Source organism: Legionella rubrilucens, assembly GCF_001468125.1.
GTDB classification, from domain to species: Bacteria; Pseudomonadota; Gammaproteobacteria; order Legionellales; family Legionellaceae; genus Legionella_C; species Legionella_C rubrilucens.
The window spans coordinates 568,169-625,839 of sequence record NZ_LNYT01000007.1 but is presented as its reverse complement, the minus strand read 5'-3'; the positions used below and the strand labels follow the sequence as shown (position 1 = coordinate 625,839).

Here is a 57,671-nt window from a genome sequence, read left to right as displayed (position 1 = left end):
ATAAGCCCCCGTCCGGACGGGTCGATTAAAAACAGGGAATTGCTTGATTACGGTTACCCCGGCTTAGTCCATGAATCCGTCTCCTCGGATGCGTTGGACTATCGCATTCAATTTCTGTTTACCGAAACGCCCAAGCCAGAGGAGGGGCAACCGGAGGGCCGCTGTACGCCAGTCAGCGAAATGCTGACCAAACACGCCGCCCTCTACAGTGATCATACCCTGGATAAAGCGCTGGCCCGCAAAAAAATTCCACCTCAGGGAACGTTGCATTACCTGCAGAAAGTATCGATATGGCAGAAAGCAACGACTCAGGAAGTCTGTCAGAACGAGGAACCCAACAGCAAAAAAAGACGGCTCAACCCGACAAATCATTAACCAACTCTAGGCCAGATTGGACTTTCAGCTTATAGTAAATACATCTTTCCCAAGAAGGATTGGTGATGAAAATCAATTTAGCGAATTATTTGGATAAAATCGGCATAACACAGCTCGACCTTGACGGGTTGGACGCCACGCAACGGGCGGACTATTTAAAAGAAGTGTATAACGCCCACCTGCTCACTTTTTTCTATCATAATTTTGCATTACGCAAAATCAGCCGCCAGCATCCGGTCAACCGCCATCACATCACGCTTTTTGATTACCAGGACCTCATGGATAACACGGCGGGCGGTTATTGCTTTCAATCAGCGCGGCTGCTTGCCACCATGCTCAAGGAATTAGGTTTTGAAGTCAGTTATTGCGAAGCCCGCGTGTTAAATGGCGCCTCACCCGCCGACTCACTACAGATACTGCCCACCCATGTTGTTTTGCGCGTCGTCATTGACGAGGCCATTTATTTTCTTGAACCCGGCCTTGGCGCGAAAGCGCCCCGCTTCCCTATTTTAGTCACCGGCGGCGATGAAATCATTGAGCAAGGCTACGATCGTTATAAATTTTCCCAACAGCAAGGCTACTATGTGCTTGAAAAGCAAGTGCGGGATCAATGGACAACCTTGGTTATGACCGACTTAAAGCCTTTAAACGACGACAAACTCGCCTTCAATTTGCTGAAGCTGGAACGGCATATCCAAAAATTGCCCATACGGGATGAAATCGTGGTCGCGGGACAAATTACAGAAAATGGCTGCAAAACATTCTTTTTTGACATCAAGACCAAAAAATACGTATTTACTGTGGAAAAAGAAGGCGAATTCTCTAAAACAGTCTATGACACCACCGCAAAAGCATATGAGAAATTAATGGCTGAGTTTGCTGTTGAAGGCGTAACCCAGGCGGATCTGGCCCTGTACGCCAGGCAATCCACTCTCCCCCGCCCCAAAGAACGATGGACAGTGGATTTTCCACTGGATAAAACCGAGTTTGCCAAGATGGCAAAAAATCTAAAGTAAAAAGGCTGGATTAGATCCAGCCTTTACCGAATGGTAATGCCCAGGGGTCCCTGTAATCCGGTCGCACCGGAATCCACACAGTTAATGAAACTCGTGCCGTTGTCAATGGTGCATCTCGTCACGGAATTGCCATTGGTATTCACAATATAGGCAAAATCATTGCTGCCATTTAAAGCAATCTCCCGTGGGAAATTGAGCCCAACAGCCCCAGTATCCACACAGGAAGTCACTAAACGGCTGACAGAATCAATCTGGCAAGCAATTACCGTGTTAGTGCCGGCGCTGGTGATGTAGGCAAAGGTTCCCGCGGCGTTCACCGCAATGCCCTGGGGAATGTTTAGTAAAGGATCATTGTAATTGCTGCATCCCTGCAAAGCGCCTGTGCCCGCGTCAATACTGCACTCGGTGAGTTCTGAAATGACGGTGATGTAGGCAAAATCGCCTGCCGGATGAATTGCCATGTTATAAGGCGCAAACAACCCTAAGCCCAGAAGTTGAACGCAATTATCCAGTTCATCCGTTGTGGGATTGATGTCGCACTGGGTGACGGAGTTCCCGCTTTCGTTAACAACATAGGCGATATCGCCCGCGGCGTTAATGACGATACCCGTAGGAATAGCAAACAAAGCACCCGTATTCGCACAGCCACTTAATCCCCCTGAATCCGCATCGACACTGCAAAAAGACACGACACTGGTATTCTCATTGGTGATATAAGCCAGGGCCCCCGCCGGATTGAGGGTCACCCCGCCGGGAACCACCAGGCCGCCAGCGCCGCTGTCTCCACAGCCGCCTAAATTACCGGTACTGGTATCGATGCTGCATTGCGTCACCAGTGACGTGTTCCCGTTGGTAATGTACGCATGCGCATCAATCCCTATCGTGCCTATCACTGCGGTCGTGTTCGTACCCTGAATAGGGAAATTCGTGGGCACGACCGCGTTACCGCCCGGCTCAAAGGTGATGGTACAGCTTCCGCCGGGAAGCACATTGAGACACGTATTGGCAGTCACCGATACATTGCCCGCGAGAGCCGTGGCGGAAAAATCCGGTACGATATTCTGCGCGACCAGCGTCAGGGAATCATTGGTGATTGTGATGATGCCTGTTGAACCGTTGGTGTTGAATTGCAGCGTTGAGGAGCCGCTGATACTGATGTTGGCCACCGGCGGTGCATTGACGGCGATACTGCCAATCACTGCCGAGGTATTGCTTCCCCGAATCGTCACATTCGTGGCCGGTATGACGGTATTATCCGGCGTAAAGATCAGATTACAGGATTGACCCGCAGCAAGGACCGTACATTGTGAAGCATCCTGAACAACATGACCATCCAGCGCAGTGCCGGTAAGCACCGCAGCCACATTCAAAGCGGTTTGTCCTGCCAGGTTGGTCACGGTGATATTGCCTGAACCGCCCCCTGCGACTAAAAGCAACGGAGAGCCTGTAAGGTTTAGCTGAGTGGACTGATTCATGACCGTCACCTGCAGGCTGTTCGCCTGACTGGGTTGGGAGCACAGGAAAGGATCGGCACCGGAGCCCTGCGTTTTGCAAACCACCGGCCCCTCATGCAGTCCATTGACCGGTACCTGCGCTCCATTGATGCGTAAGGACAACAGGCAATGCGCTTTAGAGGCCAGCGTAAAGGGAATACTGCACTCGCCGGGGCTGTTTTTAACCTGGGTGACACCGCTTAGGGGCTTGATAGTTAATGTACGGGTTACTGACGTATTATTCGTTACCTGATATTGCACGTTGGCTGTCCCATTCGGCGCGACAATCACTCGCGTGGGCGTGGTAGGCAGAAGCGTCCATTTGGGCTGCGCTGAATGAATAACCTGAGAAGAACCTGAAGAAACAATGAAAAACAGAAAAGCAAAAAACCGCGCTTTTTTACTTTGATCCATGATCGTTCCGTGATGATGATTAAAATCAAGCTATTATTGCTGAGCGAGAGACTTTTGACCAGAGGCATCATCAAATCGATTCGGGGATTACTATCGCGTAACTATCTGAGTATACTATACCTCGCCATTCACCATGCCGGATGAACATCATGAGTTTACAAAGCACCATCGAAACCTATTTTGAAGAACGTCAAAGCCTGACACCCGAAACAGCCCCCCAGGAGATTAAAACTGCGGTAAACGAGGTGCTTTCTGCACTGGATTCAGGCGAACTGCGCGTTGCAGAAAGAATCAATCAGGAATGGACGGTCCATCAATGGCTTAAAAAAGCGGTTTTACTGTCCTTCCGTCTCTACCCCAATCAGGTGATTGATGCCGGCTTCTGCCAGTTTTATGATAAAGTCCCTCTGAAATTTGCCGCTTACGGCCGCAGTGATTTTGCCGAGCTGGGTGCGCGGATTGTTCCGCATGCGATGGTCAGAAAAGGCGCTTTTATTGGAAAAAATACCGTCCTGATGCCTTCTTATGTCAATATTGGCGCTTACATTGATGAAGGGGTTATGGTGGACACCTGGGCGACCGTAGGCTCCTGTGCACAAATTGGCAAAAATGTTCATCTCTCCGGCGGAGCCGGCATCGGCGGCGTGCTTGAACCCCTGCAGGCCAACCCCACCATCATCGAAGACAATTGCTTTATCGGCGCCCGCTCGGAAGTCGTCGAGGGCGTGATTGTTGAGCGGGATTCTGTCTTGTCGATGGGTGTGTATTTAGGACAAAGCACCAAAATTTATAACCGCCTGACAAAAACTGTGAGCTACGGCCGCATTCCCGCAGGCTCCGTCGTTGTGCCTGGCAACATGCCGAGCGACGATGGCAGTCACAGCCTCTATTGCGCGGTGATTGTCAAACAGATCGACGAAAAAACGCGTGCCAAGGTCAGTATCAATGATTTGCTGAGAGACATCAAATGACGGCAATCAAAGCCTTGTTGGCGGAGCTCATCTGTTTTCAATCCGTTACCCCCGAGGATGCCGGATGCCAGCCCTGCATGGTCAATTTTTTAAAAGAGCTGGGCTTTGACTGCCAGCAACTGGATAATCCGCCCGTGGCCAATTTTTTTGCCCGTCGTGGCCAGGGAAGCCCTTTGCTGGTGTTTGCCGGTCACACGGACGTCGTACCCATCGGCGATGCCGGTAAATGGTTAAGCAATCCCTTTGAACTGACGGAGGACAACGGCCTGCTTTATGGTCGAGGCACAGCGGACATGAAAGGCAGCCTGGCGGCGATGATGATCGCAGCACAGCGTTTTATCCATAACCACCCTGCTTTTTCCGGCAGCCTGGGTTTCTTAATCACCAGCGGGGAGGAAGGGGATCTGTTTGATAAGGGCACCCCGCACGTGATGGCCGCTTTAAAAGCGCAGGGCATACACATTGATTATTGTGTGGTCGGCGAACCTTCCAGTACGCATCAGGTGGGTGATGTAGTCAAAATAGGCCGCCGCGGTTCCTTGTCTGCCAACGTGGTGATCCACGGCAAACAGGGGCATGTCGCCTACCCTCATCTCGCTGAAAACCCCATTCATACCGTAAGCCCCGCACTGGCTGAACTCACCAACAGACGCTGGGATGAAGGCAATCCGCATTTTCCCCCCACCTCCATGCAAATTACTCACCTTAAGGCCGGAGGCCATGCCGGCAATATTATTCCCGGTGAACTGGAATTGCAGTTAAATTTCCGCTTCTCCACCGAACAAACCCCGGAAAAACTGCAGGACGAGGTGGAAGACTGTTTAAAACGACATGGTTTAAAAGCGGATATTGACTGGCGGGTAAATGGCCTTCCCTTCCTGACCAATCAAGGCAATTTGCTGGAAAGTACGCGGGAAGTAATTCAAACCATCACGGGCAAAGAACCTGAGTTATCCACCAGTGGCGGCACTTCCGATGGGCGGTTTATTGCGCCTTATGGGGTGGAAGTCATTGAACTTGGCCCCGTTAACGCCACCATTCATCAGGTTAATGAATGTGTTTCAGAGCGCGATCTGGACACTTTAAGCCTGATTTATTACGCGCTCTGTGAGAAATTACTCTGCCCATGCTAGGTCTTACGCTTTGACAGAATAAGCCGTCCCGGTAATGGGCGCCTCCATTTCTTCTTCAAGTACTGTCTTGTCATTAACCACCTTGGCAACGCAGGAGTCTGACCAGACATTCAAGGCGGTTTCCAGCATATCAATCAAGCTGTAGAAAGGCAGGATAATTCCCATTAGCGTAATGGGCACATTCATGCTGGCCAAAAGGCTGGTGCTTAAGAAAAAGCACCCCATGGGAACCCCGGCATTGCCAATGGCCGCTACTGTAGCAATCAAGACCCATAAGGCCATCATGGGCAAGGAAATGACCATGCCGTGATTCTGCATCAAGTAAATCACGGTGGCGAAGATAAAGGCAGCACAGCCGTTCATATTCAGGCTGGTGCATAAAGGAAGCACAAAACGGCTAATGGCAGGCTTAACGGCGAGATTTTTCTCCGCCGTTTCCATTGTCACCGGTAAAGTGCCGACCGAAGACTTGGAAAAGAATGCCAGTGACAATGCCGGCAACATGGCCCGCATGGCAGAAAACGGTTTAATCCCGTGCGCTTTCAGCCAGAGCGGTAAGACCACAAATCCCTGGATAAGGTTAGCCAGGACGACGATCATCAGGTACTCACCGATACCCTTGATGGACTTGCCATTCTGCAATTGAATTACCGTGGCGGTAATGAACCCGTACAAACCGATGGGAATGACTGCGATAACCCACTTGGTGATGACCATAAACAAACCATGTGCGCCACGGAAAAACTGGGTAATGGTTTGTCTGGATTCCTGATCAGGAATATAGCGAATCGCCACACCGGTTACGATCCCCAGCAACAAAACACCCATGACCTGATGTTCAATAAATGGGCTGAAAATGGTTGAAGGAATCAGGTTGGCAATATGGCTTAAGTACTGATATTCATTGGCTTTGGGCGCGGCCAAACCCTGGATAGCGCCCACCATACTGGGATGAATCAGGATATAAAGCAGGCAGCTGATGGCCGCAGCGACCAAGGTAGTGCCCAAGGTGTAAGTCATCGCCCGCTGCCAGATGCGGCGCATGGGGCCATCAGCTCGGTAATTGGACAAAGTCACAATGATGGACAGGGCAATGATAGGAAGACTGATGCATTTAAAAATATTGATAAAGACATCGGCTATGAATAAACCAAACTGTTGCAGCGGTTTAATACCAGACCAGCCAGTCAACAGACCCAGGCCAATCATCAGCGCGTACAGAACCGGCGTACTGAACCAGATTTTTTTAGGGGAAGACAATTGGGTGCACATAACAAACTCTCGATAAAATTAATTCAGGCGACAGGGAATAATTGAATTAACAGCAACAACAAGCGAACAGCAGCAGGTTGGGGTTAAGAAATTCCATGTGGGCCAGAACTGTTTTCATGTCAGAGTGGTCTCGTTTTGCACATTGAGCACACCATTTTAACATAGATACCTTGATTGTCAATCCTAAACAGCAAACGATTGTGACAGGGCTGGCATCCATAAAAGAGCAACAGGTCTCAATAACAGCCATTGCCTGCTGAGTCCCGGTATCCCTTCATCCGTGATTATTGTTGCCCGCCTGCGCGGGCACGACAGCGAATGCGTCTTATCCCCTTTCAGGCAGAGACGACTCAGGGACAGCCGATTTCCGAATTGCCCTGGCTTGAGTCGAAGCCCCTTGCCATTGCTTCAGTGTTTTAATTCTTTCACAGGCCTGTTGGATACGGCTTGCTGCAACAAGACCGCTGTGGACTAAGCCCTCGATCACATCAATGACTTCGGTGGCCGAGACCCTGCCCAATTGATTTGCAAAAATGACCATGTCAGCGCCCGCATTGATGGTCAAACGGAGCGAATCGGCCAGGGAATAATGCTGGCTGATGGCATGCATCTGCAAATCATCGCTGATGATCACCCCATCAAAACCGATTGTTTCGCGCAGTAATCCCGTCAAAATGGGTCTTGACAGGGTCGCCGGCACACCCTCTGGATCAAGCTGACGGTTAATGACGTGCGCGGTCATGACCATCACCGGCAACGCGTTGTGGCGCAGCAGCTCAGCATAAGGCTGCAATTCATCCTTAATGAAGGTTTCAGTGACGTCCACAAAGCCTTCATGGGTATCCCCCAGTGCACTGCCGTGCCCTGGAAAATGCTTGTAACAGCAGGTAATGCCCTGCTTGGCCAGGACGGCGACAAATTGTCTGGCTATGGCGGCAACCTGGGTCGCATCCGTACCATAGCTGCGGGCCAATTTTCCGATGATGCCTTGCCGTTCATTTAAATTTAAATCCAGCAGGGGTGCAAAATTGAGGTTAAAGCCTAAGGATGTCAGCGTATCGGCCATTTTTTGCGCTTCGTTCTGCTGCTGCTCTGGCGATAAACTGGCATACTGTTTCGGTGACAGGCTTGTCGGGATACCGGCTAAGTGCCTTAACCTATCAACTGCGCCGCCCTCGTAGTCGACTGCGACAAACAGAGGAAATTCGCTGCCGGCTTCAGAACTCAAAGCGCAGTCATGCAATTGTTGAATCAATGCCTTGACTTGAGACGCGTCGCGGATATTCTTGCCCGGGCATTGCGCCGCGAGATCATAGTCAAATAACAAAACCCCGCCCAAGCCCTCTTTTTCAAGCCAGTTCTTCACTGGATTCTGGTCATTGATTTCTGTGCCGTCGAAACCCATGATCAGCATTTGCGCAATTTGCTGCCGTAAAGTCAACAAGGGTACTCTCCCATTCTGCAATCATGCCAGCATGATACACAATGGCCTGCAATCCGCCAATGAAAAGCGCTCCCCTCTCATTGCGGCGGGACAGGTGGGATGGTACTGAAATCGCAAACGCATTTGCCCGTGGCATCGGGAGGGTATGGGGTTTCCGAAAAATCACTGGTGAAACAAACGGGGATATTCCAGGCCGTCGTCCCCGGCTCAATGCTGCCAGGCATCGACCAGAAACGCTGCGCACGATAAACCTTGTGGGCATCCTTTTCCCAGATTACTGGAGTAAAGCTGGCCCGGTACATGAATTTTTGTGCCGGCTGGCAATTGAACGACTCCCTGGCCCAGGTTTGTCCTTTGGGGATATTGACCGTCGTGATTTCCTCATTGGTAATGCCATCGGTCACCACTACCTTGACATTGTAATTAGTCCAGCAATTGTCTTTCGCCAATGTAATAAAACAAGGAAAAGCGAAGGCATTCACACAGAACAACATACCGGATACTGTACTGATGCATCGAATAGCCATAATCTGCCCGTTTAAAGACCTTTACCTATAAGTAACTATAGACATTATGAAAAGAAGCGGGGGCCAGTGGGTTCTGGATCGGGTTTCTGCTCTTCGTCAAATACTGGCTCAACAGGCACGGGGTTTACGATTGAATTAATCAGTGTGCAGATGATTCCCTGGTTGGCGCTGTCGTGCACCATGATATGGGCTTGTTTTTGTGAAGGATTAATGATGGTGTCGTTTATTGGTTTAATCGATTTTTCATACACTTGATTGATCTGTAAAATCTCAGCCAAGAGTGTTTCCGTTGAATCCACTGCCTCATTATTAACCGCGCCCTTTGTCTCCTTCGGGTGGCCCAAATTTTTTTCATGTAATTTTTCCAGCAGGTAATGCTGGTAGCACTGATCTGAATCGGTTTTCAGGAAAAGTTTCAGATCGATAATGCCAGTCTTTGATTTTTCCGTTGCCTGCACTGCTGAGGGAGCAGATTCTGCCTCTTCCTTTGACTTCGATTTTAACGCGGAGTCAAATGCTTTTTCCAGTGCATCCTGCACCAGAAAAAAATGCCCCACCAACAGACAAACGCCCTGTTTCTGTTTTATTTTCGCAATTAAATCAGTAACAACATAATCACCTTTTTCATTCCGTATCCATTCTTCCCTGACGATTTCTACCTTACGGAATTGGATTGTTTCGGAAATCTGCTTTGCCAGTTGCTTAAGATTGGCTCCAATTGGACCACAAAGTGCAATAACGTACATATTATCATCTCATTTATTTTTCCTGCATCATAATAACCGCTCATATAAAAGTCAAAGTGTATCTATAATGATATTTCATGGCTTTGTCGCATCAGGCATTGATTTTTTAAGCCATTGCGTATATTCTCACCCACTCTTGGAGAGATGGCCGAGCGGTCGAAGGCGCACGCCTGGAAAGTGTGTATACGGAAACGTATCGAGGGTTCGAATCCCTCTCTCTCCGCCAAATTCCCCCCTGCATTTGTTAAGTTCACGTAAATTCCTGTAAAAGTCAGCCCCTAACCCCTTGTTGCTGTTTTTTATCTATACAGAATCAGTTAAAATTGACGCGTTGTTAATCACTTTGAGAAGTAACATGCCAGCTCAAATTCAAATGATCAATTCCATTAACCGTCTTTTAAGCCGTAATGACACCGCCATTCAATTAAATCCTGAAGGTGTCTGCGGCGGGCTGGTCTGCTTACGGATTCGTTATCGTCTTGAGGGTCGGGAAGACGAATTTTTCGACCTGTGCCGTCAACTGGCAAACCCGCCCAAGGACTATGTTTATGGCAATGGCAACAAGCTGGATCTTTTTATCCGCGACATCGAAATTGAATTTAACCGCAACAAGTACACCCAGGCCAAATCGCTGCAGGGGGACATGGAAAAAGCGGTTCTCATCCACGGCAAACCCATCAGGAAAGAATTTGCCATTGGTTTAGTCGAAAGCAAGACTCAATGGGCAGCCATACTTGACCAACTGCGCCATGATGGACGCTCCTGCTATGTAGCCTCTCATAATCATGCCATTGAAGTGACGTTTAAAAATGGCGGCTATGAAATTTATGATCCCAATTACGATGAAGACAATCCGAATCAAGCGGTTTCAGGTGAACAGACAAAAAACATCCGCACATTTACCAAAGCCAGTGAGGTTATCGAGGAATTATCCCGCCAATTTGGCTACCCGGATGATCACGTGGGATTGAGCATTCACATTTACGCCAATCCGCATGATCCAAGCCCTGCCGTCTACCCTGACAAAAAAGCCCTGTTAAGCCCATTTACTCAAACCGAGTTTGATCGCCAGATAGGCATCACCGACAAAGAATGGGTTTACAACAGCCTGTATTTTGCAGCCTATGTTAATGACACGGACACCATCCAGGCCTACCTTGATCATAATCGGGTAACGCCCTACCAGGCTGCCTACATCATGCACACCGATCGCTGGAATAAGGAACTGCTCAAACTCTACAGACTAAAAAACAGAGACGACAAGCTCCATCTGCTGACTTATGCACTCTGGCAGGGCAATCCGGAATTGTTTGCACAACTGCTTGAGGCCTATGAGAGCGAATACGCTTCTGACAGCCAGAAACAGTCTTTTAAGGCTTACATCAGCAAGGACTTCCATTTTCTCATCAAAGCAGCAGAGTGCCGTAATGCAGCCTGCCTTCGTGCCGTGTTTGAACTCTATAAAAAACACGCCATTGATTACACTGTGCTCTCACCCACCCAGCTGACGGATATTCTTCATAAGATCAGCAAGCGAGGGGATGTTGATTGCCTGAAAACACTGAGGGCTTATCTACCCGACCTCCCCTTCCACTATTTAAGTGAGGCATTACGGGTTGCTGCAGAGCATGATCGCCAGTCTGTCGTACAGTTCTGGCTCAATGAAATAAAGGAATTAAGCCGTAAGGACAAGTCATCGGTCAGTGCCAAAACCAGAAATTTGAGCCTTAAATCGGTACAGAAACTGTCTTTGCCTACCTTTATACAGCTTCTGGAAGTGGGCCTTAAAGTCGATGCCAGCATGATTCCGCAACTTCTGAAGCGTAAAGATCGTCGTTTCTTTGAAGCCTGGATGGACAGTACATCCGGCACCGATCGCTACCGCGAACTCATTAGCCATCCCAGCCCTGATTTAAGCCAGGGCCTGGATTTGCACACTTTTTTGGTGTTATGCCGCTATGGCCGCAATGAACTCATTGAGAAGCACTGGACAGAGGAGGCCGATTCCTTTGGAATTGATGCGTTGGCCTTTGCGTGCGAGACAGGCAATAAAGCGATGGCAACCTTTCTGGCGAAGAGGGGTTTTCGTCTCGACAAATCGTACACGGCAAAAGCCCTAAAAGCCGCGATGGCTGGTTTTGAATTCGAAAAGGTTCAAGCAATTTTAGCCGTGCCTGTCGACGCGTCTGAATTCTTCACGAAAGAAAACAAAGCGTTAATTCACCAATTGATTAGCGCCGGGGAAATCGGTTTCATCTTCCGTGCCTGGAAAAAATTAAGCGCAGACCAGAAACAGGACTACCTGCTTCATGCCGTGAGCATAGGCAGCCGTGAGTTTTGTGAAAAGCTTGCCGCCCGCTACCCGCGTTACTCCTCAGCCTACATTAAAATCCTGCTTGACGCCTATAATAGCAATAATCAGTATACTGAGGTGCTTGATGCAGCCATTCATTTGGCCGATTCGCTGCAGGCTTCTCACTTTGCTGAATGCATTCACCAATTAACCGAAGTATACGATCACCTACTCTTCAGTCACGAGAAAACAGATAATGCCGCAGACGAAAAAGCGTTTCTCAGGACAGCCCGCCAATCCATCAGCGGCCTGATTGCTCTTTTAATGCGTGCCATTGAACACCACCAGTTTGCCTTTGCACTGAAACTCATGTCGTTTGTTCACTTAAACAACGAAGAACAGGAACAACTTTTAGTCAAAGCCTATGCTCGGAAAGAAACGGCCATTTTTGAATTCATGCTCGAAAACTACCGTGGTTTTCGCGCCAATCCAGCGAACTATTTCAATCTGGAAGCTCAAAAAGAATACGGTCTGCTGGCGAAATTACTTGAAGGCGATCAGGTTCTCGACAACGCGGTATACATGGCGCTGCTTAAACGGGCTGTCGCCAGAGAGGATGAACGGGTCATTGCCCTGTTAAGCCGGCATATCAACACGGCTTTTCGCGCCCAGGGTTCGCCCCTGTATGACGCCATTCAACAGGGTCACGTGAACGGTGTCCTTTTGTTATTGAAATACGGCGCAAAAGTCCATGAGCACCCGATTCCTGACACGCTGTTTACTCTGGCAATCCAGCAGCCAACGGCCGATTTGTTGCACGCTCTGCTGCAAAACAGGGATTTCCTCAATCATTTTCACCGGGAACTGGGAGAAAACCTCAACCGCCTGTTCCATCATGCCACCCCCGCCGTTCTGCTTTATGCGGCAGATAAGGTGGATATGGCTGCAAACTACCAGGAATTTCTTCATCATGCGCTGACCCATGATGATGTACCCTTGCTGCAGCGTTTAAAGCAGACGGAACAATTTAAGACTGCGGATTTACACAAGCTGTTTGATCTCGCCTGTGAACACCAGGCCAGTGCGGTGGTCAATGAATTACTGGCAAGCCCGATGTCCTTTGATGACAGAAAAGCCCTGCATGGAAAACTGGACAAACTGTTTGGTGTTGCCAACCCCGATACCGAAATCGATGCCCAAACCATTTATGAACGGGTTTATCCCAAAGCCCTCTACCGCCTGTATGAGCTGGTCAAAACGGAGCGTTATCGCCCCTTTGCTGCGCTGCATTCGTCCATTTATGCCCTGATTGGCGATGAAGGCCTGTTTAAGGCCTCTCAAGTCCGAAACGAGCATCGTCATGGGCTTTTACGCAGCCGCCTGATCAGCAATGCCCTGGATAAGGGTGATCAGGTTATCCTTCATCAATTGCTTCAGCAGATTGAGAAAAAACCGCCAGTCAATCAGGAAATCATTGATATTTTTGCTGCCAACCTGCAAAAACCCCTGGTTATCAGCGTACTGTTAGAACACTTTCCGCTGGACAAGGTCATTGCGGAAGCAATAACCCATAAAAAAGGCTTAGTCATTGTCACGCTGTTAAACGGCAAGCCCGCCAGCGCCCTGTCGAGTGAGACACTGCAACGCCTTGAAAAACACAGTGATTTACTCCTCCCAGCGCTGTTTGAAAAAGCCAGACAGGAACTGGCTGACGATCCGCGCGCCCAACTCAACGCCTTGCTGATTCCCAATTCGCCGCTGGCTCTGGCGCAGGTGCTCGCCAACCAGGCTTTGGCAATAAAAGAAATCATTACCCACATCCAGGATTTAATGATTAGGAAAAAACAGAACCTGAACATGCGTTTTTATGATTTTGAACTGGAAAAGAAAATCATGGATGACCTCGCCGCGATGGAAGAAATTCAACCCCTGATTGATGAATGGGTAAGCAAACTCCCAGTCTATGCCACTCAGAAAGAGGCCGACGACAACTTAAATCAGGATGCGCTCAATCTCTTAAATCAACCCGAAGCGCGAGACGCTGTCCGCCAAATCAGAGCCTACCTGAAAAAGCATGATTTGACGCCTCACGGGTTTGACGAAAAAAAACAACTGCATTCCTTATTTGATATGCTGGAAAAAAGAGAGGCCGAGGAACATCAACAGCCATTGCTGTTGATCGAACCGCCAGAAGAACAGGCAGAGACGCCCGATCAGGAGGAACTTAAGATTCAGGAAAAAAGTCTTCCTGCCCTCAACCTAACGATCGATAATAAGCCCTTATTAGCTGCCCTGATGAACGAGTTGGAGAGTTACAAACAGGAAAGGAGTCAATACGGTCAAACCCGACACGCCATTTCCTGGTTCCAGTACACCAAAGACGACAAGGAATCGGCCATTCGCCAGTTGGCTGAGGCCCTTAAATCCCCGCATAAAGGCATTAACCTGCACGATGAAGGCGTGCTTCTTAATGGCCGTTTGCATGACCGCCTCGATGCGTTCATGGCCCAACACGGCAACGCTTTAGCGAAGGAGCTTCATTGCGACAAGCCCCTTAGCACACTTGAGGATCTAATTGACTACCTCAATACCCGGGATCCGGTATCAAGCCTGATTAGCATTCTTGAGCAATACCATGAGGCACGGGATGCAAAGCCTGAGCGCTATCATTGGTCTATTTTTAGCCAATTCACAGGCACGGAGAAAAAAGCAGCAGCAAAACACCTGATTGAACGGCTTAAGGGCAATGATGTCGTTCTTAGTGAAAACGATATGGCTGCGCTGCAGCAGGGTTCACTTGGAGAGGAAATAGAAACATTCATTGAACTCTATGGCAAAGCATTGAAACAGCAGTTCAATCGAGCCGTTTTTTCTCTCTATGATTTGGTTGAATGCTGTCGTACTAATCAAGCGATGCTTAATCATTAAACCCGGAATGGACTCGTGTAGTCCAATCCGGAAACGTAATGGTAGGCCGCTTGCATCATGGTCGAGAAACAGGTTAAAATTGTGCTTTTGCATTACTAATACAACAGGTAGAACCTGAAATGAACAACATTACTCAATAAATTGCACACGGCCAGAGGGTTTCTCTCTGCGGTAGTCTTCTTTTGAGTTATTGTTATGTTTAGACCTGTTGAATTGCAAGCGATCAGCCTCTCGTTACCTCATAAACCCTGTTTCAGCCAGTTTACTGCCCGGATTATGCCTGGCGCGCGGATCGCCATCATCGGCAAAAACGGCAGCGGCAAATCCAGCCTGTTAAACCTGCTCGCGGGAAAACGGAGTCCGGATGAAGGGTTGATTATCCATCCTCCAGGACTTGTGATTGGCCACGTGCCGCAAATACCCCGCGGAGATCATTATGAGACATTAAGCGGTGCTCAACGCTTCCATGCCGCCTTGAATGAAGCGTTAACACATCAGCCCTCCCTTCTGTTGCTTGATGAACCGACCAATCATCTCGATGCCGGCAATCGGCAAAGCCTGCTCAAATTCCTTGAGCGATTTCCTGGGGCGGTGGTTATCGCCTCTCATGATCGGCAGTTATTGCGTCAAAGCGTCCATACGCTCTGGCATATTCAGGACAATCAACAAATTACGGTGCATGAAGGATCTTATGACGATTATTGCCAGTCGCTGCTGCAACGCCAGCAGAAAATAAATCAGGCGCTTTCCATCTTGTCACGGGAAAAAAAAGCGCTACATCAGCAGTTGATGAAAGAGCAGGAACGGGCAAAGAAAAAGCGTATTCATGGTGAAAAAAAATACGATGGCGACAAACTGGCCCTGCGAAGCGCTCAGGGACGAGGGCAGCGCACAGCCAATAAAAACAGTAAACACCTCCATGACGAAAAACAGCAATGGCTTGAAGAAAAAGAGCGATTGCGGCAAGCCGAAATCATCCGGCCTGATTTTTCCCTGACTCACAAAACGCAGGGCAATCAATTGCTGGTCAGCATCCAGAATGGAATCATTGGGTATGACAAACCCCTTTTCCACAACATTCATTTTTCATTAAACGGTCATCAGCGTCTTGCCATCAGCGGCCCTAATGGCGTCGGCAAATCGACACTGGTAAAGGCCCTGTTGTCAGACACGGTACCGCGTCTGGGAGGGCAATGGCATCTGCCGGCAAACGAGGCGATTGGTTACCTTGATCAGCATTACAGCACGCTTAATCCCAGGCTCAGTGTGTATGAAACCATTGAATCGTTGCCGCTTCGCTGGCAGAGTCAGGCCATCCGCCGGCATTTAAACGCTTTTCTTTTTCGTAAAAACGAGGAAGTTCATGCGCCCGTGGCCACACTGTCCGGTGGTGAAAAAGCCCGGTTGGCGCTGGCTGTCATTGCTGCCTTGCCGCAGCAACTCCTTATTCTTGATGAAATCACCAATAACCTCGATTTGGATACCCAAAACCATGTCATTGCCGTTTTGCGCGAATTTCCCGGCGCCCTGATTGTCATTTCTCACGATTCGGCTTTTCTTCAAGCCATCGGGGTCGAGCGTTTTTATACTCTCGGTGTTGATTAACAAGCAAAAAAAGGTAACCCTTTATGGTAAAAGGCGAATGAAGGCAAGGATTAAAAAATTTCTCTTGCGTTCATGAAGATTTTCTTATAAAAATCTCTTTCCCGTCCCTTTTCTCCGTAAAAAAATATGGACAGATTATAAAATTATTGTACAATTCTGCCTCCTATTAACTTTTTTTGAGAGACCAAACAGTTAGTGATTAATTACAACCATAACACCAGCTCGCCAATTGATGATGGCGGCTACAAGCGCGGGTTAAAAGACCGTCATGTCCAACTGATTGCATTAGGCGGTATTATCGGATCAGGTTATTTTCTTGGTACTGGTGAAGTCATTAACCAGGTCGGCCCCGCTGTATTCATTGCTTATGTGTTAGGCGGATTAATCATTTATCTGACCATGTTGTGTATGGGTGAGCTAGCCGTGGCCATCCCCATTTCGGGATCATTCATCAACTACACGGCCGAATTCATTTCCCCGTCGATTGCCTGCGGCGTCGGCTGGTCCTACTGGATTAGCTGGGTGGCCTACATTCCCGCCGAATGCATAGCCGGAGGTATTATCATGCAGCATTTTACCGGCATTAACGGTTACGTCTGGGCCGTGTGTTTCGGCCTTCTCATCACCTACATCAATATCGCCAAAGTGGGCACCTTCGGTGAGATCGAGTTCTGGCTTGCCATTATTAAAATCACCGCGTTAATGGGGTTTGTGGGGCTGTCCATCCTGATTTTCTTTGGTTTTATTCATGGTCCGCAACCGGCTGGGGTGATTGGCGGGCGATTCATTTTTGATCAGGGCGGCCTGTTCCCTAATGGCTACCTGGTCTTGCTGACGGCCATGGTGTTGCTGCTGGTTAATTATCAAGGCTCGGAAATCATCGGCCTTGCAGCGGGCGAATCCATCGACCCGGCCCGCATGATTCCGCGTGCCGTGCGTAATGTCACCTTCAGGATTTTATTCATTTACATCATTCCTGTGTTCTGCCTGGTTTTAATCTTCCCCTGGCAAAAAGCGGGACTTGCCAATTCCGTCTTTGCCGATGCGCTGAATTTTTATGGTCTGCATTGGGCCGGCGCCGCCACCAGTTTTGTGACATTGACGGCGACCCTGTCCTGCTCCAATTCCGGCGTTTACGGAATTGTACGCTCCTTAAATGCGCTGGCACGCAATGGCATGGCCCCCCATGTCTTGAGCAAGCTCAACCGCAATGCCGTCCCCCAGAATGCGGGGATTGTTACGCTGATTGCCATCTGGCTGCTGTTGGCTGCCGGTTATTTCTTCGGCCAGTCCATGCTCTACATTGCCTTGCTGCTGGTTTCCGGTTTCACTGGCGCCACCGCCTGGATTTCATTATGCTGGGCGCAGATCAATTTCCGCAAACGCCTGTATGCTGCGGGGTATACCACGGATGATTTGCGCTATAAAACTCCCGGCTCGCCCTATACTGGTCTTGTGGCCATTTTTCTGATGGTGATTTGTTTAATCCTGTTGTTATTAAACAAAGACGTGTCTTATAAAATTGCCTTCGGCATGGGCCTTTTCAGCTTTGTAGGTCCTATTCTGGTTTACACCTTAGGCGGTTTTCATAAAAAACGCGTCCAGGCCATGGAGCGCAACAAACACGTCCAGTTTAAGGACATCTTCCCTGATCGGAAGAAGGCTTCGGATTAATCAATTCCCTTGTCATCCCCCGCGAAGGCAGGGGATTCATTCGAACGTCAGGCAAGCCTCTTATTCCACACGGTAAACCTGACCGGTTTGCAATCCTTCCACGCTCTTACTGTAAGCCAGAGCGGCGCGGGCGGCGGTGACCGGCGCATAGCCTCGGAAATAAGGCGCATAATTGTCCATGGCTTCTTCAATCACCGTCGGACTAACGGCGTTGATGCGAAGGCCGCGGGGCATTTCAATGGCTGCCGCGATGACAAAGGAATCAATGGCTCCATTGACCATGGAAGCTGAAGTGCCGTAACGAATCGGATCATAGCTTAGAATGCCGCTGGTTAAGGTAAACGAACCGCCCTCATTCAAATGCTTTCGACCTTCAAGCACCACATTGACCTGTCCCATTAATTTATTTTTAAGACCAATCTGGTAAGCAGCATCATCCATGGCCATGAAATCATCAAACTGAACCTTACCGGTTGCCAAAACAACCGCATCGATGTGTTTAATCTGCTTAAAGAGATTGGCAATGGATTGATTATCGGTAATATCAACCTGAATATCGCCGCCACTGTAATTGGCTTTAATCACCTCATGCCTTGTTTCCAGTGCTTGCACGATGGCTGTGCCAATGGTACCGGATGCGCCAATAATTACGATTTTCATGATAATTTCATACGTTATAGGGATAGACTTTCATCACATCAGATTAGCAACAGGAGGTCAAGACCGCTTAATGGAGTTTTTGCCCATCAGGGACCGGTTTGTCGACTGTCGCCAGGCAAATCGCTCCCTGGACATCCGAAAATCCGACCAGTAAAAACTGTGAAGTAAAGCCGGCAATGTTTTTTTCGCCCAGGTTGACACACCCAATGACTGTGCGTCCCATCAGCGTCTCAGGCGTGTAGTGAACAGTCACCTGTGCCGAGGTTTGCAATACCCCTAATTGCGGCCCGAAATCAACCCAGACTTTGTAGGCGGGTTTTTGGGCTCGTGGGAAAGGTTCCACTCTAATGACAGTACCGGAACGTAAATCGACTTTGGCAAATTCGTCGTAACTGATGGTCATGTTAATTCCTGCAACCGGATTCATGGGTCAGTTCAAAGCGTGCAGTGAACTCGGGTACCAGACTTTTAAGCAACACATGCAATTCATCATGATTATGAGTCTGGCAGGCCTCATTCATCAGACGCAGGGTCTGCAGCAATTCCCGCCAGTCAATTTTACGGAAGCGTGCCTTGAATAATTTTTCATGCTCCGTATTGGCTAATTGTTCCGATTCATGGAAAAGCTCTTCAAACAGTTTCTCACCAGGTCTTAATCCGGTGTATTTAATGGCAATGTCTTTACCGGGTTCTTTGCCGGCCAGACGAATCATCTGTTCTGCCAGGTAACTGATTTTAATCGGCTCCCCCATGTCAAGAACAAAAATTTCGCCCCCATGACCGTTCACCATGGCTTGCAAAATCAACTGGCAGGCTTCGGGAATGGTCATAAAATAACGCTGAATGTCAGGATGGGTCACGGTCAAAGGGCCGCCCGCATCCAGTTGCTTCTGAAACAACGGCACCACGCTCCCGGCCGATCCCAGCACATTGCCAAAGCGGACCGTGATGAATTGGGTTTTCACCCGTTCATTTAAATTCTGGCAATAGATTTCCGCCACCCGCTTGGTCGTACCCATCACGTTGGTGGGATTCACGGCTTTATCGCTTGAAATTAATACGAATTTTTCGGCCCCTGCTTCGGCACTCGCCAGGGCAACAACCTGGGTACCCAGAATATTATTCTGTACCGCAACCCGAACCTGATCTTCAAGCAGGGGTACGTGTTTATAGGCTGCAGCATGAAACACCAAGTCCGGTTTAAACTGATGAAAAATGGCATCAATGGCGGAAGCATCGGTAATGGACGTCAATCGCAACAGCAGCGGTATCTCCGGAAACGCTTCCCTTAATTCATAATCCGCTTTATATAAATTGAATTCAGAGTTATCGATGATTAATAATTGCGCGGGATGATGAGCCATCACCTGACGGCATAATTCTTCGCCAATGGATCCTCCCCCGCCGGTGACAATGACTTTTTTACCGCGAATGGCGCCGGCTATTCTATCCCACTCCAGTTGCACCTGGTCACGGCCGAGCAAATCCTCGATACTGACCTCACGCAAGGCTTTCACCTCAATCTGGTCATTCACCAGGGCCGAAATGCCGGGCAGGGTCCGAAAAGGCACACGGCTACGGCTGCAATAGTCGACAATACGGCGCATGGCCGCCGAACGGGCAGAGGGAATGGCGATAAAAAGCAAATCGATCTGATGATTCACCACCAGTTGCGGCAACTCACGGACAGCGCCCAAAACCCGCACACCATGGATTTCCATACCTCGTTTGCCGGGATTGTCATCCACCAGCCCCACGGGGAAGTAGGCATTCATTTTTTTCAAATCACGCAGCAAACCCTCGCCAGCATGACCTGCGCCGATCACCAGCACCCGTTTCGTTTCCAGTAACAAGTCCTCACGCCCCTTGCGGTCGCGGTACATGCGCATGACCAATCGACCGCCGCAAAGCAATGTCATCAGTCCTAAGGCATACATGGGTAAAATGGAGCGCGGCACATGCTTAAGCAGAGACGTTAAATAAAACACCGGAATGACCAGACCAATCGCGAGCAGCGTTGCCTTAATAATACGAATCACATCATTGATCGACGTAAAACGCCAAAGCCCCCGGTAGACTTTGCAGTAGTAATAACAGCCCACCTGAATGGTCATGAGCAGTAACAGCGCGGCAACAGAGTAGATGGAGGTCAAATGGTGAGGAAACGGCTGCAGGTTGTAGCGCAGCCAATAAGCAAAATACCAGGCGGCAGGAATAGCGGCGATATCAAAAATCAGCGAAGGTAATTTTTTATATAATTTAGACAATAATCCACCAAGAATTGACATGGTTGACACATCCTTTGATTTAATCCTGATTCCACAGGTGCCAGCAAAGAGAACTTAAAGAGGTAATACTAAAGTCTTTGTCTTAAAATGCAATGGCGAAGAGGAAGTTTTCTTAACAAAGCCTCGTTAATCACGAAGGCAGGAACCCACTGGCTTCCTACCGCAGGATGAGAGAAAGCGGCTCCCCGCCTGATAACTGAAAAATTTCATAGCGGTAGGCCTGCTGATTGGCGACGGTGTAAAAGAGGGCTTTCAGTTGATAATTCCTGTCCATTGTCAACGCTTTCTGCAGGCATTGATCGACTGGCAGGTAATGGATTGTATTATTTTCTGTCAGAGATGACAAAATGACGACATCGGGTTTTAACGAGAGAATCGTTTTGCAAAACCACTGATCGCGTTCCGCTGCCGGCTGCAACGCCATGGTTTTATTGTTCAGGCAGAAGGAGTCAATAAACCGTAATCGACTGTAATAAGGGATAAACCCGCTGTCTCCTAAAACCACCCGGCTGTTTTCAGTCGTATGCCGGGTGAGCCATTGGATGACTTTGATTCTTAATTTCTCACCGGCAACCGGATTTTCAGTAAAATACCGTAATTGCGGCAGGGTCATGGCGGGAATAAAAAAGAAAGCCGTTAAAAACGAAACCATTACCATGGCCACACGAAAGACTGAAGGGTCTTCCCCCTGCAAAAAACGGCTTAAAAGGGCTTTTATTCCCTGCAGGGATAAAGGCAAAAGCAGTGCGAACGCGGGTAAGAAAAGGCGCGTATCAAAAGCCACGATGGGATCCGCTCTGACCAGCAACAGCATGTAAACAGCACTGGGCAACAGGAAATACCATGGCAATACTTTACCGCGTTCCCTGATGACCGCAAAGAGCGCCAGAAGCAGAAAGGGCCAGGCTAATGACAGGAATTCGTTGCAAAGAACAAACCATTCGGACGTGTGGGCTTTGCAATAGACGGGATTGGGAAATAACAGCCCATAATAGTGCCATCGCCAGATGAAATAAGGTGAAAAAAGTAGGAGGTACGTGGAGGCACTGGCAACCAGGGCCGTTAAAGCCAAGCGCTGTCGTTTCATCACATCCCAACAGGCAAGAAAATAAAAAAGGGTTATCACCGCCGGCGCTTCAGGACGGGTCATGGATGCCAGAGTAAACAGCAAACCCGCGAGCACGGCCATGGGCCATTGGGCTGCCTTGCGCGGTTCAGACAGGCACTGATACCCGATCGCTCGTAATAGACAGTAAAGCCCCAAAGCCAGCAAGGCCTGGTAGGTCGTGGTTTCCAAACCGCTCACTGACCAGATGATTTGCCCGCGATACCAAAGCAGCCAGTAACAGGGAATCAACGACAATCCGCGATCAAACCAGAATCGCGACAGGCGATAAACGGCGAACACGGTTAACAGCAAACTCAGCACTCCCGTGAGTTTTAACGCGAAGACCGGATCCCCTCCCCACTTCAATACGTAGGCGGCCAGGATAAGAAAACTGAAATTGGAATAACCTTCAACCGGCGGCTCGCCGATATTCCACAGCAACTGCCCCTCCATGGCCAAATGCCTGGCATAACGCAGAGTAATGTACATGTCATCAATGGTAAAAGGCCAGATGGCCTTTATCTGCAGGATAAACAGGTAGATAAAAACAAGCAGTAAAAAAACAACCCACGCTGTTTTTTTAACCTTCATTGATTCAACACGGCCAGAGGACTTAATGCAACCAGGGTCAGCAAGATAAAACAGAGCAGGTTAAAACGTGACAGATTGTCGCTGAAAAACAGGGACACCGGATCATCGCTGTCGCTGTCTTGCATGGTGAACCAGGCAAATCGCCACAAGCCAATGGCAGCAAAAGGCAGGGTCAGAAGAAAATAAAAGGCCTCGTCATGAACAAAAAGGGTATACAGCAAATAGGCAATAAAGCAGCTCATGGCCACGCCGGCAATGAGATAATCCAATGTTCTGGTGGAGTATTTTTTAAGCACAGGGCGGGTTTCGTATTTTAAACCCAACTGCTTTTCCAGACGCCGTTTACCCAGAGCAATCAACAGACTCACGAGCGTAGCGGTAATCGTCAGCCACCAGGAAATGGGCAGCCCAATGCCGATGGTGCCTGCCAGTACGCGCAGCATAAAACCGCTGGCAATGGAGAGCACATCCAGAATCGGTATGTTTTTAAGCACATGGTTATAGGCGAGATTAATCAGCAGGTAAACCGCTAAAATCAGAGCCAGCGTCATGGAAACAGACCAGGCTATCAATAGCCCAACCAGGAGCAGCATCACCAGAGTACCAAAAGCAATGTCCAAGGAAATCTCACCGCTTGCCAAAGGCCTTAAGCGCTTGTGGGGATGCAGCCGGTCCTCTTCCATATCCTGGAAGTCATTGTAAATGTACACCGCGCTGGCGATGAGGCAGAAGGACAGTGCGGCAAGAACCGCATCGACAAGGTAATCCATTGTGCCAGAATAGATAACCCCGAGGAAAACAAAAGCTGACTTACTCCAATGGGAAAAGCGAAGCAGATAAAAAAATTGCTTGAGGGACGTCATAACTCACACCAGTACCAACTTGTTTTCTTCACTATATCATTTGTTTTTCAAGAGGTTAATGGCATAGTGAGCAAAAAAACAGAATATGCACACTTTGATTAAAATAAATCAACTACAACCCTATTCCTGCAACAATCTAGTAAAAATTAATCAATTAACATTGCATTTAACCACTGATTTCGTAATATAAAATGTTAGGAGATAAAATAACAAGGATATGAGGTGGCAAAATGACCTACTGTTTGGATGACGAATTCCTGAAAATTTTGCTTAACATTCGCGAGACCTACAAAAAAATAAAAAAAATCGACTTTGATAAAACCCCTCAGCCTTATGCCATCTCCTGCTTTTTTGGCGCCACCGATGTCAGTGCACGCGATAATCAGACCCGATTGATTTTAAAAATGCTCGATGCCCTCAAAGAGGATTTGTTAAAGCCCGCCGAACTTGAAAAAGAAAAATTTCTGCTGGTCAAACCCGAAGCCATCGAAAGGCATGTGAATGCGTTGCGTATTCTGGTTGCGCTTGTTTTTTACATCAAATCGCAGGTTGACCAAAACTACTTGGTACGCTCCTCGTCATCGGCGACGTTAATTGAGCTTCTGGACAATGCCTTGAAATTAAGCCAAATCAGCATTGATGAAGAAACCCGGGCCACCGTCCTGCATTCTGCTCAAAAATTCCTCAAAGACGATAAAAAACTGGATGAAATCAACGGTCGAATCAAGTCAAAAATCAGTGACAGCGAATGGCGGGATTTTTCCCGGTTTGTTAACCGTCAATGTGAAAAAATGAATGCCAAACCGAAGACCTCGCTGCCGGTGACGTCCGTATTGGTCCCCGCCTTAGCCTGGCCTATGGAAATGACCGGTTACACAACTGGCTATATTTTGGGCAATGTGATAGCCAAATCCACGGAATCCCAACCCATACGCGCCTTCGTTACCACGAGCTTAAGCGCGATGTTGTATTTTGTGACCGGATCCTCGGGCACACTGGGCATCATGTTGGTCGCACCAACCTACGCCGGCAAGCTGGTTGAAACGTTTTCAGGTGTCTCCTGCGCCTGGATGCTTGGCAACACCATGAAATATGCCGGCAAAGGCATGGGCTATGTCATTGGTGTGCCTATCGATTTGGGCTGTAAAGCTGCTTATCAAGGCGCCATTTCGCTTTCGTCCATTCTCCAGGGCAAAAAGGCTCATCACCTCACCGGCTTTAATTTAGTCACCGGCCAACGTGTGATCGAAGGCACGGAAGTGAATTTGATTAAAGCTGATGATGACACCCTTAAAAAAGTATTTACCGAAAGTTGCGAGAAACAAGGCGACAAAATCCCGACACCGCCCATTCAACTGACTTCAGAAGGCTTGGTCATCACCTGTTCTGATGGGGAAGAAATTAAAGTGGCCATCCCGACAGCCGAAGAGACAAAAAAAGTGTCTCAAACCGAACTTCCTTACATGCCAGAACTCAAATCACTGCTTGAGAGCCTGATCCAACAAAACGGTGTGCCTCTTATCAAAGCCACAACCGGTAAGGAAGACATTTTGCAAGCGCCCTTAAGCATTGGCGAAAAGGAATTAACCACCGTGACCGACGAGGTGAACGCAGAAACACATGCGCAAAACATGACCGTTTGATCACCCGTCAGGCCGGATCATTGACCGGCCTGATGCACCATCTTTATCCCAGGCTGCGGGTTAACTCCCGCACCACGCTGGTGGCATAGCTCCCGGGCGGCAATTCAAACTGTAATTGAAGACAATGAGGCTCAAGCCAGCTCCAGTTTAATTCCTTGACAGCCAGAACAAAGGGACGGTAGGCACGCTGTAAACCCTGCGCCTCCAGCCCCTGACACCACTGAGCATAAGGCTCAAGGGCCTGTTGCTGGATCGCCAGAGCTGCAAGGCTTGCTCTCTCCCTGCCCTCGCCCCACAGTGGACCAGCCGGAGAAATATCCCATTCATCGATACGCTGCTGAATACCCTCCTCGATGTCTTCCACTGTAAAAATGCTGTGCGTGCCGGCCAGTTGCATGACATCGCCCGCCAAGGCCTGGTTCCAGTTGCCTTGACTCACCCGCGCGGATAACACGTGGTTGAACAGAAAAGACCGCGCCGCGGAATAGTACATGCCGCGCAGAAAGGGATTTTTGACCCGGTAATTGCCGGTTAAAAGCTGCCATGCTTTTTCGAGGTTCTGGCTACCGAAACGCTGATCGCCAAAGTAGTTGGGCACGCCCCGCTGCTTAATTGCCTGCAGACGAGCGTCAACATCCTTCGGATTATCAATAGCCCTAAGAATGAGTTGAAAGCCATTGGCAGCCAGTACCCCGGTTTTTAACTTTTTAAGGTGCCGTCGACTGGCAAGAACCCGCCAACCTTCACCTGCCAATGAATCCGGGTAAGCCACATCATTGTGTAAACTGTGCACACAAACCCATTGACGGGTAACGGCCATCTTGTCTTTCAAGCCCGCATAAGAAATGGCTTTGGCAGGCTTGTTGAGGCAAACAGCCAGGGCTTTGACCAGTTCTTCCGTGGTCAGCCCGCGCTTCTCAATGTAAAGGTAGAGGTGCTCCCCTTCGCCGCTCAGTTCAAAACCCAGTTTTTCATTGACCTTAAAATCATCCGGATTGCTTTTAATCACCGCGGTGGATTCGGGCTTTCCACCGGCATAAGCCCAGTTGGTTACATCAAACATGCATGAAATTCCTGATTTTTCGCCCAGTATAACGGGATTACCACCACAGGAATACTGCCCGGGTGTTGCCCAGAATAATTTTTATCAATAACAAAGAATACAAGTAATATTTCCTTAAGCTACAGGGACTAAAATAACATCAACTAACGAGGTATTATCATGAAAATTTTTATTACTGGGACCGCCCGTTCAGGTAAATCCACCCTCAGGCTTTTATTGGCCGGTGACCGAACATCCGAAGTGCCGACTACCTTGTCTTATGGCGCTGAGCAGAGTCAATTTGAAATTGACGATGAAAAAATTACCCTTGAAGAAGCGGTTATGCCCGCCGATCTGTTTGGGTACTGGACTATAGACTCTGAGGCATTGTTGTATTGTGTTGATTTAAGCCGGGCAAACCCACGCGTTGACGTGGTAGACCACGCGATTGAAGACATTATGGCGTTTCAAAAAGTCAATCCGCATGCTCCCATTATTTTAGTCGGAACCCATGCCGATAAGGCCAGCAATCCGGCAGAAAAATTACTGGAAATCAATAAATTATACGGCAATCGATTCGACAGGGCCGTTGCCGTTTCCATGGCACCCAAAAAAATCCTCAAGGAAGATTTTGTCGACAACCTTCGCCAGGATGTTCTTGGGCCGCTGCTTGTCAAAAAATCGCCCCAGGAGACAATGGAGACGGTCGTCGTGGTCAGGCAGGTCCATAAATACCCGAAGCCGCCCAAACCCTTTCCCCACAGTTACGAACGATTATGGCAAACAGGGGCAGGCCCGAGTGATAAGCTTGAAAGCGAAGTCAGTGACTTTCGTGCAGCCCTTGAAATTCTAAGAGACTACAGCAAGAGCAACAACCCCGACACCTGTTCTTTTTTTGGGTCAACGGTCAAACTGGCTTTCACAAGGCATTTGCTTCGTCATCACACCGATGTCGTCGATGAACTGTATAAACAATATTACAACAAAGACCATGCCACGGCGGGCGACTTGATCAATGAATTAAAGGAAAAATTGATTAGCCAGGGGGATAAGCTCAACCGGACAGGCAGCCTCGCGCAACGCATTCGGTTTATTGAGAGAAAAGCCAATCTGGAGCCTACGGATTTTTTTGCGTTGAATCAGAAGATTGCGGAAAGAAAAATCACCGTCAGCGCCCCCAAGTAAGCGCCTTCAGCATCTAGGGAGTGCTGGGGCGCAGCCCGCGCTTTTTCGCTACCCTGGATTAATCAAACAAGGCTTCGCGCTTCCCGATTGTTTCATAAAGACGTTGCAGCTGCTTTTCTGTCACACGGTGGATGGATAGCGGCGGCAAGTGATCGACCGTAAAAAAATCCACCTGCGCAATTTCCTTGTCTGGCCTAACCTCACCGGATTCAATGTCACAATGAAAAAAGCATTTGTAAGCATGCGGCCATTGCGGTGGATGATCGTGTTTGAGCTTGTCCCAAAGCGCCATTAAGCGAATCACCTTGACGTGATACCCGGTTTCTTCCCGTGTTTCACGGATAACGGATTCCGAAGGCGATTCATTGACATCCACCCACCCGCCCGGCAGAGTCCATAAACCGTCGGACTTTTCCTGAGCCAGCAGAATTTTATGGTTTTTGACAACAAAAGCCCGCACATCCAGCTTGGGCGTGGCATAGCCTGTTTCAAAACTGAATAAATGGGCAATATCAGGCGCCTTCTCACTGGTGGGTGCGGCAAGCTGAGCTGCAAGCTCACGCAGGCGCAGGTAGCGTTCCTGATCAAATTCATTTTGGCAATAAGCGAGGCCATTCTGGGCTATCGCCTGGATTTCATTAATGGTTTTAAACCATTCCTTCTCATTGGACATGATGTTCCTTCAACATTAAATGAAAGCCTGACGGTGAGAATAATCAGACGGGATTGTCGCTGTCAATGAATTGATGCTGCACTTGAAATGTGTCAGCCAAGTGCTCGCCTAAGGCCTGTATGCCGTAACGCTCCGTGGCATGATGGCCGCAGGCAAAGTAATGAATACCCAATTCCCTGGCCTGATAATAAGTTCTTTCCGAGACTTCACCGCTGAAATAGGCATCAACACCCAATCGATAAGCATCCTCAATGTAGTCCTGCGCGCCGCCGCTGCACCAGGCTACACGCTGGATGGCTTTGTCGCCGCCGGCAATAATGAGGGGGGGGCGCCCCAATGCCTGACCAAGCTGCTTTGCCAATTCGTTCACCGACAGTGGTTTGTTCAGCGTGCCTGACCACAGCAGTTGGTCGATGCCGCCGGCTTTGTGTGCGGCCACCGCTTGAATAGAAAGCCGTTTCGCCAACTGCGCGTTATTGCCTAATTCAGGATGGCAGTCCAAGGGGAGATGATAGGCCAGCAAATTGATCTGATGGCGCAGCAATTCGGTAATCCGACGTCCCTTCATGCCGGTAATGGTCGGCTGCTCGCCGCGCCAGAAATAGCCATGATGAACCAGCAAGGCATCGGCTTTAACAGCCGCTGCCTTCTGAATAACGTCTTCGCTGGCGGTTACCGCGGTACAAATACGCCGAATCGACGCCTGGCCTTCGACCTGTAACCCATTGGGTGCGTAGTCATTAAATTCGCTGACCGCAAGCAAGGCGTGAAGGTAATCCACTAACTCCTGACGCGTGATCACCGGGATGACGCTCGCCGGATATCCGCACCCAATGTAGATAATTTTTCTTCAATGCGCTCATAGCCGCGATCCACATGGTAAATGCGCTCGACAAAGGTTTCGCCTTCGGCGGCAAGGCCGGCCAGAATCAAACTGGCTGAGGCCCGCAGATCCGTGGCCATCACCGGCGCACCGGTCAACCTTTCAACGCCGTTGATCATGGCGGTATTGCCGTTTAAGCGGATTTGCGCACCCATGCGCTGCAGTTCCTGCACATGCATGAAGCGATTTTCAAAAATGGTTTCGATTACCGACGACGCGCCGTCCGCAATGGCATTGAGCGCCATGAACTGGGCCTGCATGTCGGTAGGAAATGCCGGGTACGGTGCCGTTGCGATATTGACTGCCTGGGGACGGAGGCCGTGCATGTTTAAGGTGACCCAGTCTTCACCCAGGGTCAGTTCAGCCCCGGCCTCTTCAAATTTGCACAGCATGGATAACAGGTTATCCGGTTTAACGCGTCGGACCGTGACCTTGCCGCGGGTAATGGCGCCTGCGGTTAAATAGGTACCGGCTTCAATGCGATCGGGCATGACCGTGTAGTTGCCGCCGCGCAGAGCGTCCACGCCTTCCACTTCAATGGTGGGTGTACCCGCGCCGCTGATTTGCGCGCCCATTTGAATCAGGAAATTAGCCAAATCAACCACTTCCGGTTCACGGGCCGCATTTTTAATGATGGTTTTCCCCTCGGCCAGCACGGCAGCCATGAGCACATTTTCTGTCCCGGTCACCGTCACTGTATCAAACACCAGGGGTTTGCCCTGCAGGCGGCCGCGGCGGCAGCGTGCCTTAATGTAACCGTTCTTAACGGTAATCTCTGCCCCCATGGCTTTGAGCGCTTTCAAATGCAAATCAACCGGACGAGTACCAATCGCACATCCGCCGGGCAGAGAAACATCCGCACGGCCGAAACGCGCCAGCAAGGGGCCTAAGACGAGAATGGAAGCGCGCATGGTTTTAACCAGTTCATAGGGTGCAACAAATTCATTCACCTGACTGGCAGAAATCTGCACATTCATTTTTTCATCAACGATGAGGTGGGCACCCAATTGGCCCAATAATTCCATCATTGTGGTGACGTCTTTTAAGTGGGGCACGTTGGCGATGGTCACGTTGTCCGTTGCCAGCAAGGTGGCCGCCATGATAGGAAGCGCTGAATTTTTTGCTCCGGAAATAACCACTTCCCCGTTTAATGCCTTGCCGCCATTAATCACTAATTTATCCATGCTGCTTCCCCCATTCTTCTTGAGTCCAGGTCTTCATCGTCAAGGCATGAAGACGACCGCTGGTAATATATTCTTTTAGCTGCGCATACACCCATTGCTGCCGGGCGACCCTGGTTTTGCCAATGAACGCATCCGACACAATAGTCAAGTGATAATGATACCCATCACCCTCCACTTTAACGAAATGAACGCCCTCGATTACTGACAGTTTTTTTTCTATTTCTTCATTATTAATCATACAACAGTTCCACTTTATTCGGAGGCGAGGCACTCTCGCCTTCTGTTCTTTTGCCTGACTTGTCAGGAGACTACGATTTTTTCCAAACCGCAAAATTCAGCCAGCGCATGGACTAAAGGCGGAATATTAGTGATCTGGCAGCGTTTATGCAATTGCCTGCACAGACGCTGAGCTTCAATCAACAACGCAAGCCCCGCGCTGTCGCAATGGCTGACTTCGCTTAAATCCATGATCACATCCGATTCACGGGTCTGTTTAAGAAAATCAACGAGGCGCCGGCGGCAGGCTTCCGCGGTGTCGAAAGTCATAGGGCTGTCTGGTTTGAACGTTGGCATGATTAAGCTGCTTTTTTACTGCGTTCGCGCATTTGCTTAATGAGCTCCTGCATGTTGGAATTCTGCAGCGCCTGAGCAAACTGGGAACGGAAACTCTGCAGCAGACTGACCCCCTCCACGCTCAAATCATAAATCTTCCACTGGCCATTCTTCGCCACAAGGCTGTAACTTAATGGAATATTTTTGCCATTGGATCGGACAATGAGGCTGTTTACCCGTAAAAACCGCCCTTCAAGCGAACCCCGGACAGGCAGAAATTTCACGGTTTCATCGGTGTATTCGGCCAAAGGGCTGGCATAGGTACGGATAACCAGTTGCGTAAACGCCTGGGAAAATTGCTGCCGTTCGCTCGGAGTCGCCTTCATCCAGGCCTGACGTCCCAGCACCGAGCGCGACATGCCGCTGACATCAACATTCGGCAGCAGTGATTGTTCCACAGCGCGGTAGATCACCTGCGGGTTGTTTTTCAAGGTGGCCTTGTTCTTTTCCAGGGTGGACAGAATCTGATTCGCTGAGGTCTCCAGCATGGGAACGGGGTTGGAAGCCGCCCATAACAGCGAGGTCAGTGAACAGGCCATGAAAAAAAGAAGGGTTTTTATTTTTTGCATTCTCGATCCTATTTCTTAATATTGAATAAGAGTTGTCCAATTAAATTTTCCAGGATGATGGCTTCCTGGGTTTTGGCAATCACATCCCCTTCTCGCAGGTAGGGATGTTTGCCCTCGCCTTCATCCTCAAAACCGGGAACAATGCTGATGTAGTTTGACCCCAGCAGTCCTTCCGTCAGGATGCGTGCCGACACATCCTCGTAGGGAATGGGTTTGTCGCTGCGAAGCAGCATGGTTACCTTGGCGTTGAGTTCCCCAGGTTGAAGTTCAATGCGCGTCACTTCGCCAATTTTAACCCCGGCAATAGTCACCGGCGCCCGCACTTTCAAACCGCCGATGTCGGTAAAATCGGCCGTTACCTGGTAGCCTTTTGTGGATGAAAAGCTTGAAATACCGCTTACTTTCATCGCCATGACAAAGAAAGCCAGTAAACCCAACAGCATGAAGAGTCCAACACTGATATCAATGTACCGTTGCTTGCTCATGATTCACCAACCTCCAATCATCATTGCTGTCAATAAAAAATCAAGCCCCAGCACCGCCAATGATGAATACACAACTGTGCGGGTCGTTGCCTGACTGATACCTTCGGCAGTAGGAATACAACTGAATCCCTGAAACACAGCTATCCACACTACAACAAAAGCGAAAACTATACTTTTAACCATTCCGCTGAGCACGTCGAGACGGAAATTAACCGAAGCCTGCATGTTGGACCAAAAGCTTCCTGCATCCACACCCAACCACTCCACGCCGATAAAATACCCGCCATAAACCGCCACGGCTGAAAAAATCAGGGCAAGCAGGGGCAGAGAAATCAACCCGGCTAAAAAACGGGGGTAAATGACACGGCCTAACGGATCCACCCCCATCATGTCCATACTGGCCAATTGCTCAGTGGCCTTCATGAGGCCAATTTCTGCCGTCAAGGCAGAGCCGGCACGGCCGGCAAACAGCAAAGCACTGATCACCGGGCCCAGTTCACGTGCAATGCTTAAGGCCAGTAACTGCCCCAGTTGGCTGGCGGCGCCGAATTTCTGCAGCGTATTATACCCCTGCAAACCGACCACCATGCCGATAAACAGTGCGGATACTACAATAATTAAAAAAGAAAGAAAGCCTACGGAATACAGTTGTACACGCAAAGCCGGCCACAACCGCGGCAAATCAGGCTTGCGGGCAAAAATCCCCAGTAAGAAAAGACCGGAATTGCCTACAGTCTGCAATGTATTCAAACCACGCCCGCCGAAGCGTGCAATTCTGTCAAGCATCTAACAACTCCTCAGTATAGGGTTTTGCAGGGTAATGGAACGGCACCACGCCGTCAGCCTCTCCATGCATAAACTGCTTAATCTGCGGCTCTGTCGATTGTTTTAAGGCAAGCGGCGTGCCATGACCGATCAGCCGGCCGCCGGCAATGAGGTAAGCATAGTCTGCGATTGAGCAGGTTTCTTCCACGTCATGGGAGACAATGATGGTTGTCGTGCTCAGCAACTGGTTCAGGCGCTTGATTAAACGCACCAGAACCCCCATGGAAATGGGATCCTGACCGGTGAATGGTTCGTCATACATCATCAATTGCGGATCAAGGGCAATGGTCCTCGCCAGCGCCACCCGCCTGACCATCCCGCCGGACAGCTCGGCCGGCATTAATTCAGCCGCCCCGCGTAAGCCTACCGCCTCCAGTTTCATCAGTACCACATCACGCAGCATGGTTTCATTGAGATTGGTGTGCTCGCGCAGGGGAAATGCCACGTTTTCAAAGACATTTAAATGGGTAAACAGGGCACTGCTCTGAAATAACAGACCCATTTTTTGCCGTGCTGCAAGAAGGGCCTTGCGTGATAACTGATGAAGATTCTGGCCGTCAACACGAATTTCGCCGCTGTCTGGAGCAAGCTGCGCCCCGATTAAACGCAGGAGGGTCGTCTTGCCGCTGCCGCTCGGCCCCATAATGGCCGTGATTTTCCCGCGCTCGACAGTCATATCAACCTTATTAAAAATGCACTTGTCGCCGCGCATAAAAGTCAATTGGCTGATTTGCACCAGATTATCTAGCATGATGGTTCCGATTTGGGTGAATGGGTAATTATATACTGGAAGGATACAATTTTGCGAATTTTAAACCAGCCTTTTGCCGCAGGCATTCTTTTCTCAATAGAATGAAAGAATTACCCGCCCCCCTCATCTCCCCCGGAACTGTCTGGCAGTATTCTGGTTATTCTTGTCGCGCATGCAAAGAAAAATCGTTTCTGTTACAATAGCCGCCAGCTTAACAAACATTCATCCTCTAATGAATTTTTGCCAATTAGGTCTTGCCGTTATCGAAACCGAAGCGAGAGCCGTTTTTGACTTGACGCAACGCATCGACGAACGCTTTGAAAAAGCCTGCGAAATCCTGCTTGCCTGCAAAGGCCGCGTGGTGGTTACCGGTATGGGAAAATCCGGTCATATTGCCAATAAAATAGCCGCCACCCTGGCCAGCACCGGCACGCCTGCCTTTTTTATGCATCCCGGCGAAGCCTGTCATGGCGATTTGGGTATGATTACCCGGCAGGATGTGGTCTTAGCCATTTCCAATTCAGGCAATACCAGCGAAATCGTGGTTCTCCTTCCCCTCTTGAAACGTTTGGAGATCCCTTTAGTTGCCTTAACCGGCAACAACCAGTCGACACTGGCTAAAACCGCCGATGTGAATCTGGACATCAGCATTGAACAGGAAGCCTGCCCGCTTGGCCTTGCGCCGACGACCAGTACCACCGTGTCGCTGGTCATGGGTGATGCCTTAGCCATTGCCCTCCTGCAGGCCAAAGGCTTCAGCGCCGAAGATTTTGCTCTTTCACATCCCGGCGGTGCATTGGGCCGGCGCCTGCTGCTTAAAATCGATGAACTCTGCCACCGCGGCGAAGAATTGCCGCTGGTCAGCGAACGAGCCACCATCAGCGAAGCGCTGATTGAAGTCACGGCAAAAAAACTGGGCATGACCTGCGTGGTGGATAGCCATGGCCGTTTAACCGGCGTTTATACCGACGGGGACATTCGCCGCACCCTCACCAGGCATTTTGACATCAATACCACGCCGCTGACCGAGGTCATGAGCCGGCAATGCAAAACCATCAAGGCCGGTACACTGGCAGCAGAAGCCCTGGCCATTATGCAAAAATACACCATCACCTCCCTGGTGGTTATTGATGAAGAACAAAAACCCGTTGCCGTCATCCATCTTCATGACCTGCTGCGCGCAGGTGTTTTTTAAGGCGAAAAACATGAACAACCTGATTGAAAAAGCAAAAAAAATTCGATGCCTCATCTGCGATGTCGATGGGGTTTTAACCGACGGTCTGCTGTACATTGATAACCATGGCAATGAATTAAAGGCCTTTCATGTCCAGGACGGCATGGGACTCAAACTGCTGATGGCCGCCGGCATTGAAGTCGCCGTCATTACCACGGCCCGCAATGCCGTGATTGATCATCGCATGCAGCAATTAGGCATCACGCACTATTTTAAAGGCCAGGTCGACAAGCGCAGCGCCTTTGAGCAACTGCGGGAACGTCTGGGCTTTGCTCTGGATGAAATCGCCTACATCGGCGATGATCTGCCCGATTTACCGATTATTCAACGCGTCGGTATGGGCATTGCCGTGGCCAATGCGGTCAGGCAGGTCAAGGAATTTGCCGCCTGGGTAACCGATCAGCATGGCGGCCGCGGCGCGGTACGCGAAGTCTGCGATTTGTTACTCAGCGCCCAGCAGAAACAGGATGCTGCTTTAGCGGGGTATTTTGCCTCATGAACGCGGCCAAGCAGGCAGTGTGGCTCTTTTGCGCCCTGGTAACCCTGGCCTTCTCAGGCTACTATTTTGCCAGTTCCTCCGACTCGGCCATTCGCCTGGATAAACGAACCCTGTCCATTACCGCAGATACTATCATCACAGGCCTCGCCGTCAGGCAGTTTGATGAGAAGGGTAAACTGGCCAATTACATCGAGACGCCGGAATTACGGCACATTCCCAGGCAGGATACTCACCTGCTTAAGTTACCCCGTATTGTCATTGCGCAGGATGATCAACCCGACTGGGAAATCCGCGCCAATTCGGCCCGGGCAATTCACCGTGGTGAAGAAATTACCTTCTTAAAGCAGGTGATAGTCCATCAGGGAGGCGATGCGCATACCGAAGAAAGCACCCTTAAAACGGACGAATTAACCTATTTTCCTCAACAAAAACTTGCAACCTCCGCCCTCGATGTCATTTTTGAACGTCCGGGAAGCATTGTCCACTCGCAGGGCATGAAAGCTTACCTTGAGCAAAAGCATGTTCAGCTACTGAGCGGAGCGCGCGCTACTTATGAGCCTCGTGATGCGTAAATTGATTTCATTTCTTGCCTTTGGCGTGTTGCTGCTGTCCTGGCAAACGCTGTCAGCCATGCCGGATGATCGCGAAAAAGTCATGGAACTGTCCGCAGATGCCGCCGATTTAAGTCAGCAGACCCACCGCGGCGTCTACGAGGGCCATGTTGAACTGGATCAGGGAACCACCCATCTGCGCGCCGCCCGTGCTGTCACCGAAGGCAATCAGCAAAACAAGCTGGTCGTTGCTATTGCCGAGGGCGACAAAGACAATCAGGCCCATTATTGGACACAAACAGCCCTGGACAAACCCCTGCTGCATGCTTATGCCAACACCATCCGCTATTATCCAGACAAGCATCTCATTGAACTGATAGGCAATGCCCGGGTGGAACAGGGTAACAATTCCTTCTCGGCACCAAAAATCAGTTATGATACCCTGAAACAACATGTGGTATCGCAAAGCGACGGTCAATTGCGTACCTTAATTGTCATTCATCCTGAGAAAAAGGATGTCAAAAAATTTGAGAAGACGACATGACTTCCCTTCGGGCTGAGCATTTAAAAAAATCATTCAAAACCCGCACCGTGGTTAATGGCGTGAGCCTGTCGATTAATCGCGGCGAATGCGTCGGCCTCTTAGGCCCCAATGGCGCGGGTAAAACCACCTGTTTCTACATGATCGTCGGATTGCAGTCCTGTGATGAAGGCCGTATTATTCTTGATAATCAGGATGTCACCCGGGCTCCCATGCACCAGCGTGCCCGCATGGGCATTGGTTACCTCCCCCAGGAAGCCTCCGTGTTTCGCAAAATGACGGTGAATGACAACATTTATTCCATCCTGCAATTACGCAATGATCTGGATGAGCCGGCACGTCAGAAAAAACTCAACCAGCTTTTAGAAGAATTCCACATCACCCATTTACGCAAAAACCTGGGGATGAGTCTGTCGGGCGGTGAGCGCCGCCGTGTGGAAATCGCCCGCGCTTTAGCGATCGAGCCCACGTTCATACTGCTTGATGAACCCTTTGCGGGCGTTGATCCCATTTCCGTACTGGATATTAAAAAAATCATTTCGCACCTTTGCGATAAAAACATCGGCGTCTTGATTACCGATCACAATGTGCGTGAAACCTTAGACATCTGCGGCCGGGCCTATATCGTCAGCCAGGGGCAATTGCTTTGTGAAGGAACGCCAGATGCCATTCTCGCCAATCAACAAGTTCGCGCAGTTTATCTGGGCGATGAATTTACCTTGTGATCATGCTGTTAATTATTGATAACTACGATTCGTTTACCTATAACCTGGTTCATTATTTTCAAACCCTTGGCGCTGATGTCCATGTCGCAGCCCATGACAGGATTGACTTAAGCGAAATAGAGCAGCTCGCGCCCAGCCACTTAGTCATTTCACCCGGACCCAAAAGCCCACAGGAGGCAGGTATTTCCGTGGCGGCCATCCAGCATTTTTATCAGCAGATACCCATTTTAGGCATTTGCCTGGGGCATCAATGCTTAGCCTATGCGTTCGGCGGTCAAATTCACCGGGCTCCCGAGATTATCCATGGCAAGACGTCTCCCATTGTGCATCATAAACAGGGACTGTTTAAGGGATTACCCAATCCCTTTCAGGCCACCCGTTACCATTCCCTTGCCGTCGATTGCGCGACCCTGCCCACGTGCTTTGCCATTGATGCCTGGGCCGATAACACCATTATGGCCATCTCCCATCGTCAATACCCGTTATTTGGTCTACAATTTCACCCGGAAGCGATTTTAAGCGAACACGGGTTAACTTTATTGAGTCATTTTCTTAATCATGAATACCAATAAACTCTTTGAGCATCTCATTGAAGGCCAGCACTTAACCGCTGAAGCGATGCAGGCCATCATGAAAGCCTGCATGCAGGGCGAGCTTCAGGACGGGCAAATTGCCGCCTTCCTGGCCTTGATGCGCATGAAAGGCGAAACCGTTGAGGAATTAACTGCCGCAGCCCAGGTAATGATGGATTTTGCGCATTGCATCGATTTAGGTGAAGGGCTGATTGACATCGTCGGTACGGGCGGAGACGGCAAGAACACGTTTAATGTCTCAACCCTAAGCAGCATTGTGGCCGCGGCCTCCGGCGCTAAAGTAGCCAAACATGGCAACCGGTCCGTCTCCAGTTCAAGCGGCAGTTCCGATCTCCTGATGCAGGCCGGTTTCAAACTGGACTTAACGGACGAGGAATTAAAAACCTGCATGCAAACGCAAGGGGTTTGTTTCCTTTTCGCGCCTCATTTTCACAAAGCCCTGCAGCATGTTCGCAATGCAAGGCAGCAATTGGGTATCCGAAGCTTCTTTAATCTCTTAGGCCCGCTGGTCAATCCCGCCCGGGTTAAACGACAGGTCGTGGGCGTGTACGCCGAACGCCTGCTTCGACCCATCGCCGAGGTACTGGCCAATTTGGGCAGTGAGCGCGCCCTGGTGATCCATGCCCGGGACGGACTGGATGAATTGAGCATTAACGCCGTGGCTGACGTGATCGAGTACAGCAAAGGGGAATTTAAACAATGGACGCTGGATCCCGCCGATTATGGTTTATACCACCCCTCGCTGCAGGGTATTTTAGTCAACTCACCAGCAGAAAGCCTGCAGTTGATTGAACAGGTCCTCGCCGGCGAAAAGGGTCCGGCACGCGATATCATCCTTTTAAACACCGCCGCAGCCCTCTATTGCAATGATCTTGCCGCGGACATCCATGAAGGCATTGCCTTAGCGGCAAAAGCCATTGATTCAGGCATTGCCAAAGCGCATTTTTATCAACTCAGGGATTTAACCCAGCAATCCGGTCTTAACTCATGAACAGCATTTTAGACAAAATAGCCGAACAAAAGCGCCACGATGTGGCGCTGGCCAAACAACAACAGCCCTTATCCAGTCTGCAAATGACCGAACTGCCGCCCATGCGTGATTTTGTGCAGGCGCTTCAGGTAAAAAACCCGGCTATCATTGCCGAAATTAAAAAAGCGTCCCCCAGCAAAGGTTTAATCCGTGCTGATTTTGATGTGGCCGCCATTGCCCGGATTTATGAAGCTCATGGCGCAGCCTGTCTGTCGGTGCTAACGGACAAGCCCTTCTTTCAGGGTGATGCGGTCAATCTGCACATCGCACGGACTCATTCTTCCCTGCCCGTGTTGCGAAAGGATTTCATCATCGACAGTTACCAGGTTTTTGAAAGCAGAGTCATGGGTGCAGATTGCATTTTATTGATAGTGGCCCTGCTTGATGACAGTCAATTGCGGGATTATTGTCAAATCGCACAGGAATTAGGCATGGCCGTGCTGGTGGAGAGCCATACCCGCGAGGAGCTGGAGCGCGCCCTGCCGCTGCCCACACCCCTCATGGGCATCAACAACCGCAGCCTGCACACCTTCAAAACCGACATCCACACCAGTGTTGATTTAAAACACCTCCTGCCTCTGGACAAATGCCTGATTACCGAAAGCGGCATTAACACCCGTGCAGACATTGAACTCATGCAGCGCCATGGCATTAACACCTTTTTAATTGGCGAGAGCCTGATGCGCAGGCCAGACATTGGCGCCAAGCTGGATGAATTAATGGGGAAGAACGGTTAATTGCGACGCCAGGTATTTTTCAAAAAAATCCTGTGCCGGGATAGGTCTGCTGTAATAGTACCCCTGATGAATGAAACAGCCCATCTGACAAAGCAAGTCGCCCTGCGGTTTTTCTTCAATCCCCTCAGCAATCAGTTTTAAACCGAGGCTTTGCGCCAGGGTGATGATAGCCCGTACAATACTGTAATTTTTCTGATTGGTCAGTAAATCGGCAATGAAAATTTGATCAATTTTCATGACATCAATGGGCATCTTTTTAAGATAACTCATGGACGAGTAGCCAGTACCAAAATCATCGAGCGCCAATTTAAATCCCGCCGTCTTCAACTCATTCATGATGGCAATGGATTGATGGAAATTATCGATTAACGTACTTTCAGTGATTTCCAATTCAATTTGAGCGGGAGCCAACCCCGACTCCCTCACGCAGCACACGAGTAACTCGCACAGGTTATCCTGAGTAAATTGTCTGGCGGCCAGATTAACGCCGATAGGAGGCACCACAATCCCCTGTTTCTGCCATTGTTTGATCTGCTGGCAGGCTGCCCGCATGACCCACTCACCAATGACGTTGATGCTATTCGTCTCCTCCGCCAGCGCGATAAACACCCGAGGAGTCAACAAGCCGCGCTTGGGATGAAGCCAGCGCAGCAGCACTTCGGCACTGACCAGTTTACCGCTCGCGGCATCGACCTGGGGTTGAAAATAGAGGACGAACTGATTTTCCTTGAGGGCCAGATTTAAATCCTGAAGGATTTGATTGCGTTCAATCACCTGCTTTTCAAGCTCATCGCTGAAGAAAACATAACGGTGTTTGCCGCCTTTCTTCGCCTGATACATGGACATGTCGGCGCATTTTAACAAATCATCCCCGGTATTCTGCGTGGAGCGGATAACAATACCAATGCTTGCAGACCCAATAAACTCCTCCTCCCCTATTCTGAACGGTTTGTCCAGAGCTTCTAGCAGGTCTTCAGCCAGTTCAGTCGCTGTCCTTCTCGCCTGCTGAGGGGTCGGTAAATCCCCCACCAGTACCGTGAATTCATCGCCGCCCAAACGGCTCAACAGCCCTCTGTCCCGAATGCAGTTGGCCATGGTTTTTGCCACATGACTTAAAAACAGATCGCCCACACCATGCCCCAGCGAGTCATTGATGTCTTTAAAATTATCCAGATCAATAAACATCAACAGACAATAAACGCCTTCTTCCTCACTGCGCTTCAGCACCTCGCTTAATTGCTGGCGCAGCACCAGACGATTGGGTAATTGCGTCAAATCATCATAATGAGCCTGATGATATAATTTTTCCTGCCATTCATTCTGGGTAAAAGCCACCGACAGGCGGTGAAAAATATCGTGCAGAGGCTGCGTATCACAGTCATCGCGCCTTTTTTTATCACCAAAACCGAGGCAGACGATCGAGGCCGGCTGATCATTATGAATGATGGGAAAAAGAATGAAATGCGCTTGTTTCACTTTAAACCAGGAAAGGAAGGAAGGCGCATCGTCCTCAGGCAGGGTTAAGGTCAGTTCCGGTGAGTGGCTGTAACGCGCCAGTTCATCCGAGGTAGTGGGTACAGGTTCCTGCGGAGCGGGTACTGCGGTCTTGCTGTCGAAAAAAATCCGCACTGATTTCCTGGTTTTACCTTTCACTAAACCAATTAACAACCAGTCATACTGTACCAGCTCATTTAAACGGCTGTGCAGAATATCAACCACACGGCGCACACTCGCTTTGTCCACGATCGCCTGATCCAGCATTGACATAATCGACATGGCTTTAAACTGCTGGTTTAACTGGCTGGACATGGAATTAAAGGCATCACCCAACTCTTCAAATTCATCATTGCTCTTCATCACCGGCGTGGGGGCAAAATCCTGTTTGGACAGGCGGCGGGTAGCATCCGTTAATTGCTCAAGCGGGGTCAGGTAGCGTCTGATTTGCGACTGGCTTAAAAACATGGTTAAAAGCAAGGCTAAAACGGTGGTCGGTAGAAAAATTTCAAAAAATTTCGCCTGAGCGATGAAACTTAATTTGGGCTGGGCAAGCACAATAGCCCAGGTTTTACCCTGCAGTCGGTAATCAAGAAAAAGGCTCCAATAAGCCACGTAATAGGGTTGATTATTGAGCTCTTTCGATAAGGTACGCGTGTGCGTTTGTTTGACGACGCGGTAGTTAACCGGCAGCGGCTCTTTGGTGTTACTGAAAACCACCTGCCCCTCGCCATCGACAATCCACAATAAGTTGTCGTCGTTGCTTAACGAGAGGTTCCATAGCTTACGCTCATCCGCCTGGCCTAATAAAACGTAAGCGGGATTAGGCCGACAGACAAAATAGAGACCCTTCGCAGGCCCTGTTGCTGAAAAATAGAACAATTTGCAATCACCGGGATTTAAGTTCATCGCAGGGAAAGGAATGGGTGACGGCTTTTCCGTGAGACGGATGACCTTACCCTCAGAGGTTTTAATGGATAAGGTGGTGAAACCAGGTACCGCTTTGACCAGTTTATCCTTTGCGGTGACAATCTCGTTTTCGCTGAGATTGGCAAGGCTTTTCCCCAACGAGTCGACTTGATCGCCAAGCTCAAAGAGTGTACCGGCCAACTCCATGCCAAGGCTTTTGACCTCTTTTCGTGCAGCAATTTCTTCGTTGGCTTTAACCTGCTGGTTGAACTGAGCAATCTGGAAAATGGCCAGAATGACGATGGGAATTAAAGCGGAAAGAACGAACAATAAAAATATCCGCCTCGCGACCCTGCTGTGAAAGAAATGCCTTTCCGTCTGCATAGACTAATCCTTGCTTAATAATCAGCAGCAGGACCAATGTAAGCTCCGTTGTTCGCTCGCACAACATCATCCTGACTGGCCTTGGCCGTCAAGGGGGATACCGAAGCGCCATCCTCACCGCTGCTATATAAATCATAGTCCGAATTAATAGGAACAAGATTTTTATCTTTTCTGGCCATCCCTTTTGCTGCAGGACCGCCGTTTAAAATGTTCAAATAACGATAAGGGTTGCCCCAGGGGTCTCTCAGGGCGATGCCCAGGGTGGCAAGATCAGGGGGGTATTGGTTGTTTTCACCGTAGTATTTTTCGATAGCCATTTCAACCGTCTTGATATCGGCTGTGGCGGTGGTCATATTGACCCGTGTCACATAACGAAAATAACTTGGAATAAATATAACGGCCAGAACGCCGACAATGCCGGCAGCCAGCATCAGCTCAAAAATCGTATAGCCTTTTTCTTTTTTTAATTTCGGCCGGTAACATGATCTACCTGGTAGTAAACCCAGTTTTGTTTTTAGCATTCCATACCTTATTTTAATGCTATTACTTTAAACTGTATTTTGATTATTATCTCCTCAACAAGTTAAATAATAGCACATTATTTTACTCTTTGAGCGAAGCCGCGCACCCAATTTGACAAAACAACAAACGGGCTGAAAATTAATTTGTTTTACTGTGCTAAATTTAGCATAATGGCTGATTTTCGATCTCAAGGGTCTTATGTCAACAAAATTGATTAATATCAAGGTCTTGGAAGAACTGGTTCATCAGGCGGAATTGAATCAGGAAGGAAAAACAGCGGATTACATTCCCGAGCTTGCCAATGTGAACCAGGATTTGACAGCCATTGCCGTGCATCCTCTGGGAGAAAGCCCGTTGTCTTACAGCAATCACCCGCTGCAACCGGTCACCCTGCAAAGTACCGGTAAAATGGTGCCTTTAATTGGTCTGCTGGAAGAGTTTGGCTTTGAACAGGTGTTTGAGTGGGTGAAAGTCGAACCCTCAGGCGATGATTTCGCCTCCATTACCCGCCTTGAGCAATTTGGCCCCAAACCTTCGAACCCCATGCTCAATGCCGGCGCCATTACACTGTGTTCGCGTATTCCCGGTACGGGCGAGCAGCAGTTTGCCTGGCTTGAACACTGGATACAAAAACTCTTTAATCAACGACTAACAATGAATCCCCTGGTCTTTGCTTCGGAAAAACGCACTGGCAATCGCAACCGCTCCCTGGCGTATCTCTTAAAGAGCCGCAACAATCTGGGAACCGACGTGATTGAAACCCTCGATTTGTATTTCGCCCTGTGTTCTTATGAAGCCATGCTTGAACAAATGCTGTTTTTACCGACGATGCTGGCTAATGGAGGGCGAAATCCGGAAACGGGCGAACAGGTCATTTCCCTTGAAACCTGTAAAATCACGCTGGCCATTATGGCTACCTGCGGCCTGTATGATGAAACTGGCACGCACATGGTTCGCACCGGCATGCCGGCGAAAAGCGGTGTTTCCGGTTATACCATTGCCTCCGTGCCTGGAAAAGCGGGCATTGTCGTCTTAAGCCCGCGCGTCAATCCGAAAGGCAACAGCATTCGCGGTGAAATCATGCTGGAAGGATTGTCCAAAGCCATGAACTGGCATTTTGCCTTGCCTTAGCACCAGGCGCGATTCCCGCGCTATTATCCACCTTCCGTCACATTCACCTGCGGCAATTCCTGCGTTGGACTTACAATATGAACGTAGGCTTCCTGCGTAGCCGCTGCATTGGTCAGTTTGAATAACTGCTCTCCCGGAGCAGGAGCAGTCAATAAATTGGAGACATCCTCAACATCTGCGCTGTGCAGGTTGATCGTATCCCCCGCCATCCCGCCATCGGCCTTGATTTGCAGAACAGAAACCTGAGTCCCATTATTCAACTCCAGATTAAGTTCACTGCCAGATGACAGCGCCAGCACGGAATCCAGTGTCAAGCTCAAGGTATTTTGGCCATGGCCGGTCATATCCACCTTTTCCCAGCCCGAATCAAAATGAGCCGTGATTTCCTGAGCGGTTAAATTCATGCCGTTCTGATTCAACTGCACAGTATCTATCCCCTGATTACCATTGACCTTGCCTAAACCATCCATGTTGTCGGGAATCAATACCACGTCATTGCCGGCGCCAAAATCAAAATGACCCTGGGCGTTAAAATCAATGAGATTGATAGGCAGCGTGTCATTGATCTGCACACCAAACTGCGTGACCGAAGTATCCACCAAACCGGTATCATCGATCACTGACACCTGCACATGCCTGACCACCCCTTCGCTGGCTTCACTGGCTACCGGCGTAAAGGTTAAGGTTTTGAGCATGAGTTCATAAGCGCCAACCGGGACGAGCTGGCTTGGATTTAAGGCAGTAAAGACGTAGGCATAATTATTCCCTGTGCCGAAATCCTGAAATTGCAGCACGTAATTCTCTCCGCCATGGTTAATGGTGACCTGCCCCAGCCCCATGTTAAAAACAACGTCTGCGGTAGAGACGAGATTAATGGCATCGCCGGCAATAAAGTCGCTGCTGCTGACCACAGCCTTGGTTAAAAACTGGCTGTCTGGATCGCTGACTGAGTCCACAATGGCGGCGCTGCCGGTGGTCAGGTTTTGAATATTGGCTCCGAGATCGACACTGAAAATGATGTCGTTGTAATCCCTGTCGCCGCCATTTTGTAAATCTTCAAAACCGACAATGAGCAAACCGCTGTAGGCGAGAAGCGCCGGATCCTGCTGATCAAACGTCACGCCGCTTAAGGCATGCCCTGCAGGAAATGACGCGGCATCGGTGTTTAAGCTTTTGTCGTGACTGAAATAGACATTACCAATGAGTTCAGTATTGCCCACTTTCACCCGCCCATTGTCAATGGAAACGAGGTTGTTCAAGTTCTCGATGGACGTGATGCCCTGGCTTGTGACTAAATTTTTAATGGTCACGGCATTGACATTGTTCACACCGTTTCTATCCAGATCAGCCCCGTCCTCAATCAGGAAAAACCCAATGCCCTGCCCGGCCGGAATCGTTGGGATATTGAACGTGTCCGATTGGTTTAAACCAAAGGCATTGAAGGTATTTTCAATTAAATCCGTACCGCCAACACCGGAAGTTACCACGGCAGACGCATCAAGCCAGATGAGACCCGCAGAATTGGCTATGATGTTTCCGGCAGCATCGTAGAGGTAATACCCCACCATGTTCTGATGGCCTGCGCCTTCGGAAACGAATTTGACTTGAACCGGGGTGGGTATTTCAATGAAGGTGTTGGTTAAATCCACACCATTGACTGGCACGCTGACCACCTGCCCTTCACGGCCTAAAGCCTGCAGTAATAAATACTCTGCCACTTCCGCATCACCATAAGGCTGCTGCCCCTGTTCCGTGCGGGTAAATTCGATGGTTTTACTGAGCAGGGTGATTTCGGGCGGCTCGACATTGTCAATTTTAATGGTTAACAACGCATTGTCCTGGTCGCCATCGGCATCCTGAATGGTATAGCCTATCTGGATTTGTTCATCCTGATTGACGTTGGCGGCAATGTAGGTGTAGTCGCCTGTGGCAAAATTAAAGGTTAATTCCCCGCCGAGCGCGTCAAACACCGTCAACTCATCATTGACGACACCAGGATCATCAAAACGATAGGTCTGATTGTCGACAGTAATGGATACAATGCGATGATCATGGGGGCCATCGCCGCCAAAGGCATCATTTTGCAGCACATTGCCGTTAACGGCATTGTTTAATTGCTGCTGCAGTGTCGCGTCCAGATCAGTCGGGTCAAGCACCTGAATAATTTCATCCCCGCTGTTACCCACGGCCGCGAGAGGTCCTGGATTAAACTGGCCAATGCCGACCGGAATCACGTTAATGTCGTTGGTGTCGACGAACGTCTGCCAGCTTGCCGGCGCACCGGCCGTGACGGGATTCGGGACACCGTCAGAGAGGAAATACACCACATGCTGGTAATCAGCGATGGGGGATGTCACCGCAATGTCGGATTCCAGCAGACCACGCGTGATATTCAGCGCGTCATTGTATTCCGTGCCTGAGCCCGGTATGGGATTTTCACTGACTTCAAGACCGCTGATAAAGTCCAGGGCCTCGTTAAGTTCGCCGTTTAAAATATCAAACTTTTCAGTGGCAAAAGCGCCTGTGTTGCCGCTACCTGACGCGAAGGGCACGATGGTAATAATGACCGCCCCGTTGTAATCCGCGTATTGATTGGTCAAATTAATCAGGGCTTCGCGGGCCAGAGCCAGTCGCGTTGTCGGACCGTCATCGGTGATGATGCGATCGCCCATGCTGCCTGAAACATCCACCACGTAGTAAATGTTCAGATTGGCAACCGGTTCTGTAACCGGGGCGCAGTCATTGACGGCAATGGGCAAATCGTCCTGCACATTGACGCCAAAACGGCCATCCAGAGACACGGTGTCGCCATCACCGTCCACGGCATTGATCACCGCGCCCAAGTTAATGGCTAAGGATTGGGTGTCATCATCGGTGGCGATTGGCGGAGAGGGATGATCCAGCGGCCCAGACAGAGTAAACGTGTAGCTGCCTGTCGCCTGATCCAGAGTAAAATCAAAAATAACCGCGCCGCCTTGATTCTGCGCAACAACGCTTGCTGTCGTACCATTCAGAAGAGACACATAACTGAGAGGCTCACCCTGGGAGGTTAATCCCATCGCGTCAAGCACCGCAGCAAAATCCGTTCTCAACTCAAACCCGCCCGAATGATCGGCACCAAAATCCACCAGGCTGTCCAGGGAGCCGGTTATTGTGTGGGTTTGCACCGGATCGGCATTGCCATTGGGCAAGGCATCCTCATTAACCACCTGTGCAGTATCCGTCTGATGGGTTAAGCGAGGACCATCGTCATCAATGGCGAAAAATCCCTGGCTGACATCGACGCTGTTTTGCGCCTGATCGCCATCGGCATCCGTGACGGTGGCCACTACAGCCAGAGTGCCCAAGGCGGCATGAAGGGTCGAAACATCATCAGGATTTTGGGTATCGGCATGCCAGACATTGATGTGCTGCGTGAACGTGACCACGCCGCTCTGACTGTCGATGGCAATGGTGAAATAAACCTCATTGTTGAGCTTGCCTTCAACGGTAGTGGCATTCAACTGTTCCAAACGAATTTCCTGACCCCTGCCATCCGGTTGGGACGAATCCACCGAATACAGCCCGGAGCCCGTGCCGGCAGCAGCATTGACATCCAAAGAATAATTCACCTGGCCTAAGCCATCCTCGCCCGGATGAATATCAAAAATCGGACTGTAATCCGCAGAAGCCGAGGCGGATACCGCAAGCTGGGTTTCATCGACGTTCAATCGCGGTGCTTCCAGCACGGCATCAATGGTAATGGCAGGACCATCGTCATTAATGGAAAAAATACCATTACCGAGGCCGATGATGTCGCTGACCGAATCGCCGTCGCCATCAATGGCGGTGGCTCTGATAAACAAATCGTTGACCTGTTCCGTGATTAAACTGGATAAATCATTGGCATCGAACGCATCGCCATGCCAGACGGATATATGTTGTGTGAATGTTACAACGCCCGTGGCAGCATCAACATTAATCGTGAAATATTCCAATCCATTGGCCATGCCGCGAATGACCCCCTGATCATCCACCAGTTGAATTTCAGTGCCTTTGCCCGTTGCTGCAGTCGTGTCAATGGTGTACAGGCCTGAACCGATCTGGTTGCTTAGAAGATCCAGTGAATAAACAAGATGGCCAGGATGAGCCGCGGTATTGTCCATGCCAAAATCAAAATGATTGGCAAAAGCGAAAGCAAAATCGGCCGTATCCACCGCGCCCTGCGTCGGGATGAAACTTTCATCGACATTGAGCCTTAAGATTTCCTGTTCGCCGGTACCCACAATCCGCGGACCATCATCAAAAATGGTCACTGTGAAATCGCTACTGGCGCGGGCGCCATCCCCTTCGCGGGTGGCGGTCATGATGACCGGAACGGTAATAAAATCATTGGGATCCTGGGGATTGGCATGTTGTACCGGCATAAGCTGCTTGAACTCAAGGGTAATGCCCACACCTCCAGCCGGAGGATGCACGATGATGGCCCAGGTACCGTCTGCAGCAGTCAGGGTATTGGTTTGCGCATTCCAGACGGCTGAGTGCCCATCAGCGGCATCCAGGCGTACCTCGCTTATCGCGCTGCTTGGCGTATTGGACTGCCAGCCCTGCACGACGGTCTGTAAGCCGGCCGTTTCATCAACCACGACCGGATTGGCATCCACTTCGAAGGGAGGCGGTAATTCACCGCCTGGCGGTAATCCAGGTACCCCCACCTCGCTTAATAAACTGTCCGCATCAAACAGGGTGACGTAATCTTCCCTGCCCTGGCTGTCAAAGCTGACGCCAATGGTGGGGTAACCGGCAGTCACGGCGCCTAAACCGTACATGGGATCAAGAATAAAGAAATTTCCCCCTTCACCCAGAAGCTCCTGGCCTGCAGCAGTCTCTGCCAATGCCTCAAGAATAAAGGTCGGATCAATCCCTTTCGCCAACGCTTCATCAATGATATCGCCAATTAACGATTCGGGGGTCGAAGGTTTGAGCAAAGGGGAAATGCCGTCAATGTGCAGCGGCTGGTTCAGCGACAAAGCGGTGGGAAAATCCTCCGTGAGGAGATGAATGTAAGCGTTACCGCTTAGCAGAACCAAGGTATCCCCGTCATGAAGCGGGGTACCCAGCCTGACCATCTCATTGTGTCCATTACCAGAATTTTTAATCAGAATGCCTTCGAGTCCCTGAACCACTCCGGATGCAGTCTGTACAGCCATGTGTGATAAACCTTAAAAAGCAGCAGTTACTTTATTAATATAGTCTATCCACAGGCCATTTGGTCATTTATTAGTCAAGTTCTGCTTTCTTACCGGTCATCGGATGAACCGAGCCTAAATATTGTCCCTGTCCCCAGTGCAGATTCAGGCTTTTTAATGTCAGCCATTGCTTGTCAGACTCGATTTGGGTGGCTATCACACGAATATCGAGGGTATTGGCCATTTCATTGAAATAATGAATAAAAAACTGCTTGTTCTGGTTTTCCTGAATATCCTGAATCAGGCTGCCATGCAATTTAAGGTAATTCAACGGCAACTGATTCAGGTAGTGCATGGGCGAAAAATGAATCCCCACCTGATCGACCCCGATTTGCACACCCAGTTTCTGCAGGCTTTTAACCAGCACCATGACCTGGCTAAAATGATTAAGCACAATCAGTTCGTTGAATTCAATGTTTAATTTCTCAAGCAGGTGCGATGGAATCTGTGCTAACTGTTTCAGGTATTGCTTGCGCAGTTCCTCATCCACGACGGTGGATTCGGTGATATTTAATGCAATGTCATGCGTATTGAGCAGGCCTTTGTTGATCACCTCCTCCAATACAAAGTGATCAATCTGGGGCGCCAGTCCATTGCGAATGGCTAAGGGCATGAAATAACCGGCGCTGATTAAATCCTCGCCCAAGGCCATGCGCACAAAAATTTCCTGATGCAGCATCCTTTCGCCATTGGTTACTGCCTGTCCAAAAAGCACCAGTTGGCGGTTGCTTATCGCCTGCAACAGATCGTCTTTGGCAATATTGGCTGGGTTATGAGTCGGTAAATTGTCGCTGTAAGCCAGCCCATCCACCGCTTCTCTGGCGGTCATTAACACGCTGTCCACCTCCGAAAGCAGCGTGCGCGGCGTCTGATGCAATTGGTAGGATGTCGCCGCCAGGACCAGACGGCAACCGAATTCCGGTGTTAAGAGCTTTTGCAGCGATTGATTGAAACTGTCGCACTGGCTGACAAAATGCGCCGCGTCATTTTCTTTGACCAGAATAGCAAAACTGCTGCCGCCGATACGGGCAAGGAGGGTTGATGCTGTCTCTTTCCAGAATCCTCTGCAGGCTTTAGCTACGAGTTTGACGACATTATCCCCCTGCTGATAGCCGGCATCATGATTCAATTTATCCAATCCATCGATAACCACCAGAATCACAAAACCCGGGGAAAATTCTTCGTCGTGATTGAGCAGCGCGGAGAGCTGCTGCAGAAAATAGCGGCGGTTGCCGAGACCGGTCAGAGAATCCTGAAACGACTGATGCCGCAGCGTTTCCATCTGCTGCAACTGATCATTAAAAATTTTCTTAATGCGCGTCACCATCTGGTTCATGGCAAGAGTCACTTTTTTTAATTCCCTGGTCCCGGGAATGGTGGTTTCTATGGGGAACTCTTTCTCCCCTATCGCCTCCGCCTGTCGGGTTAAACGCTTTAACGGCGTGAGCAGCCAGCGGATAAACCAGTAGACAATCAGGAGTGCCAAGGCCATGAACACACCGTACCAGATGGATAAATCCATGGTATTTAACCACAGCGCATCCACTGCATAGCCGGTGTCGCTGCTGACTAGGACTTCACCGACCTGATTCCAGCCATGCATCACGGTGGCGGATTGCACGGTGGACGGCCACTGGATTAATTCATGAAACCAGTCTGGCGCTCTTCGTTTTCGTTTTGTGGCGTACCGGGCTACCAGCAATTCGCCGCGGATGTTGCGGACTTCAATCATGGCGAAATAACCCCGATCAAACACCGCCTCCACCATGGACAGCACCGATGCCTTGTCTCGGGTATAAAGTCCATGCGACAGGGACAGGCCGAGTGATGTGGCAGTATCCTGTGCATTGCTGTTCATTTGCTGAATAAAGAAATTCCTTTCATTGTTGAATGTGATTAGGAAGGTCCCGATAAAAATAACGAGGAGTAAACCTAAAACACCCAAAGCCATTTTTTTGGTTAATGTCATGGAGCATCACCTTTTTTCATGCGTTGTATTACTTGCCGCCATTTGCTCAATTGCGAAGCATTTCCCAGCGGTTTATCCTGGCCGCGCTGTTTGGCGAGCCATAAGCCCTTACCGTTAAAACTGTAAATAGGAACAAGATCCGGTCGTTTTGACGCCGGCAGGATGTCGGAAACGAGATTATCAAGCACCAGCGGCTCGGATTGCGGCGTTGGGTAGTAAGCCAGTACCATATGAGCCTGATTGAGCGTCACTGATTTCACGTAAGTGATGCGCAGGGTGTTAATGGGTAAATCAAGGGCCAACAGCGTAAAATATTTCGCGATGGAAAAATCTTCGCAATCCCCGCTGCCATCGGCAATAAACTCTTCAGGGGTTTTCCAGTAATCGGTGACCCCCTGATAACCTGAATCTTTTTCAAAATGAAACTGGTTAAAAAAATCATTGGTGACTTTGAGTTTGTCAAGCGTCGTGCTGTTTTGATGAGTGCGAATCAATTTTTTCCAGGTTTTAAACCGCAAAACCTGGGCCGAGTCATGGCTTGTGTTTGGATTACTGTCAGTTAAAGCCAGACGAATGCTGTCGCTGCCGGCCATAACAGCAGCAGACAGAGGCCATAAGAGAAGCAAAGCGATAGGAATAACATCCCTAAGCGTGCTGAGTATTCTTTTTAAACGTGACCAGCACTCCCTGTACATGGGCAATTTCCTTCAGCCTTTCCATCCCATTTGCCGCGTGACCTCGATATTCATAAGGGCCAATATACACACATTCCCCCCCATTCACGGTTCTGGAGAAGGCAGTAAAGCCAAGGCCATTTAAGCGATTCACCAGGGCCACCGCATTGGCCTTGTTCTTAAAGAAGCCGGCTGACACGTACCAGACCATGGGCGATGGCGGGGTTGGCACTTCGGTATTTTTCATAACGATGGCTTTGGTTAATGGCGTGGTTTCCATATTTTTAACAGGATGCGCCAGAGCGAGCGGGCGATCCGTATTGTCTGGATACGGCACACCATCCATGTTTTTATCCAGTAGAACATGGGTTTGCGCGGAACTGAAGACATCATTGTTGACCACGTTTTCCGGCAAGCGCATGTGCAGATAGGGCAGTAATCGTCCCATGCCGTTTAAAATACGGTAACGGGAATAAATTTCATCGTTTTGACCGCGGGCGTATTGAATCTGGGCTTCATAATACTCATTCTGGGAGTCAAGCAGGTCAAGCAGCGTCCGTTTGCCTACTTTAAATTGTTCCTGATAAGCCCCTCGGGTTCGCTGGGAGGAAAGAACATGGCGTCGCAGGGGCTTTAAGCGATGGCCGGCAGCAATCCAGGCATTCCAGGACAAACGAATCGATTCCCGTAAATCCACGAGCGATCGGTTTTTCACTTCATAGGCTTCCTGGACCTGATACGCCGTCAACTTCACGTTGGCCACGTCCGAGCCGCCACGGAAAACATTGTAATTCATACGCACCATGGCCAGTTTATCATCATTTGGCCCAATCAATCCGTCAAGATTTCGGTTTTTGGATGCGCTAAGCACCAGATCGAAATGAGGGACATAAGCCGCTCTTGCCACTTCGTATTGCGATTTGGCTTCTTTGATGTCGGCATAGGTTGATTTGACCGTGGGATGATGATCAAGCCCTTTCTCAATCGCCTGAGTCAATGTCCTCGGTAACTCACTGCTTTTAGGGATGCGCGGCCATTGCAGGTTCATGGGCCAACTGCCGACCACTTTGGCGAAGTTAATCCTCACTTCCCTTAAGTTGGCTTCCGCACTGATTAAATTGGCCTCAGCCAAAGCCAGGCGTGCAACCGCCTGATCCACTTCAGCCTCACGGGTAAGGCCGGCTTCCTTGCGGTCGCTTATCAGTCTGAAGACAGAACGGTGCGTCTGAAGATTGGTTTTGGCATAGCCGTAAAGCTTTTCATGCAGCAGGACCAGCAGGTAGCGGTTGACCACATCAAGCGCCAGATCTTCGGCGATGCCCTGGGTTTTTAATTTCTGGGCCTCGTAGAGGTGTTTATTTCGCTTAAGCTCGTTGACAATGCCGCCGCCGGCATACAGACTCTGGCGTAATTCCACTAACGACTCCTGCCGGGTTAATGTACGTCTACCCGGGCCGTCAATGGCCGTTGTCGTTGGGTTTAAGCTTTGTTCACGGCCATAACCTGCCGTTACATCGACGCTGGGGTAATAAGCGCCCCTTGCCTTGTCAATGCCCTGACGCGCCGACAGGCCTTTGGCAGTATTAAAAAGAACATCGGGATTGGAAATCATGCTGTGCTGCACCGCTTCGGCGAGTGTTTGTGCGTTGGCTTGAAGAGCAGTAACCAGTGCAAGGAGTGCTATGGAGTACTTATTAAACATCCCTATAATCCCTGGAATAATAATTTTATTACAGTAAAACAAAGATTAAATAACATCAACTATTTTTCTATTTTCTCACTTTTTGGTAAGCTGTTTTGCAATAATTTCATCAATTTTGAGTCTAATCTTGTCAACTTTAACCGTCAGCCAGCTTAACCGTCAAATCCGTTCCTGGCTTGAACTTGACATGGGCGAGGTGTCGGTGGTGGGCGAGCTGTCCAACCTCAGCAAACCCGCGTCCGGACATTACTATTTTACCCTGAAAGATGCCGCGGCCCAGTTACGCTGTGTTTTCTTTCGCAATCACCATACGCCCGATGCCCGCCAGTTCCGCGACGGCCAGCAGGTCATTGCCCGGGGTAAACTAAGCCTGTATGAAGCCCGCGGCGACTATCAGCTTATTGTTCAGGAACTGACGGATCATGGATTAGGCGAGCTCTACCGGCAATTTGAGTTGCTGAAAACCCGATTACAGCAGCAGGGCCTGTTTGATCCGGCCCGTAAAAAAGCCATCCCTGCCTTTCCGCACACCATTGCCGTTGTGACCTCGGCAAGCGGTGCAGCCCTGCATGATATTCTCGCGACATTAGCCAGACGCTATCCCATTGCCCGGGTGCTCGTGTATTGCTGCGAGGTTCAGGGTAAAGGCGCCGCGGCCCAGTTGATTAATGCGGTGAAAAAAGCCAATGCCGATGGCCAAAGCCAGGTGATGATTCTTGCACGCGGCGGCGGCAGCATTGAGGATTTATGGGCATTTAATGACGAAAAACTGGCCATCGCCATCCATGACAGCGCCATCCCCATTGTCTCAGGCATTGGCCATGAAACGGATTTTACCATTGCTGATTTTGTCGCGGACTTCCGGGCAGCCACACCCACTGCGGCGGCGGAAAGCGTCACGCCCAATCAGCAGGATCTGCTCAAATTCATTGGTCTTGCCGCAACCCGTATGGTCATGACCTTAGACAGACTCATTCAGCATCACCAGATGCAACTGAGTCATCGCCTGGCCGCCTTGAGCTCGCCGGAACAATTGATTTACCGCTACTGGCAGACCCTGGATCACCTGCAGCAGCGATTGCAATTGTATGGGCAACGCAGCCTGTATGCCTTAAAAAACCGTCTGCAGGTTGCTCTCTTAACGCTAAAAGGCCAGAATCCACAAACGGGAGTCCGTCAGGCTTTGATTGCGCGCCGACAACTGGAACAACGCTTGCTTCAGGTCATGGCACATCGCATGGCCGCCATGCGGCAAACGCTATCCCTGCAAATGAGCACACTGAATGCCGTCAGCCCTTTAGCCACACTGGAGCGAGGGTATGCCATTGCCACCCATCAGGGGAGGATTGTCTTTCGCTCCGGGGATGTTTCTTCAGGCGATGAATTGACGCTCAGGCTGTCGCAGGGAAGCTTGATTTGCCAGGTCACTCAACTCATTGAATAAGGAGAAGGACAATGCGTTTTCTTTCCCGTCTCGTGGCCCTTGCCATGATCTCAGGCCGGCTGTTTGCCGAGGCAGCTTACCTGCCTGAAAACCATTCCGTCAATGGCGGGTTAACCATCATCCCCATCGACATCAAACAGCAGCCGCAGGTCTATTACCACGATAAAAAAATCCCCGTGCTGCCAAGCCCCAATGCCAATCAGTGGCTGCTCATCGTCGGCATCCCGCTGGACACTACCCGGGCAGTGGAAAATCTCACGATCACGCATCCCGTACGCTCAACCATCCCCTTTCAGGTCAGCCAAAAATTCTATGCCACCCAGCAACTGAAAATCACCGATCCCCGCAAAGTGGATCCTTACGAGGAAGACAGGGCCCGAATCACCAAGGAAGCACAGGAAATGGCGGCGCTCTTTACCGGCTTTACTGCGGCCAATCCTTTTTCACAAGGGTTTAAAGCACCGGTTCACGGACCTGTCAGCAGTTTGTTTGGACTCAAGCGGGTTTATAACAAAAGCCCACAGGCACCGCACTCCGGGCTTGATATCGCCGCACCGGAAAATACCCCGATCACCGCGTCTGCCAAAGGACAAGTCGTTGCCGTTAAAGACTATTTTTTCACCGGCAATACGGTCATTGTCGATCACGGGATGGGAGTCTATTCTCTCTATGCTCACTTAAAAGCCATTGCCGTGAAGGAAGGTCAATGGCTCAATCAGGGCGATAGCATAGGCACTGTAGGGAAAACCGGTCGTGCTACCGGCCCGCATCTTCACTGGTCGATGATAGTCAATCAGACGCTTGTTGATCCGCTGCTCTTTGTCCCCTACCGTCTGATCACGGTCGTGCCCGCCGCTTCCAATTCGGCTGCAAAAAGGAGAAACCACCTGCATGCTTAATGAACTGACTCAAAGCTTAAACCTTATCATTAGCCAGACTCAGGCGAATTTAAAAACCTTAAGCATCATTGTTGCTATTCCCTGGCTGGTTTTTGCAGTAAACGAACTCCTGGGTAAACGCCTGCTTTTATTGGGCATTCTGCCCCGGCATCTGCGCGGTTTACCCGGTATTCTCTTTTGCCCTTTTCTGCATGCCAATTTTAATCATCTGTTTTTTAATTCCATCCCGCTTCTGGTATTGAGTAATTTTATTTTAATCAATGGCTTAACCTATTTTATTCTGGTAAGCCTTCTCATCATGCTCATCAGCGGACTGTTGATCTGGTGTTTTGCGAAGCCTGGACTTCATGTCGGGGCCAGTTCGCTGATCACGGGCTATTGGGCCTTGCTGGTCAGTGATATTGTGCAGCATGGAACCTTAACCACGTTGATACTGGGTATTCTCTCGGTCTATTATTTTGCCGGTATTTTCTTTGGTATTTTCCCGGGTAAAAAAGGCGTATCCTGGGAGGGGCATCTGTTTGGATTAGTCGCAGGGCTTGCAACAGGGTTTTTTCTGCCGTCGATCCTGAACATTCTGGTAGGCTAGGCCTGCTCTCCATTTAAAGTTTAGGCTGCCTTTCTTCAGCGATTCCTTCGCTGGCAAAATGATTTTTAACGACGGGGCTCGCATTGTAGGTGATGTACCAGCCGCTCCCGCCCGGGTCGGCTTCGACATCAATGAACGTCAATTGCATCTTGCTGTTGATTTCCGCCAGAATTTCTCTGGCAGCGTCTTCGTCTGCAAATAATTTGGATTTCAAAAACGTGCCATTCTCATCATTCGCCAGTTTAAAACCAGCGCCGGAGTATTTGAGTAAATGGATGATTCGGTCTTCCACGGTGGGGGAATGCATAATCGAACTCCTGCGGAAACTCTATTAAGTATAGCGTATGCGCTTATTTCTGGGCGCGTTTTACCTGTTGAGGCTGTTCGTGCATGCCGGTTCCTTTTGCCACGGTGATTTGATTGCGGCCATTTTTTTTGGAGCGGTAAAGCGCCTTGTCTGCCGCCTCAATGAGCTGCGCCTGACTTTCGCCATGATCAAACATAAATGCCACTCCAAAAGACGCAGTCACTTTCAGGGTTTTGCCGTTGACGTTAAACAACATGTCGCTGATGAGCTGCCGGAATCGTTCCACCCGGTCAAGCACCTCCTGCTGACTGGCGATATCAACCAGGAGCAATAAGAATTCTTCGCCGCCGTAGCGGCAGGCAATGTCTGTCTGTCTGATTTGCTGCAACAGGTAGCGCGTGACTTCCACCAGCACCATATCGCCCGCATCATGGCCATAACTGTCATTGATTTTTTTGAAGTGATCAAGATCCATCATGATAACCGCGAGTTGATTGGCATGCCGTTTTGCCCGTTCAATTTCTCGCGCAAAGGATTCCTCAAGATAAGAACGATTATACAATCCCGTCAACGGATCACGGATGGAGCGAAGCCTTAACGTATCGCGTAATTTAATATTGGCCAGTGACGAGGCAATAGCTTCCGAAAAATTAATAATCAGTGATTCGTGTTCTTCCACCAGATGATTAAAGTTATCCTCGTTCATGCCTTCACTGTGTTTCAATTCAAGATAAAGCAAGCCGACATTGTCATTTTGTGCCTGCAGCGGCACACAAAGGTATGAAGGGATAACACGCGACGTACGCAGATGCTCGCAAATGACGCTGTCGGTGCGGCTGTGAAAACGGTGCAGCTGCCCGCGGCGTAAAGCCCAACAGGCTTCCGGAGAAATAACATCCTCCTCATGCACACAGAGCTCGCCCCATTCGATGGCAAGGTCCAGGTAATTGCGCGAAGGGTGAGAGAGATACAGGCGACCCGCCGTAGACGGAAGAATTTTTTCTGCATAAATGCGGATGGGACTGAATGTTTCTTCAATGGAAAGGCAGGAATGCAGGGTGCTGCTTAACAGGTTTAAATAGGAAATCGCCCGGTTATGCTGTTTAATTTCAGCCATCGAGTGGGTCAGCTGCAGATTCGTTTTCTTCATTGCCTTTTCCATTTCAAAGCGGGCCGTAACATCTCTTGACACCAGGGCCACACCCGTCGCGGTCCCGCTTGAATCGCGCGTCGTACTGTAGGTAATTTCATAAATT

Annotated in this window: 49 protein-coding genes and 1 tRNA gene (2 of these 50 running past the window's edge); 22 read left to right on the top strand and 28 right to left on the bottom strand. The window is 49.7% G+C overall.

Features of this window, described 5'->3' with window-relative positions; genetic code table 11:
* Window positions 1-375, top strand: partial view of a hypothetical protein gene (locus tag Lrub_RS06375; RefSeq protein WP_133134016.1) — the end only. 414 nt of this gene lie to the left of the window's left edge; 375 of the gene's 789 nt are visible here — the last part of the coding sequence; the start codon falls outside the window, past its left edge; the stop codon is at window positions 373-375.
* Between the two features lie 65 nt (window positions 376-440).
* The gene (locus Lrub_RS06370) at window positions 441-1,391 is read left to right on the top strand and encodes an arylamine N-acetyltransferase (RefSeq protein WP_058531332.1); all 951 of its coding nucleotides are present in this window, start codon (window positions 441-443) and stop codon (window positions 1,389-1,391) included.
* Between the two features lie 23 nt (window positions 1,392-1,414).
* Here the strand turns inward: Lrub_RS06370 and Lrub_RS06365 are convergent, their stop codons facing one another.
* Complete coding sequence (locus Lrub_RS06365; protein WP_058531331.1) at window positions 1,415-3,298, bottom strand: beta-propeller fold lactonase family protein; 1,884 nt, start codon at window positions 3,296-3,298, stop codon at window positions 1,415-1,417.
* Between the two features lie 140 nt (window positions 3,299-3,438).
* Here Lrub_RS06365 and dapD point away from each other — a divergent pair, with 140 nt between their 5' ends.
* Entirely contained in the window at window positions 3,439-4,269 is an 831-nt protein-coding gene (gene dapD, locus Lrub_RS06360; RefSeq protein WP_420324345.1) for a 2,3,4,5-tetrahydropyridine-2,6-dicarboxylate N-succinyltransferase, read from the top strand.
* Window positions 4,266-5,402, top strand: coding sequence for a succinyl-diaminopimelate desuccinylase (dapE, locus tag Lrub_RS06355; RefSeq protein ID WP_058531329.1), 1,137 nt, complete (start codon window positions 4,266-4,268; stop codon window positions 5,400-5,402). Before dapD ends, dapE begins: the two co-directional genes overlap by 4 nt.
* 3 nt (window positions 5,403-5,405) lie before the next feature.
* Here the strand turns inward: dapE and Lrub_RS06350 are convergent, their stop codons facing one another.
* From Lrub_RS06350 to Lrub_RS06335, 4 genes are all read right to left on the bottom strand, one after another.
* The gene (locus tag Lrub_RS06350; RefSeq protein WP_058531328.1) at window positions 5,406-6,674 is read right to left on the bottom strand and encodes a dicarboxylate/amino acid:cation symporter; all 1,269 of its coding nucleotides are present in this window, start codon (window positions 6,672-6,674) and stop codon (window positions 5,406-5,408) included.
* 325 nt (window positions 6,675-6,999) lie between these two features.
* On the bottom strand, window positions 7,000-8,118 hold the full coding sequence (locus tag Lrub_RS06345) for a glycoside hydrolase family 3 protein (RefSeq protein WP_058531327.1): 1,119 nt from the start codon (window positions 8,116-8,118) through the stop codon (window positions 7,000-7,002).
* A 77-nt stretch (window positions 8,119-8,195) separates the two neighbouring features.
* A complete protein-coding gene (locus tag Lrub_RS06340; RefSeq protein WP_065235721.1) occupies window positions 8,196-8,645 on the bottom strand; it encodes a hypothetical protein in 450 nt (149 codons plus the stop codon).
* Between the two features lie 44 nt (window positions 8,646-8,689).
* A complete protein-coding gene (locus Lrub_RS06335; RefSeq protein ID WP_058531325.1) occupies window positions 8,690-9,391 on the bottom strand; it encodes a hypothetical protein in 702 nt (233 codons plus the stop codon).
* A gap of 138 nt (window positions 9,392-9,529) precedes the next feature.
* Between Lrub_RS06335 and Lrub_RS06330 the strand changes: the two genes are divergently transcribed.
* The 4 genes from Lrub_RS06330 (at window position 9,530) to Lrub_RS06315 (ending at window position 17,891) form a co-directional block, all read left to right on the top strand.
* A tRNA-Ser gene (locus Lrub_RS06330) sits at window positions 9,530-9,617 on the top strand.
* A gap of 129 nt (window positions 9,618-9,746) precedes the next feature.
* A complete protein-coding gene (locus Lrub_RS06325) occupies window positions 9,747-14,612 on the top strand; it encodes a hypothetical protein (protein ID WP_058531324.1) in 4,866 nt (1,621 codons plus the stop codon).
* Window positions 14,613-14,807: 195 nt separating this feature from the next.
* Complete coding sequence (locus tag Lrub_RS06320; RefSeq protein WP_058531323.1) at window positions 14,808-16,217, top strand: ABC-F family ATP-binding cassette domain-containing protein; 1,410 nt, start codon at window positions 14,808-14,810, stop codon at window positions 16,215-16,217.
* A gap of 195 nt (window positions 16,218-16,412) precedes the next feature.
* Window positions 16,413-17,891, top strand: a complete 1,479-nt coding sequence (locus Lrub_RS06315) for an amino acid permease (RefSeq protein ID WP_058531322.1) — start codon at window positions 16,413-16,415, stop codon at window positions 17,889-17,891.
* A 60-nt stretch (window positions 17,892-17,951) separates the two neighbouring features.
* On the opposite strand, the gene Lrub_RS06310 is transcribed toward Lrub_RS06315, so the two are convergent.
* From Lrub_RS06310 to Lrub_RS06290, 5 genes are all read right to left on the bottom strand, one after another.
* Entirely contained in the window at window positions 17,952-18,551 is a 600-nt protein-coding gene (locus tag Lrub_RS06310) for a short chain dehydrogenase (RefSeq protein WP_058531321.1), read from the bottom strand.
* A gap of 67 nt (window positions 18,552-18,618) precedes the next feature.
* The gene (locus Lrub_RS06305) at window positions 18,619-18,954 is read right to left on the bottom strand and encodes a tRNA-binding protein (protein ID WP_058531320.1); all 336 of its coding nucleotides are present in this window, start codon (window positions 18,952-18,954) and stop codon (window positions 18,619-18,621) included.
* Between the two features lies 1 nt (window position 18,955).
* Window positions 18,956-20,839: a polysaccharide biosynthesis protein gene (locus tag Lrub_RS06300; RefSeq protein ID WP_058531319.1), complete on the bottom strand. Its 1,884-nt coding sequence runs from the start codon at window positions 20,837-20,839 to the stop codon at window positions 18,956-18,958.
* A 157-nt stretch (window positions 20,840-20,996) separates the two neighbouring features.
* On the bottom strand, window positions 20,997-22,538 hold the full coding sequence (locus tag Lrub_RS06295; RefSeq protein ID WP_058531318.1) for a glycosyltransferase family 39 protein: 1,542 nt from the start codon (window positions 22,536-22,538) through the stop codon (window positions 20,997-20,999).
* Window positions 22,535-23,401, bottom strand: coding sequence for a decaprenyl-phosphate phosphoribosyltransferase (locus tag Lrub_RS06290; RefSeq protein WP_058531317.1), 867 nt, complete (start codon window positions 23,399-23,401; stop codon window positions 22,535-22,537). Before Lrub_RS06290 ends, Lrub_RS06295 begins: the two co-directional genes overlap by 4 nt.
* A gap of 230 nt (window positions 23,402-23,631) precedes the next feature.
* On the opposite strand from Lrub_RS06290, the gene Lrub_RS06285 reads away from it, so the two are divergent.
* Entirely contained in the window at window positions 23,632-25,044 is a 1,413-nt protein-coding gene (locus tag Lrub_RS06285; protein ID WP_058531316.1) for a hypothetical protein, read from the top strand.
* Between the two features lie 43 nt (window positions 25,045-25,087).
* Here the strand turns inward: Lrub_RS06285 and truD are convergent, their stop codons facing one another.
* Window positions 25,088-26,107 (bottom strand): tRNA pseudouridine(13) synthase TruD, encoded by a 1,020-nt coding sequence (gene truD / locus Lrub_RS06280; RefSeq protein ID WP_058531315.1) that lies wholly within the window; start codon window positions 26,105-26,107, stop codon window positions 25,088-25,090.
* 159 nt (window positions 26,108-26,266) lie between these two features.
* On the opposite strand from truD, the gene Lrub_RS06275 reads away from it, so the two are divergent.
* Window positions 26,267-27,271, top strand: a complete 1,005-nt coding sequence (locus Lrub_RS06275) for a DUF5617 domain-containing protein (RefSeq protein ID WP_058531314.1) — start codon at window positions 26,267-26,269, stop codon at window positions 27,269-27,271.
* A 58-nt stretch (window positions 27,272-27,329) separates the two neighbouring features.
* Here Lrub_RS06275 and Lrub_RS06270 read toward each other — a convergent pair whose 3' ends face one another.
* From Lrub_RS06270 to Lrub_RS06230, 9 genes are all read right to left on the bottom strand, one after another.
* A complete protein-coding gene (locus Lrub_RS06270; RefSeq protein ID WP_058531313.1) occupies window positions 27,330-27,944 on the bottom strand; it encodes an NUDIX hydrolase in 615 nt (204 codons plus the stop codon).
* Window positions 27,945-27,987: 43 nt separating this feature from the next.
* Window positions 27,988-28,746, bottom strand: coding sequence for a Nif3-like dinuclear metal center hexameric protein (locus Lrub_RS06265; RefSeq protein ID WP_058531312.1), 759 nt, complete (start codon window positions 28,744-28,746; stop codon window positions 27,988-27,990).
* Window positions 28,743-30,011: a UDP-N-acetylglucosamine 1-carboxyvinyltransferase gene (murA, locus tag Lrub_RS06260; RefSeq protein ID WP_058531311.1), complete on the bottom strand. Its 1,269-nt coding sequence runs from the start codon at window positions 30,009-30,011 to the stop codon at window positions 28,743-28,745. The genes Lrub_RS06265 and murA overlap by 4 nt, the downstream gene beginning before the upstream one ends.
* Complete coding sequence (locus tag Lrub_RS06255; RefSeq protein ID WP_058531310.1) at window positions 30,004-30,249, bottom strand: BolA family protein; 246 nt, start codon at window positions 30,247-30,249, stop codon at window positions 30,004-30,006. The genes murA and Lrub_RS06255 overlap by 8 nt, the downstream gene beginning before the upstream one ends.
* A gap of 62 nt (window positions 30,250-30,311) precedes the next feature.
* Window positions 30,312-30,584, bottom strand: a complete 273-nt coding sequence (locus tag Lrub_RS06250) for an STAS domain-containing protein (protein WP_058531309.1) — start codon at window positions 30,582-30,584, stop codon at window positions 30,312-30,314.
* A gap of 2 nt (window positions 30,585-30,586) precedes the next feature.
* Window positions 30,587-31,192, bottom strand: coding sequence for an MlaC/ttg2D family ABC transporter substrate-binding protein (locus tag Lrub_RS06245; protein WP_058531308.1), 606 nt, complete (start codon window positions 31,190-31,192; stop codon window positions 30,587-30,589).
* Between the two features lie 8 nt (window positions 31,193-31,200).
* Window positions 31,201-31,677, bottom strand: coding sequence for an outer membrane lipid asymmetry maintenance protein MlaD (mlaD, locus tag Lrub_RS06240; RefSeq protein WP_058531307.1), 477 nt, complete (start codon window positions 31,675-31,677; stop codon window positions 31,201-31,203).
* Between the two features lie 3 nt (window positions 31,678-31,680).
* Window positions 31,681-32,463: a lipid asymmetry maintenance ABC transporter permease subunit MlaE gene (gene mlaE / locus Lrub_RS06235; protein ID WP_058531306.1), complete on the bottom strand. Its 783-nt coding sequence runs from the start codon at window positions 32,461-32,463 to the stop codon at window positions 31,681-31,683.
* Window positions 32,456-33,253, bottom strand: coding sequence for an ATP-binding cassette domain-containing protein (locus tag Lrub_RS06230; protein WP_058531305.1), 798 nt, complete (start codon window positions 33,251-33,253; stop codon window positions 32,456-32,458). The genes mlaE and Lrub_RS06230 overlap by 8 nt, the downstream gene beginning before the upstream one ends.
* Window positions 33,254-33,485: 232 nt before the next feature.
* Between Lrub_RS06230 and Lrub_RS06225 the strand changes: the two genes are divergently transcribed.
* From Lrub_RS06225 to trpC, 8 genes are read left to right on the top strand one after another with little or no spacing between them, the layout of a single operon-like run.
* Window positions 33,486-34,448 (top strand): KpsF/GutQ family sugar-phosphate isomerase, encoded by a 963-nt coding sequence (locus Lrub_RS06225; RefSeq protein WP_058531304.1) that lies wholly within the window; start codon window positions 33,486-33,488, stop codon window positions 34,446-34,448.
* 10 nt (window positions 34,449-34,458) lie between these two features.
* Complete coding sequence (kdsC, locus tag Lrub_RS06220; RefSeq protein WP_058531566.1) at window positions 34,459-34,986, top strand: 3-deoxy-manno-octulosonate-8-phosphatase KdsC; 528 nt, start codon at window positions 34,459-34,461, stop codon at window positions 34,984-34,986.
* Window positions 34,983-35,558, top strand: a complete 576-nt coding sequence (lptC, locus tag Lrub_RS06215; protein ID WP_058531303.1) for an LPS export ABC transporter periplasmic protein LptC — start codon at window positions 34,983-34,985, stop codon at window positions 35,556-35,558. Before kdsC ends, lptC begins: the two co-directional genes overlap by 4 nt.
* Window positions 35,551-36,081 carry a lipopolysaccharide transport periplasmic protein LptA gene (gene lptA, locus Lrub_RS06210; RefSeq protein ID WP_058531302.1) on the top strand — a complete coding sequence of 177 codons (531 nt, stop codon included), beginning with the start codon at window positions 35,551-35,553 and terminating at the stop codon, window positions 36,079-36,081. The genes lptC and lptA overlap by 8 nt, the downstream gene beginning before the upstream one ends.
* Complete coding sequence (gene lptB / locus Lrub_RS06205; protein ID WP_058531301.1) at window positions 36,078-36,803, top strand: LPS export ABC transporter ATP-binding protein; 726 nt, start codon at window positions 36,078-36,080, stop codon at window positions 36,801-36,803. Before lptA ends, lptB begins: the two co-directional genes overlap by 4 nt.
* Before the next feature lie 2 nt (window positions 36,804-36,805).
* A complete protein-coding gene (locus tag Lrub_RS06200) occupies window positions 36,806-37,375 on the top strand; it encodes an anthranilate synthase component II (RefSeq protein WP_058531300.1) in 570 nt (189 codons plus the stop codon).
* Window positions 37,362-38,387, top strand: a complete 1,026-nt coding sequence (trpD, locus tag Lrub_RS06195) for an anthranilate phosphoribosyltransferase (RefSeq protein ID WP_058531299.1) — start codon at window positions 37,362-37,364, stop codon at window positions 38,385-38,387. The genes Lrub_RS06200 and trpD overlap by 14 nt, the downstream gene beginning before the upstream one ends.
* Window positions 38,384-39,163 (top strand): indole-3-glycerol phosphate synthase TrpC, encoded by a 780-nt coding sequence (trpC, locus tag Lrub_RS06190; protein WP_058531298.1) that lies wholly within the window; start codon window positions 38,384-38,386, stop codon window positions 39,161-39,163. The genes trpD and trpC overlap by 4 nt, the downstream gene beginning before the upstream one ends.
* Here the strand turns inward: trpC and Lrub_RS06185 are convergent.
* Both Lrub_RS06185 and Lrub_RS06180 read right to left on the bottom strand, forming a co-directional pair.
* Window positions 39,143-41,950 (bottom strand): bifunctional diguanylate cyclase/phosphodiesterase, encoded by a 2,808-nt coding sequence (locus Lrub_RS06185; protein WP_058531297.1) that lies wholly within the window; start codon window positions 41,948-41,950, stop codon window positions 39,143-39,145. The two genes, trpC and Lrub_RS06185, sit on opposite strands and share 21 nt — an antisense overlap.
* Before the next feature lie 14 nt (window positions 41,951-41,964).
* Entirely contained in the window at window positions 41,965-42,471 is a 507-nt protein-coding gene (locus Lrub_RS06180) for a hypothetical protein (protein WP_065235720.1), read from the bottom strand.
* Window positions 42,472-42,670: 199 nt separating this feature from the next.
* Here Lrub_RS06180 and glsA point away from each other — a divergent pair, with 199 nt between their 5' ends.
* Window positions 42,671-43,603, top strand: a complete 933-nt coding sequence (glsA, locus tag Lrub_RS06175) for a glutaminase A (protein WP_058531296.1) — start codon at window positions 42,671-42,673, stop codon at window positions 43,601-43,603.
* A gap of 23 nt (window positions 43,604-43,626) precedes the next feature.
* Here glsA and Lrub_RS06170 read toward each other — a convergent pair whose 3' ends face one another.
* The 4 genes from Lrub_RS06170 to Lrub_RS06155 form a co-directional block, all read right to left on the bottom strand.
* Window positions 43,627-48,792 carry a DUF5801 repeats-in-toxin domain-containing protein gene (locus Lrub_RS06170; RefSeq protein ID WP_058531295.1) on the bottom strand — a complete coding sequence of 1,722 codons (5,166 nt, stop codon included), beginning with the start codon at window positions 48,790-48,792 and terminating at the stop codon, window positions 43,627-43,629.
* A gap of 70 nt (window positions 48,793-48,862) precedes the next feature.
* Window positions 48,863-50,800, bottom strand: coding sequence for an EAL domain-containing protein (locus Lrub_RS06165; RefSeq protein ID WP_058531294.1), 1,938 nt, complete (start codon window positions 50,798-50,800; stop codon window positions 48,863-48,865).
* Window positions 50,797-51,495: a transglutaminase-like cysteine peptidase gene (locus tag Lrub_RS06160; RefSeq protein ID WP_202813745.1), complete on the bottom strand. Its 699-nt coding sequence runs from the start codon at window positions 51,493-51,495 to the stop codon at window positions 50,797-50,799. The genes Lrub_RS06165 and Lrub_RS06160 overlap by 4 nt, the downstream gene beginning before the upstream one ends.
* Window positions 51,446-53,176, bottom strand: a complete 1,731-nt coding sequence (locus Lrub_RS06155) for a TolC family outer membrane protein (protein WP_058531292.1) — start codon at window positions 53,174-53,176, stop codon at window positions 51,446-51,448. Before Lrub_RS06155 ends, Lrub_RS06160 begins: the two co-directional genes overlap by 50 nt.
* A 115-nt stretch (window positions 53,177-53,291) precedes the next feature.
* Between Lrub_RS06155 and xseA the strand changes: the two genes are divergently transcribed.
* Genes xseA through Lrub_RS06140 form a run of 3 tightly spaced genes read left to right on the top strand, consistent with a single transcriptional unit; the run spans window position 53,292 to window position 56,108 of the window.
* Window positions 53,292-54,620, top strand: coding sequence for an exodeoxyribonuclease VII large subunit (gene xseA / locus Lrub_RS06150; protein WP_058531291.1), 1,329 nt, complete (start codon window positions 53,292-53,294; stop codon window positions 54,618-54,620).
* A gap of 11 nt (window positions 54,621-54,631) precedes the next feature.
* The gene (locus Lrub_RS06145) at window positions 54,632-55,519 is read left to right on the top strand and encodes a M23 family metallopeptidase (protein ID WP_058531290.1); all 888 of its coding nucleotides are present in this window, start codon (window positions 54,632-54,634) and stop codon (window positions 55,517-55,519) included.
* Window positions 55,512-56,108, top strand: a complete 597-nt coding sequence (locus tag Lrub_RS06140) for a rhomboid family intramembrane serine protease (protein WP_058531289.1) — start codon at window positions 55,512-55,514, stop codon at window positions 56,106-56,108. The genes Lrub_RS06145 and Lrub_RS06140 overlap by 8 nt, the downstream gene beginning before the upstream one ends.
* A 13-nt stretch (window positions 56,109-56,121) precedes the next feature.
* Here the strand turns inward: Lrub_RS06140 and Lrub_RS06135 are convergent, their stop codons facing one another.
* The gene (locus tag Lrub_RS06135; protein ID WP_058531288.1) at window positions 56,122-56,415 is read right to left on the bottom strand and encodes a hypothetical protein; all 294 of its coding nucleotides are present in this window, start codon (window positions 56,413-56,415) and stop codon (window positions 56,122-56,124) included.
* Window positions 56,416-56,458: 43 nt separating this feature from the next.
* On the bottom strand, window positions 56,459-57,671 hold the 3' portion of the coding sequence (locus Lrub_RS06130; protein WP_082651453.1) for a diguanylate cyclase. It continues 926 nt past the right edge of the window; only the last 1,213 of its 2,139 coding nucleotides appear in the window; its start codon lies beyond the right edge, outside the window — the gene reads right to left on this strand; its stop codon occupies window positions 56,459-56,461.

Coding starts and splice junctions, on each gene's coding strand:
- Lrub_RS06370 (WP_058531332.1), top strand. CDS start 441: ATGAAAATCAATTTAGCGAATTATTTGGATAAAATCGGCATAACACAG.
- Lrub_RS06365 (WP_058531331.1), bottom strand. CDS start 3,298: ATGGATCAAAGTAAAAAAGCGCGGTTTTTTGCTTTTCTGTTTTTCATT.
- dapD (WP_420324345.1), top strand. CDS start 3,439: ATGAACATCATGAGTTTACAAAGCACCATCGAAACCTATTTTGAAGAA.
- dapE (WP_058531329.1), top strand. CDS start 4,266: ATGACGGCAATCAAAGCCTTGTTGGCGGAGCTCATCTGTTTTCAATCC.
- Lrub_RS06350 (WP_058531328.1), bottom strand. CDS start 6,674: ATGTGCACCCAATTGTCTTCCCCTAAAAAAATCTGGTTCAGTACGCCG.
- Lrub_RS06340 (WP_065235721.1), bottom strand. CDS start 8,645: ATGGCTATTCGATGCATCAGTACAGTATCCGGTATGTTGTTCTGTGTG.
- Lrub_RS06335 (WP_058531325.1), bottom strand. CDS start 9,391: ATGTACGTTATTGCACTTTGTGGTCCAATTGGAGCCAATCTTAAGCAA.
- Lrub_RS06325 (WP_058531324.1), top strand. CDS start 9,747: ATGCCAGCTCAAATTCAAATGATCAATTCCATTAACCGTCTTTTAAGC.
- Lrub_RS06320 (WP_058531323.1), top strand. CDS start 14,808: ATGTTTAGACCTGTTGAATTGCAAGCGATCAGCCTCTCGTTACCTCAT.
- Lrub_RS06310 (WP_058531321.1), bottom strand. CDS start 18,551: ATGAAAATCGTAATTATTGGCGCATCCGGTACCATTGGCACAGCCATC.
- Lrub_RS06305 (WP_058531320.1), bottom strand. CDS start 18,954: ATGACCATCAGTTACGACGAATTTGCCAAAGTCGATTTACGTTCCGGT.
- Lrub_RS06300 (WP_058531319.1), bottom strand. CDS start 20,839: ATGTCAATTCTTGGTGGATTATTGTCTAAATTATATAAAAAATTACCT.
- Lrub_RS06295 (WP_058531318.1), bottom strand. CDS start 22,538: ATGAAGGTTAAAAAAACAGCGTGGGTTGTTTTTTTACTGCTTGTTTTT.
- Lrub_RS06290 (WP_058531317.1), bottom strand. CDS start 23,401: ATGACGTCCCTCAAGCAATTTTTTTATCTGCTTCGCTTTTCCCATTGG.
- Lrub_RS06285 (WP_058531316.1), top strand. CDS start 23,632: ATGACCTACTGTTTGGATGACGAATTCCTGAAAATTTTGCTTAACATT.
- truD (WP_058531315.1), bottom strand. CDS start 26,107: ATGTTTGATGTAACCAACTGGGCTTATGCCGGTGGAAAGCCCGAATCC.
- Lrub_RS06275 (WP_058531314.1), top strand. CDS start 26,267: ATGAAAATTTTTATTACTGGGACCGCCCGTTCAGGTAAATCCACCCTC.
- Lrub_RS06270 (WP_058531313.1), bottom strand. CDS start 27,944: ATGTCCAATGAGAAGGAATGGTTTAAAACCATTAATGAAATCCAGGCG.
- murA (WP_058531311.1), bottom strand. CDS start 30,011: ATGGATAAATTAGTGATTAATGGCGGCAAGGCATTAAACGGGGAAGTG.
- Lrub_RS06255 (WP_058531310.1), bottom strand. CDS start 30,249: ATGATTAATAATGAAGAAATAGAAAAAAAACTGTCAGTAATCGAGGGC.
- Lrub_RS06250 (WP_058531309.1), bottom strand. CDS start 30,584: ATGCCAACGTTCAAACCAGACAGCCCTATGACTTTCGACACCGCGGAA.
- Lrub_RS06245 (WP_058531308.1), bottom strand. CDS start 31,192: ATGCAAAAAATAAAAACCCTTCTTTTTTTCATGGCCTGTTCACTGACC.
- mlaD (WP_058531307.1), bottom strand. CDS start 31,677: ATGAGCAAGCAACGGTACATTGATATCAGTGTTGGACTCTTCATGCTG.
- mlaE (WP_058531306.1), bottom strand. CDS start 32,463: ATGCTTGACAGAATTGCACGCTTCGGCGGGCGTGGTTTGAATACATTG.
- Lrub_RS06230 (WP_058531305.1), bottom strand. CDS start 33,253: ATGCTAGATAATCTGGTGCAAATCAGCCAATTGACTTTTATGCGCGGC.
- Lrub_RS06225 (WP_058531304.1), top strand. CDS start 33,486: ATGAATTTTTGCCAATTAGGTCTTGCCGTTATCGAAACCGAAGCGAGA.
- kdsC (WP_058531566.1), top strand. CDS start 34,459: ATGAACAACCTGATTGAAAAAGCAAAAAAAATTCGATGCCTCATCTGC.
- lptC (WP_058531303.1), top strand. CDS start 34,983: ATGAACGCGGCCAAGCAGGCAGTGTGGCTCTTTTGCGCCCTGGTAACC.
- lptA (WP_058531302.1), top strand. CDS start 35,551: ATGCGTAAATTGATTTCATTTCTTGCCTTTGGCGTGTTGCTGCTGTCC.
- lptB (WP_058531301.1), top strand. CDS start 36,078: ATGACTTCCCTTCGGGCTGAGCATTTAAAAAAATCATTCAAAACCCGC.
- Lrub_RS06200 (WP_058531300.1), top strand. CDS start 36,806: ATGCTGTTAATTATTGATAACTACGATTCGTTTACCTATAACCTGGTT.
- trpD (WP_058531299.1), top strand. CDS start 37,362: ATGAATACCAATAAACTCTTTGAGCATCTCATTGAAGGCCAGCACTTA.
- trpC (WP_058531298.1), top strand. CDS start 38,384: ATGAACAGCATTTTAGACAAAATAGCCGAACAAAAGCGCCACGATGTG.
- Lrub_RS06185 (WP_058531297.1), bottom strand. CDS start 41,950: ATGCAGACGGAAAGGCATTTCTTTCACAGCAGGGTCGCGAGGCGGATA.
- Lrub_RS06180 (WP_065235720.1), bottom strand. CDS start 42,471: ATGCTAAAAACAAAACTGGGTTTACTACCAGGTAGATCATGTTACCGG.
- glsA (WP_058531296.1), top strand. CDS start 42,671: ATGTCAACAAAATTGATTAATATCAAGGTCTTGGAAGAACTGGTTCAT.
- Lrub_RS06170 (WP_058531295.1), bottom strand. CDS start 48,792: ATGGCTGTACAGACTGCATCCGGAGTGGTTCAGGGACTCGAAGGCATT.
- Lrub_RS06165 (WP_058531294.1), bottom strand. CDS start 50,800: ATGACATTAACCAAAAAAATGGCTTTGGGTGTTTTAGGTTTACTCCTC.
- Lrub_RS06160 (WP_202813745.1), bottom strand. CDS start 51,495: ATGTACAGGGAGTGCTGGTCACGTTTAAAAAGAATACTCAGCACGCTT.
- Lrub_RS06155 (WP_058531292.1), bottom strand. CDS start 53,176: ATGTTTAATAAGTACTCCATAGCACTCCTTGCACTGGTTACTGCTCTT.
- Lrub_RS06145 (WP_058531290.1), top strand. CDS start 54,632: ATGCGTTTTCTTTCCCGTCTCGTGGCCCTTGCCATGATCTCAGGCCGG.
- Lrub_RS06140 (WP_058531289.1), top strand. CDS start 55,512: ATGCTTAATGAACTGACTCAAAGCTTAAACCTTATCATTAGCCAGACT.
- Lrub_RS06135 (WP_058531288.1), bottom strand. CDS start 56,415: ATGCATTCCCCCACCGTGGAAGACCGAATCATCCATTTACTCAAATAC.